The sequence below is a fragment of the Streptomyces sp. NPDC051561 genome (assembly GCF_044454195.1).
Lineage (GTDB): Bacteria > Actinomycetota > Actinomycetes > Streptomycetales > Streptomycetaceae > Streptomyces.
The window spans coordinates 341,820-396,275 of record NZ_JBITDM010000003.1; the positions used below are offsets into that span (position 1 = coordinate 341,820).

The 54,456-nt window shown below is 71.3% G+C and carries 57 protein-coding genes, 1 other RNA gene and 1 pseudogene (2 of these 59 running past the window's edge); 31 read left to right on the forward strand and 28 right to left on the reverse strand.

Annotated features, from left to right (window positions below; translation table 11 throughout):
* Positions 1–81, reverse strand: the 5' portion of a protein-coding gene (locus ACIA73_RS09625) for an AfsR/SARP family transcriptional regulator (RefSeq protein ID WP_399437788.1). The gene continues 3,417 nt to the left of window position 1, outside the view; the window shows 81 of its 3,498 coding nt (coding positions 1–81); its start codon is at positions 79–81; its stop codon lies beyond the left edge, outside the window.
* Between the two features lie 697 nt (positions 82–778).
* Between ACIA73_RS09625 and ACIA73_RS09630 the strand changes: the two genes are divergently transcribed.
* Positions 779–1,573, forward strand: a complete 795-nt coding sequence (locus tag ACIA73_RS09630) for a site-2 protease family protein (protein WP_399437789.1) — start codon at positions 779–781, stop codon at positions 1,571–1,573.
* 18 nt (positions 1,574–1,591) lie between these two features.
* Here ACIA73_RS09630 and ACIA73_RS09635 read toward each other — a convergent pair whose 3' ends face one another.
* Together ACIA73_RS09635 and npdG are read right to left on the reverse strand one after the other, a co-directional pair.
* A complete protein-coding gene (locus tag ACIA73_RS09635; protein ID WP_399437790.1) occupies positions 1,592–1,774 on the reverse strand; it encodes a hypothetical protein in 183 nt (60 codons plus the stop codon).
* A 190-nt stretch (positions 1,775–1,964) separates the two neighbouring features.
* Complete coding sequence (gene npdG, locus ACIA73_RS09640; protein ID WP_399437791.1) at positions 1,965–2,702, reverse strand: NADPH-dependent F420 reductase; 738 nt, start codon at positions 2,700–2,702, stop codon at positions 1,965–1,967.
* Positions 2,703–2,794: 92 nt separating this feature from the next.
* Here npdG and ACIA73_RS09645 point away from each other — a divergent pair, with 92 nt between their 5' ends.
* Positions 2,795–3,424: a hypothetical protein gene (locus ACIA73_RS09645; RefSeq protein WP_399437792.1), complete on the forward strand. Its 630-nt coding sequence runs from the start codon at positions 2,795–2,797 to the stop codon at positions 3,422–3,424.
* A gap of 151 nt (positions 3,425–3,575) precedes the next feature.
* Positions 3,576–4,898 carry an MFS transporter gene (locus ACIA73_RS09650; protein ID WP_399437793.1) on the forward strand — a complete coding sequence of 441 codons (1,323 nt, stop codon included), beginning with the start codon at positions 3,576–3,578 and terminating at the stop codon, positions 4,896–4,898.
* A 190-nt stretch (positions 4,899–5,088) separates the two neighbouring features.
* Here ACIA73_RS09650 and ACIA73_RS09655 read toward each other — a convergent pair whose 3' ends face one another.
* A complete protein-coding gene (locus ACIA73_RS09655) occupies positions 5,089–5,322 on the reverse strand; it encodes a hypothetical protein (RefSeq protein WP_399437794.1) in 234 nt (77 codons plus the stop codon).
* Positions 5,323–5,398: 76 nt separating this feature from the next.
* On the opposite strand from ACIA73_RS09655, the gene map reads away from it, so the two are divergent.
* The gene (gene map, locus ACIA73_RS09660) at positions 5,399–6,256 is read left to right on the forward strand and encodes a type I methionyl aminopeptidase (protein WP_399437795.1); all 858 of its coding nucleotides are present in this window, start codon (positions 5,399–5,401) and stop codon (positions 6,254–6,256) included.
* 200 nt (positions 6,257–6,456) lie between these two features.
* Positions 6,457–7,107: a heme oxygenase (biliverdin-producing) gene (locus tag ACIA73_RS09665; RefSeq protein ID WP_399437796.1), complete on the forward strand. Its 651-nt coding sequence runs from the start codon at positions 6,457–6,459 to the stop codon at positions 7,105–7,107.
* A gap of 198 nt (positions 7,108–7,305) precedes the next feature.
* Here the strand turns inward: ACIA73_RS09665 and ACIA73_RS09670 are convergent, their stop codons facing one another.
* Entirely contained in the window at positions 7,306–8,946 is a 1,641-nt protein-coding gene (locus ACIA73_RS09670) for an HtaA domain-containing protein (protein WP_399437797.1), read from the reverse strand.
* A gap of 131 nt (positions 8,947–9,077) precedes the next feature.
* Entirely contained in the window at positions 9,078–10,535 is a 1,458-nt protein-coding gene (locus ACIA73_RS09675) for an HtaA domain-containing protein (RefSeq protein ID WP_399437798.1), read from the reverse strand.
* Between the two features lie 243 nt (positions 10,536–10,778).
* On the opposite strand from ACIA73_RS09675, the gene ACIA73_RS09680 reads away from it, so the two are divergent.
* The 7 genes from ACIA73_RS09680 to ACIA73_RS09710 all read left to right on the forward strand — a co-directional run bounded on the left by ACIA73_RS09680 (position 10,779) and on the right by ACIA73_RS09710 (position 18,422).
* A complete protein-coding gene (locus ACIA73_RS09680; RefSeq protein WP_399438043.1) occupies positions 10,779–11,807 on the forward strand; it encodes a hemin ABC transporter substrate-binding protein in 1,029 nt (342 codons plus the stop codon).
* Between the two features lie 59 nt (positions 11,808–11,866).
* A complete protein-coding gene (locus tag ACIA73_RS09685; RefSeq protein WP_399438044.1) occupies positions 11,867–12,931 on the forward strand; it encodes a FecCD family ABC transporter permease in 1,065 nt (354 codons plus the stop codon).
* Entirely contained in the window at positions 12,928–13,782 is an 855-nt protein-coding gene (locus tag ACIA73_RS09690; protein ID WP_399437799.1) for a heme ABC transporter ATP-binding protein, read from the forward strand. Before ACIA73_RS09685 ends, ACIA73_RS09690 begins: the two co-directional genes overlap by 4 nt.
* Positions 13,783–13,979: 197 nt before the next feature.
* Complete coding sequence (efeO, locus tag ACIA73_RS09695) at positions 13,980–15,146, forward strand: iron uptake system protein EfeO (protein ID WP_399437800.1); 1,167 nt, start codon at positions 13,980–13,982, stop codon at positions 15,144–15,146.
* A 32-nt stretch (positions 15,147–15,178) separates the two neighbouring features.
* Positions 15,179–16,465, forward strand: coding sequence for an iron uptake transporter deferrochelatase/peroxidase subunit (efeB, locus tag ACIA73_RS09700; RefSeq protein ID WP_399437801.1), 1,287 nt, complete (start codon positions 15,179–15,181; stop codon positions 16,463–16,465).
* Positions 16,466–16,564: 99 nt separating this feature from the next.
* Positions 16,565–17,539, forward strand: a complete 975-nt coding sequence (gene efeU / locus ACIA73_RS09705) for an iron uptake transporter permease EfeU (RefSeq protein WP_399437802.1) — start codon at positions 16,565–16,567, stop codon at positions 17,537–17,539.
* Positions 17,496–18,422 carry a hypothetical protein gene (locus ACIA73_RS09710; protein ID WP_399438045.1) on the forward strand — a complete coding sequence of 309 codons (927 nt, stop codon included), beginning with the start codon at positions 17,496–17,498 and terminating at the stop codon, positions 18,420–18,422. Before efeU ends, ACIA73_RS09710 begins: the two co-directional genes overlap by 44 nt.
* Positions 18,423–18,468: 46 nt before the next feature.
* On the opposite strand, the gene ACIA73_RS09715 is transcribed toward ACIA73_RS09710, so the two are convergent.
* Entirely contained in the window at positions 18,469–19,239 is a 771-nt protein-coding gene (locus ACIA73_RS09715) for a bifunctional DNA primase/polymerase (protein WP_399437803.1), read from the reverse strand.
* Between the two features lie 130 nt (positions 19,240–19,369).
* The gene (locus ACIA73_RS09720; RefSeq protein WP_399437804.1) at positions 19,370–19,984 is read right to left on the reverse strand and encodes a TetR/AcrR family transcriptional regulator; all 615 of its coding nucleotides are present in this window, start codon (positions 19,982–19,984) and stop codon (positions 19,370–19,372) included.
* Positions 19,985–20,198: 214 nt separating this feature from the next.
* Here ACIA73_RS09720 and ddaH point away from each other — a divergent pair, with 214 nt between their 5' ends.
* Positions 20,199–21,023 carry a dimethylargininase gene (ddaH, locus tag ACIA73_RS09725; RefSeq protein WP_399437805.1) on the forward strand — a complete coding sequence of 275 codons (825 nt, stop codon included), beginning with the start codon at positions 20,199–20,201 and terminating at the stop codon, positions 21,021–21,023.
* On the opposite strand, the gene ACIA73_RS09730 is transcribed toward ddaH, so the two are convergent.
* Positions 21,020–22,066 (reverse strand): small ribosomal subunit Rsm22 family protein, encoded by a 1,047-nt coding sequence (locus ACIA73_RS09730; RefSeq protein ID WP_399437806.1) that lies wholly within the window; start codon positions 22,064–22,066, stop codon positions 21,020–21,022. The genes ddaH and ACIA73_RS09730 overlap by 4 nt on opposite strands.
* Before the next feature lie 114 nt (positions 22,067–22,180).
* Between ACIA73_RS09730 and ACIA73_RS09735 the strand changes: the two genes are divergently transcribed.
* Entirely contained in the window at positions 22,181–23,515 is a 1,335-nt protein-coding gene (locus ACIA73_RS09735; RefSeq protein ID WP_399437807.1) for a hypothetical protein, read from the forward strand.
* 88 nt (positions 23,516–23,603) lie between these two features.
* Positions 23,604–23,978: a hypothetical protein gene (locus tag ACIA73_RS09740; protein WP_399437808.1), complete on the forward strand. Its 375-nt coding sequence runs from the start codon at positions 23,604–23,606 to the stop codon at positions 23,976–23,978.
* Between the two features lie 110 nt (positions 23,979–24,088).
* Here ACIA73_RS09740 and ACIA73_RS09745 read toward each other — a convergent pair whose 3' ends face one another.
* Complete coding sequence (locus ACIA73_RS09745) at positions 24,089–25,486, reverse strand: Bcr/CflA family multidrug efflux MFS transporter (RefSeq protein ID WP_399437809.1); 1,398 nt, start codon at positions 25,484–25,486, stop codon at positions 24,089–24,091.
* Between the two features lie 104 nt (positions 25,487–25,590).
* Positions 25,591–27,243 (reverse strand): alkaline phosphatase D family protein, encoded by a 1,653-nt coding sequence (locus tag ACIA73_RS09750; RefSeq protein WP_399437810.1) that lies wholly within the window; start codon positions 27,241–27,243, stop codon positions 25,591–25,593.
* 106 nt (positions 27,244–27,349) lie between these two features.
* Here ACIA73_RS09750 and ACIA73_RS09755 point away from each other — a divergent pair, with 106 nt between their 5' ends.
* Entirely contained in the window at positions 27,350–28,111 is a 762-nt protein-coding gene (locus tag ACIA73_RS09755; protein ID WP_399437811.1) for an SDR family oxidoreductase, read from the forward strand.
* A gap of 101 nt (positions 28,112–28,212) precedes the next feature.
* On the forward strand, positions 28,213–29,091 hold the full coding sequence (locus tag ACIA73_RS09760) for a PhzF family phenazine biosynthesis protein (protein WP_399437812.1): 879 nt from the start codon (positions 28,213–28,215) through the stop codon (positions 29,089–29,091).
* 25 nt (positions 29,092–29,116) lie between these two features.
* Here the strand turns inward: ACIA73_RS09760 and ACIA73_RS09765 are convergent, their stop codons facing one another.
* The 3 genes from ACIA73_RS09765 to ACIA73_RS09775 all read right to left on the reverse strand — a co-directional run bounded on the left by ACIA73_RS09765 (position 29,117) and on the right by ACIA73_RS09775 (position 30,440).
* The gene (locus ACIA73_RS09765; protein ID WP_399437813.1) at positions 29,117–29,620 is read right to left on the reverse strand and encodes a hypothetical protein; all 504 of its coding nucleotides are present in this window, start codon (positions 29,618–29,620) and stop codon (positions 29,117–29,119) included.
* A gap of 361 nt (positions 29,621–29,981) precedes the next feature.
* Complete coding sequence (locus ACIA73_RS09770) at positions 29,982–30,173, reverse strand: hypothetical protein (RefSeq protein ID WP_399437814.1); 192 nt, start codon at positions 30,171–30,173, stop codon at positions 29,982–29,984.
* Between the two features lie 90 nt (positions 30,174–30,263).
* Entirely contained in the window at positions 30,264–30,440 is a 177-nt protein-coding gene (locus ACIA73_RS09775) for a hypothetical protein (RefSeq protein WP_399437815.1), read from the reverse strand.
* Positions 30,441–30,630: 190 nt separating this feature from the next.
* Between ACIA73_RS09775 and ACIA73_RS09780 the strand changes: the two genes are divergently transcribed.
* Positions 30,631–30,798: a hypothetical protein gene (locus ACIA73_RS09780; RefSeq protein WP_399437816.1), complete on the forward strand. Its 168-nt coding sequence runs from the start codon at positions 30,631–30,633 to the stop codon at positions 30,796–30,798.
* A gap of 61 nt (positions 30,799–30,859) precedes the next feature.
* Here ACIA73_RS09780 and ACIA73_RS09785 read toward each other — a convergent pair whose 3' ends face one another.
* From ACIA73_RS09785 to ACIA73_RS09800, 4 genes are read right to left on the reverse strand one after another with little or no spacing between them, the layout of a single operon-like run.
* Positions 30,860–31,033, reverse strand: coding sequence for a DUF397 domain-containing protein (locus tag ACIA73_RS09785; RefSeq protein ID WP_399437817.1), 174 nt, complete (start codon positions 31,031–31,033; stop codon positions 30,860–30,862).
* 13 nt (positions 31,034–31,046) lie between these two features.
* Entirely contained in the window at positions 31,047–31,901 is an 855-nt protein-coding gene (locus ACIA73_RS09790; RefSeq protein WP_399437818.1) for a helix-turn-helix domain-containing protein, read from the reverse strand.
* A 7-nt stretch (positions 31,902–31,908) separates the two neighbouring features.
* Positions 31,909–32,433, reverse strand: coding sequence for a DUF6879 family protein (locus ACIA73_RS09795; RefSeq protein ID WP_399437819.1), 525 nt, complete (start codon positions 32,431–32,433; stop codon positions 31,909–31,911).
* Positions 32,393–32,812 (reverse strand): hypothetical protein, encoded by a 420-nt coding sequence (locus ACIA73_RS09800; RefSeq protein WP_399437820.1) that lies wholly within the window; start codon positions 32,810–32,812, stop codon positions 32,393–32,395. The genes ACIA73_RS09795 and ACIA73_RS09800 overlap by 41 nt, the downstream gene beginning before the upstream one ends.
* Before the next feature lie 175 nt (positions 32,813–32,987).
* Between ACIA73_RS09800 and ACIA73_RS09805 the strand changes: the two genes are divergently transcribed.
* The 4 genes from ACIA73_RS09805 (at position 32,988) to ACIA73_RS09820 (ending at position 35,454) form a co-directional block, all read left to right on the forward strand.
* Positions 32,988–33,296 carry a hypothetical protein gene (locus ACIA73_RS09805; RefSeq protein ID WP_399437821.1) on the forward strand — a complete coding sequence of 103 codons (309 nt, stop codon included), beginning with the start codon at positions 32,988–32,990 and terminating at the stop codon, positions 33,294–33,296.
* Positions 33,297–33,722: 426 nt separating this feature from the next.
* The gene (locus tag ACIA73_RS09810) at positions 33,723–33,950 is read left to right on the forward strand and encodes a DUF397 domain-containing protein (RefSeq protein ID WP_399437822.1); all 228 of its coding nucleotides are present in this window, start codon (positions 33,723–33,725) and stop codon (positions 33,948–33,950) included.
* A gap of 165 nt (positions 33,951–34,115) precedes the next feature.
* Positions 34,116–34,535, forward strand: a complete 420-nt coding sequence (locus ACIA73_RS09815; protein WP_399437823.1) for a hypothetical protein — start codon at positions 34,116–34,118, stop codon at positions 34,533–34,535.
* Positions 34,536–34,545: 10 nt separating this feature from the next.
* Entirely contained in the window at positions 34,546–35,454 is a 909-nt protein-coding gene (locus ACIA73_RS09820; RefSeq protein WP_399437824.1) for a JmjC domain-containing protein, read from the forward strand.
* Positions 35,455–35,499: 45 nt separating this feature from the next.
* On the opposite strand, the gene ACIA73_RS09825 is transcribed toward ACIA73_RS09820, so the two are convergent.
* Both ACIA73_RS09825 and rnpB read right to left on the reverse strand, forming a co-directional pair.
* The gene (locus tag ACIA73_RS09825) at positions 35,500–35,814 is read right to left on the reverse strand and encodes an STAS domain-containing protein (protein WP_399437825.1); all 315 of its coding nucleotides are present in this window, start codon (positions 35,812–35,814) and stop codon (positions 35,500–35,502) included.
* Between the two features lie 780 nt (positions 35,815–36,594).
* Positions 36,595–37,000: RNase P RNA component class A (rnpB, locus tag ACIA73_RS09830), an RNA gene on the reverse strand.
* A gap of 77 nt (positions 37,001–37,077) precedes the next feature.
* Here rnpB and ACIA73_RS09835 point away from each other — a divergent pair.
* Together ACIA73_RS09835 and ACIA73_RS09840 are read left to right on the forward strand one after the other, a co-directional pair.
* Positions 37,078–37,854 (forward strand): MerR family transcriptional regulator, encoded by a 777-nt coding sequence (locus tag ACIA73_RS09835; RefSeq protein ID WP_399437826.1) that lies wholly within the window; start codon positions 37,078–37,080, stop codon positions 37,852–37,854.
* Positions 37,851–38,741 (forward strand): hypothetical protein, encoded by an 891-nt coding sequence (locus tag ACIA73_RS09840; RefSeq protein ID WP_399437827.1) that lies wholly within the window; start codon positions 37,851–37,853, stop codon positions 38,739–38,741. The genes ACIA73_RS09835 and ACIA73_RS09840 overlap by 4 nt, the downstream gene beginning before the upstream one ends.
* Here the strand turns inward: ACIA73_RS09840 and ACIA73_RS09845 are convergent.
* Positions 38,680–40,149: an RNB domain-containing ribonuclease gene (locus tag ACIA73_RS09845; protein ID WP_399437828.1), complete on the reverse strand. Its 1,470-nt coding sequence runs from the start codon at positions 40,147–40,149 to the stop codon at positions 38,680–38,682. The two genes, ACIA73_RS09840 and ACIA73_RS09845, sit on opposite strands and share 62 nt — an antisense overlap.
* A 117-nt stretch (positions 40,150–40,266) precedes the next feature.
* On the opposite strand from ACIA73_RS09845, the gene yaaA reads away from it, so the two are divergent.
* From yaaA to ACIA73_RS09860, 3 genes are all read left to right on the forward strand, one after another.
* Positions 40,267–41,067: a peroxide stress protein YaaA gene (yaaA, locus tag ACIA73_RS09850; protein ID WP_399437829.1), complete on the forward strand. Its 801-nt coding sequence runs from the start codon at positions 40,267–40,269 to the stop codon at positions 41,065–41,067.
* Positions 41,068–41,242: 175 nt separating this feature from the next.
* Complete coding sequence (locus ACIA73_RS09855) at positions 41,243–41,887, forward strand: GNAT family N-acetyltransferase (protein ID WP_399437830.1); 645 nt, start codon at positions 41,243–41,245, stop codon at positions 41,885–41,887.
* A 175-nt stretch (positions 41,888–42,062) separates the two neighbouring features.
* Entirely contained in the window at positions 42,063–42,680 is a 618-nt protein-coding gene (locus ACIA73_RS09860) for a bifunctional 4-hydroxy-2-oxoglutarate aldolase/2-dehydro-3-deoxy-phosphogluconate aldolase (protein WP_399437831.1), read from the forward strand.
* Between the two features lie 105 nt (positions 42,681–42,785).
* Here the strand turns inward: ACIA73_RS09860 and ACIA73_RS09865 are convergent, their stop codons facing one another.
* Genes ACIA73_RS09865 through ACIA73_RS09880 form a run of 4 tightly spaced genes read right to left on the reverse strand, consistent with a single transcriptional unit; the run spans position 42,786 to position 46,775 of the window.
* The gene (locus ACIA73_RS09865; protein ID WP_399437832.1) at positions 42,786–44,075 is read right to left on the reverse strand and encodes a bifunctional RNase H/acid phosphatase; all 1,290 of its coding nucleotides are present in this window, start codon (positions 44,073–44,075) and stop codon (positions 42,786–42,788) included.
* 6 nt (positions 44,076–44,081) lie between these two features.
* The gene (locus ACIA73_RS09870) at positions 44,082–44,825 is read right to left on the reverse strand and encodes a zinc ribbon domain-containing protein (RefSeq protein ID WP_399438046.1); all 744 of its coding nucleotides are present in this window, start codon (positions 44,823–44,825) and stop codon (positions 44,082–44,084) included.
* Positions 44,822–45,664, reverse strand: a complete 843-nt coding sequence (locus ACIA73_RS09875) for a Nif3-like dinuclear metal center hexameric protein (RefSeq protein WP_399437833.1) — start codon at positions 45,662–45,664, stop codon at positions 44,822–44,824. Before ACIA73_RS09875 ends, ACIA73_RS09870 begins: the two co-directional genes overlap by 4 nt.
* 55 nt (positions 45,665–45,719) lie before the next feature.
* Positions 45,720–46,775 (reverse strand): ABC transporter substrate-binding protein, encoded by a 1,056-nt coding sequence (locus ACIA73_RS09880; protein ID WP_399437834.1) that lies wholly within the window; start codon positions 46,773–46,775, stop codon positions 45,720–45,722.
* 241 nt (positions 46,776–47,016) lie between these two features.
* On the opposite strand from ACIA73_RS09880, the pseudogene ACIA73_RS09885 reads away from it, so the two are divergent.
* A pseudogene (locus tag ACIA73_RS09885) lies at positions 47,017–48,025 on the forward strand (hypothetical protein); the annotation flags it as partial.
* Positions 48,026–48,905: 880 nt separating this feature from the next.
* Here the strand turns inward: ACIA73_RS09885 and ACIA73_RS09890 are convergent.
* The 3 genes from ACIA73_RS09890 to ACIA73_RS09900 all read right to left on the reverse strand — a co-directional run bounded on the left by ACIA73_RS09890 (position 48,906) and on the right by ACIA73_RS09900 (position 51,993).
* On the reverse strand, positions 48,906–49,850 hold the full coding sequence (locus ACIA73_RS09890; protein WP_399437835.1) for a 3-oxoacyl-ACP reductase: 945 nt from the start codon (positions 49,848–49,850) through the stop codon (positions 48,906–48,908).
* 71 nt (positions 49,851–49,921) lie between these two features.
* Positions 49,922–50,998, reverse strand: a complete 1,077-nt coding sequence (locus ACIA73_RS09895; protein ID WP_399437836.1) for an alcohol dehydrogenase catalytic domain-containing protein — start codon at positions 50,996–50,998, stop codon at positions 49,922–49,924.
* Between the two features lie 137 nt (positions 50,999–51,135).
* Positions 51,136–51,993, reverse strand: coding sequence for a MaoC/PaaZ C-terminal domain-containing protein (locus ACIA73_RS09900; protein WP_399437837.1), 858 nt, complete (start codon positions 51,991–51,993; stop codon positions 51,136–51,138).
* Between the two features lie 313 nt (positions 51,994–52,306).
* Here ACIA73_RS09900 and ACIA73_RS09905 point away from each other — a divergent pair, with 313 nt between their 5' ends.
* From ACIA73_RS09905 to ACIA73_RS09915, 3 genes are all read left to right on the forward strand, one after another.
* A complete protein-coding gene (locus ACIA73_RS09905) occupies positions 52,307–53,293 on the forward strand; it encodes an ATP-binding cassette domain-containing protein (RefSeq protein WP_399437838.1) in 987 nt (328 codons plus the stop codon).
* The gene (locus tag ACIA73_RS09910) at positions 53,293–54,021 is read left to right on the forward strand and encodes an ABC transporter permease (protein ID WP_399437839.1); all 729 of its coding nucleotides are present in this window, start codon (positions 53,293–53,295) and stop codon (positions 54,019–54,021) included. The genes ACIA73_RS09905 and ACIA73_RS09910 overlap by 1 nt, the downstream gene beginning before the upstream one ends.
* 64 nt (positions 54,022–54,085) lie before the next feature.
* Positions 54,086–54,456 carry the start of a sensor histidine kinase gene (locus tag ACIA73_RS09915; RefSeq protein WP_399437840.1) on the forward strand. 853 nt of this gene lie beyond the right edge of the window, so the window shows 371 of its 1,224 coding nt (coding positions 1–371); the start codon lies at positions 54,086–54,088; the stop codon falls past the right edge of the window.

The following is a 54,456-nucleotide window of genomic DNA, read 5'->3' on the forward strand; positions in this document are numbered from 1 at the left end:
GGGGCCGCCGAGGGGGGCGGGGGTGCCGTCGGCGTGAAGGGCTCGGGCGGTGCCGAGGATCTGATAGCGCACGGGATCCATTGTCCCCGGCGGGACCGGGGGGCGGCGGGGGCATCCCCCACCGGGCCGGGCGGGACGTCGCCCGGGGGTGGCCGGTGGAGGAAACCGGCCCGGCGCGGCGTCGCCAGGGCCCGGCGGGAGAAAGCCGGGCCCACTAGGGAAAGCCCGGCCCGGCGGAGTGCCCCCCCCCCCCCCCGCGGGGGGGGGGGGGGGGGGGGGGGGGGGGGGGGGGGGGGGGGGGGGGGGGGGGCGGTGGAAACCGGCCCGGCGCGGGGTCGCCGGGGCCCGGCGGGTTCACCCCGGGCCCGCCCGCCCCCCCCCCCCCCCCCGCCCCCCCCCCCCCCCCCCCCCGGGCCGGCGGAGTGTCCCCCGGGCCCGGTAGGAGGAAGTCGGGCCCGTCGCCCGAGGGGCCGACGGCAAGTGAGGCCGACGGCAAGTGGGGGCGGAGGCAAGTGGGGGCGGAGGACGGGGGGACACGGGGCAACGCGGTGCCGACGGCTGCCGGGGGCGGTGGCGGTGGCGGTGGCGACGTAGAGATGGCGGAACCGTCCGGCCGGTGTGCGGCGTTGTCCAGTTGTCGCCGGTACGGTCGGGCGGCAGTCGGACACCCTCGCACAGCCCACCGGCCTCACCAGTCCTACCGCACAGCCCACCAGCCTCACCCAGTCCTACCCGCCCCACCCGCCCCACCCGCCCCACCACTCCAGGAGTTGCCCCCATGACCACCGCCATCAGCCGCAAGGACCGCCGCATCAGTCCGGTGTTCCTCGGCATCGTCGCCGTCATGGCGGTCACCGGCTGGGCCGTCTGGACGGATTTCGCGGCCTCGCCGGGGATCGCTGTGTTCCTCTTCGTGACCTCCGCGTGGGTCGTCTCGCTGTGTCTGCACGAGTACGCGCACGCCCGCACCGCCCTGCACGGCGGCGACATCACCATCGGCGCCAAGGGCTACCTGACGCTCAACCCGCTGAAGTACACGCACGCCCTGCTCAGCATCGTGCTGCCGGTGATCTTCGTGATCCTGGGCGGCATCGGCCTGCCCGGCGGCGCCGTCTTCATCGAACGCAACCGTATCCAGGGCCGCTGGAAGCACAGCCTGATCTCGGCGGCGGGACCGCTGACCAACGTCCTGTTCGCGATCGTCTGCACCGCCCCGTTCTGGCTGGACGCCCTCGACGGGGTCCCGGACGCCTTCCGGTACGCGCTCGGATTCCTGGCGCTGCTCCAGGTGTCGGCGGCGCTGCTGAACTTCCTGCCCGTCCCCGGCCTCGACGGCTACGGGGTGATCGAGCCCTGGCTCTCGTACAGGATCCGTCGGCAGGTCGAGCCGTACGCGGGCTTCGGCCTGCTCTTCGTGTTCGCGCTGCTGTGGGTGCCGAGCGTGAACCGGGTGTTCTTCGACGTGATCTACGCGATCACCGGCAGCCTCGGGGTGACCGACGTGGACAGCTTCTGCGGGCGCGACCTGTTCCAGTTCTGGCGGGAGACCAACGAGTACTGCGTGACCCGCTAGGGCGCGGGCCGTTGTCGCCTACTGGGCGGCAGCGGCCTTCTCGGCCTTCGCCCTGCGGAGGTAGAACCACGCCATGTTCGAGGAGACACCGGCCAGCAGGATCCACACGATCCCCAGCAGGTTGCCCGCGACGAAGGAGACCACTGCCGCGGCGACCGAAAGGGCACAGACGACCAGGGCGTAGAGAGCGAGGCGGGGCATGGGGGACGGCTCCTTCGTGAAAGCGTTGGGCCCGTCCAGTGTCCCCCATGCCCGGTCCGTCCCGTCTCCCGGTCCTGGAGGCCGGTCCCGTCTCCCGGTCCTGGAGGCCGGTCACCTCTCCCGGTCCTGGAGGCCGGTCACCTCTCCCGGTTTTCGGAGGCCGGTCACCTCTCCCGGTTTCAGAGGCCGCTCACGCGTCCCGCTCCTGGACGTCGGTCACGCGCAGACCCGCGTGCGCCTTGTAGCGGCGGTTGACCGAGATCAGGTTGGCGACCAGGGACTCCACCTGGTGGGCGTTGCGCAGCCGCCCGGCGAAGACACCGCGCATGCCGGGGATACGGGCCGCGAGCGCCTGGACCAGGTCGGTGTCCGCGCGGACCTCGCCGAGGACCATCACATCGGTGTCGATCTCCTCGACCGCCGGGTCCTGGAGCAGGACGGCGGAGAGGTGGTGGAAGGCCGCGGTGACGCGCGAGTCCGGGAGCAGGGCGGCGGCCTGCTCCGCCGCGCTGCCCTCCTCCGGCTTCAGGGCGTACGCACCCTTCTTGTCAAAGCCGAGCGGGTTCACGCAGTCGATGACGAGCTTGCCCGCGAGCTCCTCGCGCAGCGATTCGAGGGTCTTGGCGTGGCCGTCCCACGGCACCGCCACGATCACGATGTCGCTGCGCCGCGCGCACTCGGCGTTGTCGGCGCCCTCGACTCCGAGGCCCAGCTCGTCGGCGGCGGACCGGGCACGTTCGGCCGCCCGCGAGCCGATGATCACCTTCTGCCCGGCCCGCGCCAGCCGGTAGGCGAGGCCGCGGCCCTGGTCGCCCGTGCCGCCGAGGACGCCGACGACGAGGCCGGACACATCGGGCAGGTCCCAGGGGTTCTTGACCGGCTTGGGGGCGGGGGCAGCCGCTGTGTTGCTGTCTGTGGAGGAAGTCATGGGCCGACCCTACTTGCAGGTAGGGCGCTCGTCCGGGTGAGCCTCAACTGTCCGGCGTACACGGCCCTGCCGGGCCCGGCAGGCTCTCGCCCATGGATGCCGTGAGGGTCGCACTGCTGCGGGAAGTCCTGGCCGGTACCGAGTGGCTGGGCGCGACCCGCAGATTCGCCGGGGTGCTGCGGACGTCGGTGGTCCCGCACGGGAGCGGGCTGCTGCTGGTGGGCACCGAGCGGTACGAGCCGTGGCATCTGGCGGCGCATCTGACGGACGAGGCCGCCTGGTCGGGGCTGCCGGCGCTGGCGCCCACTCTGGTACGGCACGAGGTGCGGCCGCAGGATCCGGCGCATCTGGCGGTGGGCCTGGGGCGGCTGGCGGCGGCCGGGCGGGGCGAGACGTTGCTGGTGGTGGCGCCTGGGGAGGGCGATGCGGATGCGGGGCTGCTGGAGCGGGTGAGTGAGGTGCGGCGGGCCGGGGCGACGGTGCTGGCGCTGTCGGGGAGGGAGGGGGAGCTCGTAGGGCGGGAGGGGGAACTGGCCGGGCTGGCACATGAGTTGTTGGTGGTGCCGGGGAGTTCGGGGGTGGATCTGGATACGGTTCAGCATTTGGTGAGTGCGGCGGCCGGGGAGAACGGGGTGCCGGGGGCGCGGGGTGGGAAGCGGTTCCGGGACCGGTTGTCGCGGCTGGCGGATCGGTTGACGGCGCCGCCGCCGGAGCGGTGGTAGGGGCGGGGGTGTTGGGGGGTACGGGGCCGGGGCGGGCGGGGTGCGACTCCGTCGGGGGCCGCCCCCTTGCCCGCCCTTCCCCCGGGGGCCCCGCCGCCCGAGCGGGCTGGGGCAACGCGGGGAGGGGGCGGGAAATGAAGTTGCAGACGCCATGGAGTGGGTTGCAGCATGGGGTTTCGTGGCCTCGAAATTGTCTCTCTCCGGCGTCTTGCCGGATCTCTCGCCCTGGCGCTCGTCCGCTGACTTCCGGCTGCTCTGGGTTCAGGGGCTGGTCGCGTTCTTCGGCAGTTCCATGGCACTGGTCGCGCTGCCGTTGCAGATCGCCCAGCTCACCGACTCCCCGCTCGCCGTCGGCGCCATCGGGGCCGTCGAGCTGATCCCGCTGGTCGTCTTCGGGCTGTACGGCGGCGCGTTGGCCGACTCCACCGACCGCAAGCGGATCATCCTGCTCACCGAGGCGGGCCTCGGGGTCCTCGCCGTCGTACTCCTGGTGAACGCGCTGCTCCCCCGGCCGATGCTGTGGCCGCTGTACGTCGTCGCAGCCGGGGTCGCCGCACTCGCCGGACTCCAACGCCCGGCGCTCGACTCCCTGATGGCGCGGATCGTCCCGCACGAGCAGCTCACCGCGGCCGCCGCGCTCAACGCCCTGCGCTGGCAGGTCGGCGCGATCGCCGGGCCCTCGCTGGCCGGTGTGGTGGTCGCGACGGCCGGGGCACCGACCGCGTACACGGTCACCGTCGTCTGTTTCGCCGCCTCCGTGCTGATGTGCCTGCGGCTGTCCCCCGCCCCGCCCTCGAAGGACGCGGAGAAGCCGTCGCTGCGCGGCATCGCGGAGGGTGCGCGCTACGCGTGGAGCAAGCCGGTGCTGCTGGGGACGTACGCGATCGACCTGGCCGCGATGTTCTTCGCGTTCCCGAACGCGGTCTTCCCGTTCCTGGCGACCGGGCTCGACGCGCAGTGGGCGCTGGGGCTGATGTACGCGGCGATGCCGCTGGGGGCGTGTCTGGTCGGGCTGACCAGTGGCTGGGCGTCGAAGGTACGGCGGCACGGCCTGCTGGTGGTGTTCGGGGCGGCCTTCTGGGGGCTCTCCATGACGGCCGCCGGGCTGGTCGGCAACATCTGGCTGGTGCTGCTGTGCATCGCGCTGGCGGGTGGCGGCGACATGCTCAGCGGGCTGGGGCGCTCCACCATCTGGAACCAGACCATTCCCGAGGAGTTGCGTGGCCGGCTGGCCGGGATCGAGATCCTGTCCTACAGCTGCGGGCCCCAGCTGGGGCAGGTCCGCTCGGGGGCGGTCGCCGGGTGGACGGGGGCCCGGGGGGCGGTGTGGAGCGGCGGGGCGGCGTGTGTGCTGGCGGTGGGGGTGCTGGCGGCGGTGCTGCCGAAGTTGCTGTCGTACGACTCGGAGACGGATGAGGATGCGGTGAGGAGAAGGGGGCAGAGGGAGGCGGCGATGGGGGCGCCGGTGGCGTAGCCGGGGGGTGGGTGACCGGGGCCGGGGTGGACAGGGGTGGGGTGGGTGCGACTCCGTCGGGGGCCGCCCCCCTTGCCCGCCCGTTCCGCCCCCGGGGCGGCCCCGCCGCCCGAGCGGGCGGGGCACAGCGGGGAGCGGGTGGCCCCGCCGCCCGAGTGGGCCGGCGGGAGCGGGAGGGCGGGCGGGGGTTTCAGGCTCCCGTGCCGGCTCCTGGGCCGTTCTTCTCGTGCCACTTGGGGTCGTTCTCCCATTCGAGGTTGCGCTCGCGGGCGGTTTCCATGGCGTGGTTGGCCTCCTCGCGGGTGGCGTACGGTCCGAACCGGTCCTTGGAAGGACACTGCGGGCCCTCCTCCACGGTCTTGTGCTCCAGGCAGTAGAACCACTCGCCGGGCTTGCCGGCGGTACGTCGTTTGAACAGGGCCATCGCTGGCCTCCTTACCTCGTGACGGCACGCGTTATGCCGCCATAGTGCCCCCGCGACGCTGACTACACTCGTCGGCATGTCTGGCCAGTCGCTGCTCGTACCAGGGGAGCTCTCTCCCATCCGTTCCGTCCCCGGCAACATCCGGCGCCCCGAGTACGTCGGGAAACCCGCGCCGACGCCGTACACAGGACCCGAGGTCCAGGACTCCGACACCATCGAGCGGATGCGCGTCGCGGGCCGCATCGCCGCCCGTGCGATGGAGGAGGCCGCCAAGCACATCGCCCCCGGCGTGACCACCGACGAGCTCGACCGGGTCGCGCACGAGTACATGGTGGACCACGGGGCGTACCCCTCGACCCTCGGCTACCGGGGCTACCCCAAGTCGCTGTGCAGCTCGCTCAATGAGGTCATCTGTCACGGCATCCCCGACTCGACCGTCCTCAAGGACGGCGACATCGTGAACCTCGACGTGACCGCCTTCATCAACGGCGTGCACGGCGACAACAACGCCACCTACTTCTGCGGCGACGTCGACGAGGAGTCCAAACTCCTCGTCGAGCGGACCCGCGAGTCCCTCAACCGTGCGATCAAGGCGGTCAGGCCCGGCCGCCAGATCAACGTCATCGGCCGCGTCATCGAGTCGTACGCCAAGCGCTTCGGCTACGGCGTGGTCCGTGACTTCACCGGCCACGGCATCAACACGTCCTTCCACTCCGGGCTGATCGTCCCGCACTACGACAGCCCGCACGCGACGACCGTGATGCAGCCCGGCATGACCTTCACCATCGAGCCGATGCTGACGCTGGGCACCCACGAGTACGACATGTGGGAGGACGGCTGGACGGTCGTCACCAAGGACCGCAAGCGCACCGCCCAGTTCGAGCACACGCTGGTGGTGACGGAGACCGGGGCGGACATCCTCACGCTGCCCTAGCCGTGGGGGCCCTGCGGTGGCCGTCGGGAGCGCGAGGGGTTTCCGGGCGCGGGGGTTCTTGGGCGCGGGAGTTTTTACCGACAGAGCGTCGGGAACAGGTTGACTTAGGTAAGCCTAAGCAACGAAGATCGGTGGTGGCAGGTGTCAGCGCTGTCACCACCGCTCTCTTTCCCGGTCCCTTCTGTCCCCGGAGGTCCGTCTTGGACACCCTTTTCTCCACCCAGATCCGTGTGGCCTCGCACGAGCAGCACACGGAGGCGGAGACCTCGACGTTCATGAGCGACCTCCTGGGCGGCCGGCTCGGCGTGGACGCCTACACCCGCTACACCGAGCAGTTGTGGTTCGTCTACAAGGCCCTCGAAGAAGCCGCCGAGTCCCTGAAGGACGACCCGGTCGCGGGCCCCTTCATACAGCCGGAACTGATGCGCACCGACGAGCTGGAGCGCGACCTGGCCCATCTGCGCGGCGGGAACTGGCGCGAGGGCCTGGTTCCGCTCCCCGCCACCGCCGCCTACGCGGCCCGCGTCACCGAGTGCGCGGTGACCTGGCCCGGCGGCTACGTCGCCCACCACTACACCCGCTACCTCGGCGACCTCTCCGGCGGCCAGATCATCCGCGACAAGGCCGAGAAGACCTGGGGCTTCGACCGCAAGGGCGACGGCGTCCGCTTCTACGTCTTCGAGCAGGTCTCCAACCCGGCCGCCTTCAAGCGGGGTTACCGCGAGCTGCTGGACAACATCGCGGCGGACGAGCTGGAGCAGAAGCGCATCATCGAGGAGTGCAAGCGGGCATTCGACTTCAACGGGGCGGTGTTCCGGGAACTGGGCGGTGAATTCCCGCTCAGTGCGTAGTTTCTGACGGTACGCCGATGAAGGCTTCACCGGTACGCCGGTGAGTCGGTACGTCGGTGAAGGGGCCCACGCCGGGAGGTGTGGGCCCCTTACGCGTGCGCGGGGCTGGGGGCCGGGGTTGAGAGAAGGCCCGGGACGGAAAGGGGGCGGGGTGGGGATGGAGTCCCCGCCCCGCCCTCGCGCCCGTCGGGCTGGGTGTCAGCTGTGGTTGGCCGTGCGGCGGCGTGCCGCGAAGACGACTGCACCGCCTGCGAGGGCCAGTGCCCCGGCCGCGCCGAGCAGGACGCCGGACGGGGTCGACGAGCCGGTGGCGGCGAGGTTGCCGCCGACCGCGCCGCCGTCGAGGCCGCCGACGCTGCCGCCGACCGAACCGCCGCCGGTCGTGGAACCGGTACCGCCGGTCGTGGAACCGGTGGTGCCCGTGGTGTCAGCGCCGCCGGTCGTGGAGCCGGATCCGCCGGACGTACCGGAGCCCGTGGTGCTCCCCCCGGGCAGCTGTGCATCCTTCTCGACCGAGACCGCGACAGTCAGCGGGTCCATCGTCTGGCCCGCCTCGTACATCCCGCCGAACGCCTTCGAACCGCCGGCCGTCAGCTTCGCCGGGACCCCGGTGAGCTTCACGACGCCGTCCACGACGGACAGTTGGCCGGCCGGGGTCAGCGTCGCGATGTCGAGCGCCTTGTAGGTCTCGACCTGCTTGGTGGCGCGGTTCTTGGTGGCGACGTCGGCGACCAGGGTGCCCTTGCCGCCCTTCACCTGGACCTTGAGGGCGGAGAAGTTGAGGTCGAGGGTGTACGCCCCGTTCTCCTGGTGGCCGACGAAGCGGATCTTGCCGTCGAAGGCGGCGGACAGGTTCTGCTTCTCGGCGTCGAAGGAGCCCTTGGCCTTGGGGAAGCGGAAGCCGTCGCCCGACTTGACCGCACCGCCGGAGAGTTCGATCCTGCCGTGCGCGATGGGGCCGGTGACGTAGGAGCGGAAGCGGGCCAGCACACCCCAGTCGAGGTTGCCGTCGACCAGGGTGCCGTTGTCGACGCCGGTGGGCGGGGCGACGGGCTCGACCGGCGGCTTCACCGGCTTCACGGGCGGCTCGACGGGCTTGACGGGCGGCTCGACCGGCTTCACCGGCGGCTCGACCGGCTTCACGGGCGGCTCGACGGGCTTCACCGGCGGCTCGACCGGCTTCACCGGCGGCTCCACGGGCTTGACCGAGAGGCTGGCCGCGTCCAGCTTGTCGCCCTCCTTGTACTGGCCGTTGAAGGCCGCCGAACCCGCCTCGGTCAGCGTCGCCGGGATGTCCTTGAAGACCATTGCCCCGCCGGCGCCCTGGCCGGGCTTCACCGCGGACAGGTCGAGCGCGGCGAGCTGTACGTCGTCCTGGGTGACGAACTCCTTGGCTCCCTCCGGCTTCGACCTGATGTCGGCGGTGATGGCGCCGGTCTTGCCGGCCGTGGAGATCTTCAGGTCCGACATGGTGATGTCGAGGACGCCGCCGTGGGCGGTGAAGTGCACGCTGCCCTTGAACGCGGTCCGCGTGCCGTGCGTCTTCATGTCGTACGTGCCGACACCGTCGACGAAGGTGAACGCGCCGTTGCCCGCCGCCTGCTTGGCGCCGTCCGCGACGGTGATCTTCCCGCCCGAGAACGGCGAGCCGAGGTACTTGCGGAAGGACTCCTTGAAGCCCCAGTCCAGCGTGCCGTCCTTCAGGTCCATCGTCGGAGCGGCGGGGGCTGCCGGAGCGGCGGGGGCCGCGGCGGCGGGGAGGGCGAAGGCGGTGGCACCGACGGCGGCGACCGTAGCAACGGCGGCGGCGAGGGCTATCGGGCGGCGGGTGGCAGCCATTTTCGGGATCTCCTAATAAGGAAGGGTCGATGAGGACCCCTGCCGCGGGAGGGGAACAACGGGGGCCCGCGGCAGGGGAGTTGAAGGGTGGAGGTGGGGGTGGCGGGGCCGGGCGGGAGGCGGCGGCCGGGTCAGCTCGTGCTGTCGGCGCTCCCTGCGCCGTTCGCCCCGCGTCGGCGGACGAAGGAGAAGGCGGCCCCGGCGAGCACCAGGACACCGGCGCCCACACCGACGTACACCCCGGTGTTCGAGGACTCGGAGGCCGAGGCGGCGTTCTCCGTCTTCGGCGCGGCGGCCTTCTTCTCCGGCGCCGCGGGTGCCTTCGGTTCGCTGCCGAGGTCGGGGAGCGCGGGCAGCTTCGCCTTGGCGTCGACGGCGACGGCGAGCGACACCGGGTCCATCTCGGTACCCGCCTTGTACATCGAGCCGAACGCCTTGGCGCCCTGCTCGGTCAGCGTCGCCGGAGCCTCGCTCAGCCGGGCCAGACCGTCCTTGGCGGCAAGGGACTTGGCGTCGAAGGTGATCAGCGGCACGGCCGGGGACCTGACGGGCTTCCCTGTGGTGAGGTCCTGGCTCGCGACGTCGGCGACCAGGGTGCCCCTGCCGCCGTCGACCTTCACGGCGACCTTGGAGAGGGTCAGATCGAGGTGGGCGCCCGAGAAGCGGACACTGCCCGCGAAGGCCGCGTCCAGGTTCTGCTTCTTGCTGTCGTACGTGCCCTTGCCCTGCGGGAAGCGGAACAGTGCGCCGCCATCCTGCGCGCCCTGCGCCAGCTCCCACTTGCCCTTGGAGATGGGCCCGGTGACGTACTCCCGGAAGGTGCGCCGCACCCCCCAGTCGACGGCTCCGTCGGCGAAGGAACCGGAGGCGCCGGAGGCCTTCTCGCCGCCTCCCTTCGCCGCCTCCTTGGGCTCCTTCTTCTCCGGGGCTTCGGCGGACGGCTTGGCGTCGGGCGCCTTCGCGCCCGCCGCCACGTCCGCCGACAGGCTGACCGGGTCGAGCGCGGTGCCGGCCGTGTAGTACCCGGCGAAGGCGGTCGCGCCCTGCGAGGTGAGCGTCGCGGGGATGTTGTTGAGGGCGACGGGGGTGGAGCCGCCCTTCATGTTGATGCCGCCCACGGCGAGCGAGGCCAGCGCGATCTGGGTGGAGCTGGTGACCTTGCCGGTGCCCTTGTTCTTGCTGGTGACATCGGCGAAGAGGGTGCCGCTGCCGCCGGATATCCGGACGGTGGGACGGCTGATGGTGAGGTCGAGTTCGTTCGAGCCGTCCGGCTTGCGGTGGCCGGTGAAGCGGACCCCGCCCGAGAAGCCGGAGCGGAGTTCGCCGCTGTCCGGGTCGTAGGAACCGGTGGCCGAGTGGAAGCGGAACTGGCTGCCCCCGACGGTGGCGGCCCCGCCCCGGAGGGTGAAGTCCCCCTTGGCGATCGGCCCGGTGACGTAACTCTGGAAGGAGGATTTGATCCCCCAGTCGAGCCTGCCGCCCTGGACGGTGCGCGCGGCCGCGCTGGCTGCGGCGGCCGGGAGCAGGGCTCCCAGCACGGCCGCGATGAGTGCGACGGCGCATGCGCGGGCCGGTCTGGACGACAGCATCAGGGTCCCTCCGAGGTCTAGCGAGCGAGGTAAGGCTAACCTAAGCTATGCCCGACCTGGTCCGGAACCCTTCGGACCGCTTCGGGCCGCTCCACCACCCGACGGGACTCGGCGGGCCGGGGGAAACTCCCCCGCCCCACCGATCACTTCGGCCACCGGCACCACGCCCCGGCCGACCGCAGACGAACAGGACGGTGCACCTCCGTGCGAACGCCAGCCGCGCCCCCGCGCCCCTCCGGGACCGTGTCTCCCTCCCGGCCCGGCGCCCGCCGCACGGCAGGCGCACTGATATCCGTGCTCGCGCTGGCCGCCGTCGCCACGGGCTGCGGCAGCGGCGGTACGCAGACGGGTGGCGCACCCGCGGTGCAGCAGCCCAAGGCCGCCCCGGACCGGGTCGAGCCGCTGGCCGCCACCCCGAAACCGCAGCTTCCGGCGACCGTCCGCTCCGCCGACGGCCATGAGGTGAAGGTCACTTCGACCAGCCGGATCGTCCCGCTGACCGGCAGCCTGAACGAGATCGTCTTCACCCTGGGCCTCGGGAAGAACGTCGTCGCACGTGACATCACCGCCACGTTCGAGCAGGCCAAGTCCCTCCCTGTGGTGACACGTGCGCACGACGTCTCGGCGGAGAGCGTGCTCTCACTGAAGCCGACCGTGGTCCTCGCCGACACCACCACCGGGCCCACCGAGGCCGTCCAGCAGATCCGCGATGCGGGCATTCCACTGGTCGTGGTGAAGCCCGCCAAGGAGCTCGCGGACGTGGACAGGCGGATCGACGCGGTGGCCGACGCCCTCGGAGTGAAGGCCGCCGGGGCGGAGCTGAAGAAGCGCACCGGGGACCGGATCGCCGCCGTACAGCAGGACATTCCGCAGCCGAAGGACGGCAAGAAGCCGCGGGTGACCTTCCTGTATCTGCGGGGTTCGGCGTCGGTGTATCTGCTCGGCGGCCGGGATTCCGGGGCGAGTTCGCTGCTGGAGGCGGCCGGGGCAGTCGACGCGGGCAAGGACTCCGGGCTGGAGAAGGACTTCACCGCGATCACCAGCGAAGCCCTGGTGAAGGCGGCGCCGGACGCGATCCTGGTGATGAGCAAGGGGCTGACCTCGGTCAACGGGATCGACGGGCTGCTCAAGGTGCCCGGCGTCGCCGAGACCCCGGCCGGCCTGGACCGCCGGATCGTCTCCGTCGACGACGGCGTCCTGCTGAACTACGGGCCGCGCACCGACCAGGTCCTCAAGTCCCTGGTCGAGCAGTTGCACGGCAAGAAGAAGTGAGAGAAGAACCGGTGACCGCCACCACCCATGATGCTCAACTCACCGGCGACAGCGACCGGTTGACGCCAGAAGTCACACCTCCGCCGCCCGGGAGGCGCCGGGGGACCACCTTCACCCTGACCGTCGCTCTCTCCGTCGCCCTGCTCGTGCTGGCGCTGGTCTCGGCCGGTCTCGGGACGTACCACATCTCCCCCGGCGACGTGCTGGCCTCCGTGCAGCACCGGATCGGCCTCGGCGGCGCCCCCCTGGACCGCGTCGGCGAGAGCGTCCTGTGGAACATCCGCCTCCCCCGGGTCGTCCTCGCCCTCCTGGTCGGTGCCTCACTGGGCTGCGCGGGCGCCCTGATGCAGGGCGTGTTCGGCAACCCGCTGGCCGAGCCGGGCGTGATCGGCATCTCGGCCGGTGCGGCGGTCGGCGCGGTCGCCTCGATCGCACTCGGCCTGAGCTTCTTCGGCAACTGGACCATTACGTTCTGCGCCTTCGTCGCCGGCCTGATCACCGTCCTGCTGGTGTACGTGCTGTCGCGCTCCGGCGGCCGCACCGAGGTCGTCACGCTGATCCTCACCGGCATCGCGGTGAACGCCTTCGCGGGCGCGCTGATCGGCCTGTTCATCTTCTTCGCGGACAACGCGCAGATCACCCAGATCACCTTCTGGCAGCTCGGCTCGCTCGCCCAGGCCACCTGGCCGAAGGTGCTCGCCGTGCTGCCGTGCGCCCTGCTCGGCCTGCTGATCGCTCCGTTCCACGCCCGCAAGCTGGACCTCCTGGCCCTCGGCGAACGCCCTGCCCGCCACCTCGGCGTGGACGTCGAGAAGCTGCGGATGGTGCTGGTCCTGGTGGTCGCCCTGCTGACCGCGGCCGCCGTCGCCGTGGCCGGCATCATCACCTTCGTCGGCCTCCTCGTCCCGCACCTGCTGCGGATGGCCAACGGCCCCGGGCACCGCTTCCTGGTCCCCGGCAGCGCCCTGGGCGGCGCCCTCGTGCTGCTCGCCGGTGACCTCGCGGCCCGCACCGTCGCCAACCCCGCCGAACTCCCCCTGGGCGTCCTCACCGCCCTCTTCGGCTCCCCGTTCTTCTTCTGGCTTCTCCGCAGGACCCGTCGCAAGCAGGGTGGTTGGGCATGAGGTTCACGTCTCTCTTCTCGTCGGCGGCCCGCGGCCGCGACCTGCCCGCCCCGCTCGGCAAGGGCGCGGCGGCCGTCGAGGTGGCCGGTCTGCGGGTACGCCTGGGACAGCGCGACGTACTCGACGGCATCGACCTGACCGCCCGCGCCGGAGAGGTGCTGGCCCTGGTCGGCCCCAACGGGGCGGGCAAATCGACCCTGCTGGCCGCCATCGCCGCCGACCTTCCCGCTTCCGGCGGAACGGTACGGATCGGTGGCCGCCCGGTCGGCGACTGGAGCGCCCCCGAACTCGCCCTGCGCCGGTCCGTGCTGCCGCAGTCGGCGGCACTGTCCTTCCCGTTCCCGGTGGAGGACGTCGTACGGATGGGGCGCGCACCCTGGGCGGGCACCGTGCACGAGGACCTGGACGATGCGGCGGTCGCGGAGGCGATGGCGGCCACCGAGGTCACCGAGTTCGGGCCGCGGCCCTTCTCCGCGCTGTCCGGCGGCGAGCGGGCCCGGGTCGCGCTGGCCCGGGTACTCGCGCAGCGCGCCCCCGTACTGCTGCTCGACGAGCCGACCGCGGCGCTCGACCTGCGGCACCAGGAACTGGTGCTGCGGATCTGCCGGGAGCGGGCGGCGGCCGGGGACGCGGTCGTGGTCGTGCTGCACGACCTCGGGCTCGCGGCGGCGTACGCGGACCGGGCGGCCGTGCTGCACGAGGGGCGGATCGCGGTGTGCGGGGCGCCTGCCGAGGTGTTCGGCGAGGAGTTGCTGAGCCGGGTGTACCGGCAGCCGGTGGAAGTGCTTCCGCATCCGCGCACCGGTGACCCCCTGGTGATCCCCAGGAGGGCCGCACCCCAGGAGATTTGACCGCTGCTTGACCCTACGGAGGGGCAGCCGTGGGACTCCCGTGACCGCCCCGTACTCCTGGGGCCCAGGTGAGATCTGAATCACTGCACGGGCGGTTATGTCCGGGGTAAGGCGCGCTTAACTTAGGTAAGCCTCAGTAGGCCTGCCGGTGTTGCCGGCGGGCCCCGCAGACCTTTCACCCCGCGTGGAGTCCCCTTATGCGTCCCGTTCCTTCGGTTCGTCCCGCCCGTCTGTCCGCTCTCACCGCCGTCGCCGCCGTGGCCGCTCTCGCCGCCGTGACCGGCTGCGCCCAGAAGGGTGGCGGCAGCGACGCCAAGAGCGACGGGGCGATCAGGGTGGTGGCCAAGGACGACTCCTGCGAGGTGTCGAAGAAGCAGTTCCCGGCGGGCAAGGTCGAGCTGGCCGTGGAGAACAAGGGCACCAAGGTCACCGAGGTGTACGTGCTCTTCCCGGACGGCCGCATCCTCACCGAGCGCGAGAACATCGGCCCGGGTACCAAGGCCGACCTCACCGCCGAGATCAAGGCCGGGTCGTACGAGATCGCCTGCAAGCCCGGTATGAAGGGCGACGGCATCCGCCAGCAGGTCACCGCCTCCGGTGGCAAGGCCGCGCAGCGCAGCCCGGAGAAGGACGCGGCCGTCGCCGCGTACCGCACCTACGTCACCCAGCAGGCCGAGGAGACGCTGCCCAAGGCGCAGGTCTTCGCGGACGCCGTGAAGGCGGGCGACCTTCAGGCCGCGAAGAAGGCGTACGCGCCGTCGCGGATCGGCTGGGAGCGCACCGAGCCGGTCGCCGAGTCGTTCGGCGACATCGACCCGATGGTCGACCTGCGCGAGGACGGCGTGGAGGAGTCCGGCAAGCCGTGGACCGGCTGGCACCGCCTGGAGAAGGCGCTGTGGCAGGACAAGAAGATCGGGGACGCGGAGAAGAAGCTCGCGGACACCCTGATGAAGGACCTCAACACCTGGGTGAAGAAGGTCGGCACCGCCGAGATCACCCCCTCCTCGATGGCCAACGGCGCCAAGGAACTCCTGGACGAGGTCGCCACCGGCAAGGTCACCGGTGAGGAGGAGCGCTACAGCCACACCGACCTGGTCGACTTCAAGGCCAATGTCGAGGGTGCGGAGAAGGCGTACACCCTGCTCAAGCCGGTCGCCTCGAAGAACGACCCGAAGCTGGCGGCCGAGCTGGACAAGCAGTTCGCGGCGCTGGACAAGCTGCTCGACAAGCACCGCCCGAACACCACGTCCTACGACTTCGTGTCGTACGACAAGGTCGGAAAGGACGACCGCAAGGCGCTCTCCGACGGGGTGAACGCGCTCGCCGAGCCGCTGTCGAAGCTCGCCGCCGCGGTCACCAAGTAGGCGTGCGTCCTCACGTGGAAGGAGGCGGACCCATGTCGGCACCAGGCACTCCCCCGGTGGGACCCGAGTCCCCGGCGGACACCAACTCCGCTGCGCCGTCCCGGCGTTCGGTGATCGGCTGGGGTGGCGCCGGGCTCGCGCTCGGCGCCGCCGCGGCCGGCGGTGCGGCCCTCGCGCTGAACCGGGACGAGGAGCCGCCGTCGGCGCCCGCCGCGTCCGACGGGGCGGCCGTCCCCTTCCACGGTGCGCATCAGGCCGGGATCGCCACCGCGGTCCCGGACCGGCTGCACTTCGCCGCGTTCGACGTGACGACCAGGGACCGGGCGGAGCTCATCCAGTTGCTGAAGGACTGGACGGCGGCGGCGGCCAGGATGACGGCCGGGCACGCGGTGGGCGAGGGTGCGTACGGCGGGCTGCCCGAGGCGCCGCCGGACGACACCGGGGAGGCGCTCGGCCTCAAGCCGTCCCGGCTCACGCTGACGATCGGCTTCGGGCCCTCGCTCTTCGACGGACGGTTCGCGCTGAAGGACAGGCGTCCGGCGGCCCTGGTGGACCTGCCGAGGTTCCCCGGCGACAACCTCGACAGGGCGCGCAGCGGCGGCGATCTGTGCGTCCAGGCGTGCGCGGACGACCCGCAGGTGGCGGTGCACGCGATCCGCAACCTCGCCAGGGTCGGCTTCGGCAAGGTCGCGGTGCGCTGGTCGCAGCTGGGCTTCGGCAAGACGTCGTCGACGACGCCGGACGCGCAGACCCCCCGTAACCTCTTCGGCTTCAAGGACGGCACCCGCAATGTCGCGGGTACCGACGCGGCCACCCTCGACAAGCACGTCTGGGCGTCCGCGAAGGACGGCAGTGCGTGGATGGCGGGCGGCTCGTACCTGGTCGCCCGGCGGATCCGGATGAACATCGAGACCTGGGACCGCACTCCGCTCCAGGAGCAGGAGGACATCTTCGGCCGCGACAAGGGCGAGGGCGCCGCGGTGGGCCGGCCGAAGGAGCACGACGAGCCCCGCCTCAAGGCGATGATGCCCACTTCGCACGTCAGGCTCGCCCACCCGGACACCAACGCCGGGGCGCGGATGCTGCGTCGCGGCTACTCCTTCACCGACGGCACGGACGGTCTGGGGCGGCTGGACGCCGGACTGTTCTTCCTGGCGTACCAGCGGGACGCGCGGGACGCGTTCATCCCCGTACAGCGGAATCTCGCGCGGTCCGACGCGCTGAACGAATACATCCAGCACGTGGGTTCGGCGCACTTCGCCGTCCCGCCGGGCGTCCGGGACAAGGACGACTGGTGGGGGCGGGCGCTGTTCTCGTAACGCCCCGTATCTCCTGGCGCTCCCTTCTCACAGCGCTCCGTTCTCGTGACCCTCATACGCACCTGACCCTCATACGCACCTGAAAGGGCGGGGACCGACATGTTCGCCAACTATCTGACCGGCCTGCGCGAAGGCCTCGAAGCCAGCCTGGTCGTCTGCATCCTGATCGCCTATCTGGTGAAGACCGGGCGGCGGGACGCACTGGCGCCGGTGTGGATCGGCATCGGGGTCGCGGTGCTGATCGCGCTCGGTTTCGGCGCCGCACTGACCTTCGGGTCACAGGAGTTGACCTTCGAGGCGCAGGAGGCGTTGGGGGGTTCGCTGTCGATCCTGGCGGTGTGCCTGGTGACCTGGATGGTCTTCTGGATGCGGCGTACCGCCCGCCATCTCAAGGCGGAACTGCACGGCAAGCTGGACGCGGCGCTGCGGATGGGAACGGGCGCGCTGGTGGCGACCGCGTTCCTGGCGGTGGGCCGCGAGGGGCTGGAGACGGCGCTCTTCGTGTGGGCCTCGGTACGGGCCTCGGGCGACGGTACGCACGCCCCGCTGACCGGGGTGATCCTCGGGCTGGCCACGGCGGTCGTGCTGGGGTGGCTGTTCTACCGGGGTGCGGTGCGCATCAACCTGGCGAAGTTCTTCACCTGGACCGGCGGGATGCTGCTGGTGGTGGCGGCCGGTGTACTGGCGTACGGCGTCCATGACTTGCAGGAGGCGCGCTTCCTGGGCGGGCTGGCGGACAAGGCGTTCGACATCAGTGAGCAGATCCCCCCGGACAGCTGGTACGGCACCCTGCTCAAGGGGGTGTTCAACTTCCAGAGCGACCCGACCGTCCTCCAGGTCACGGTGTGGGCGCTGTATCTGGTCCCGATGCTGGTGCTGTTCTTCGCCCCGGTAGGGTTCCGGTCGTCGGCGACGGTGACACAGAAGGCGACCCATGGGCAGGCTGAGGCTGAGCACACTCCCCAGGCGGCGGACAGCGGCGCTGGCCACGGCGGCGATCCTCGCCCTGACGGCGAGCGGCTGCGTGACGGTGCACGGCGAGCTGGCGATCGTCCCGGCGGCGACGAAGGCTGAGGCCGCCCGGGCCCTGAAGGACTTCACCCTCGCCTACAACAAGGCCGACAAGGCGTACGACCCGGCGCTCGCCGCGGGCCGGGTCACCGGCGCCCTGGGCGCCATCAACCAGGCCGGTCTCAAGGCCCGCAGGGCACAGAACCCCGGCGGCAATCCGGGGCACCAGGAACTCGCGCTCACCGACGCGCACTTCCTGATACCGCAGCAGAAGGGCTGGCCGCGCTGGTTCGTCGCGGACACCGACAGCAACCGGGACACCGACGGCGGACGCGCCGACACCCGCTGGCTGGTGGTGTTCGTACGGGGCGGCGCCGACCAGCTCTGGCAGGCCTCGCACCTGCTGACCCTGACGCCCGGCGAGGTGCCCGAATTCGCGGCCGACGGCGAGGGCTTCGCGAAGCCGGCCCCCCTGGACGGCGCGGGCCTGGTGGCCCCGCCCAAGGAGCTGGGCGGCGCCTACACCTCGTACCTGGAGAACAAGGGCCGCTCCGAGCAGCAGGTGACCTTCGCGCCGGGCCGGGACACCACCCTCTGGCTGGCTTCGCGGGTGCGGGCCTCGCAGCGGATCGGGCGGTCCATGCAGTATCTCGACCAGCCGCTGAACACCGGCACCTTCGCGCCCGTCGGTCTGATGACCAAGGACGGCGGCGCGTTCGTCTTCTTCGCCTCCCGGCACTTCGAGAAGCAGACCGCGGCGCGCGGGGTCGCGCTGCTCGACATCAACCCGGACGTCACCGCCCTGCTGACCGGCACCCCGAAGTCGACGCTGACCAAGGAGCGGGTGTCGAGTCAGGTGGCGCTGGTGCCGAAGAAGGGTGCGGCGAAGAGCGCGGTGGAGCTGGAGTCCAGGGTGCAGGGGCTGGTGGCGGCGACCGGGGCGTAAGGGCCCTGTCCCTGGCGGGGACCGGTACTTGCAGGGGTGCCGGGGCCTACCGGCCGACCGGCCAGGCCACCGCGTGCGGGTCGCTGTCGGCGTCGGTGTCCTCGTCGGCGTAGCGGGCGCAGGCGTCGGTGAGGGTTTCCAGCAGGGTCAGCGGGTCGGGGAGCTGGTGCTCCAGGCCGCGCACCCAGTGCACGTCCAGGTCACCGGGGAGACGTGCCGGGGGTACGAGGACGTAGCTGCCCCGGCAGTGCCAGCGCAGCCCCGGGTGCTCGTCCATGGTCTCCGGATGGCAGTCCAGCTCGCACGGCCACCACTCGTCCTCGTCCTCGGGGGTGCCCCGGGTCGCGGTGAAGAACAGCATCCGGGCGTCCGCCCCGGCGGCCCCCTCGGCGAACAGCGCCACCGGGCCGACCTCGATCCCGGCAGCGAGCAGCCGCTCCAACGCGCTGCGACCGGCCTCCAACGGAACGTCCAGGACGTCGTGGACCATGCCGGTCGCGGTGATGAAGTTGGCCTGCGGCTGGGTGTTCGCCCAGCGCTCCAGCTGGGCGCGGTCGGTGGTCGACTGGGTCTGCCAGGCGAAGGACACCGGATGCCGGGCGGGCGTCGGACAGCCGACGCGGTCGCAGGAACATCGATAGCCGGAGGGATACGCGGCCGGGGCGAGCGGCAGTCCCGCGTCGGCGGCGGCGCGCAGCAGCGTCAGACGGCCGGCACCCTCGTCGGGCACGGGCCTGCCCCCTGCACGGCGGCGCAACCACTGTGCGATGCGGCCCTTGGCCTCGAACGATCCGGACGATTTGCTCCCCGCGCCCATCTGGCTCCTCACCCTCAACCTCGGTCCCTGCGGACTTCTCCATGCTCGCACCATCCTGCGCCCCGGGTGGCCGGTGTCCGTATCCGGGTTTGGTGAGATACCTCGCTCGCAAGGGACCGGGTTGCGGGAATCAGCGAGGGGTGAGGCCGCCCAGGACGTAGTCCACGAGGCGGTCGGCGTAGTCGTGGGTGAGGGGTCCGGTGCGCATCATCCAGCGGCCGGAGAGGGGTCCGGTGAGCAGCTCCACCGCGATGTCCAGGTCCAGGTCGGTGCGCAGGTCGCCGTGGGCGCGGGCGGCGGCGAGCCGGTCGACGTAGAGCTGGAGGGAGGGGCGCAGCAGTTTCTCCACGTAGCGGGCGCAGAGCTCGGCGTCGACGATGCCTTCGGCGGCGAGGGCGCGGGTGGGGAGGTCGTACTTGGGATCGACGAGTTCGTCGACGGTCGCGCGCAGGACGAGGCGGAGGTCGGCGGCGAGGTCGCCGGTGTCGGGGATGGCGGCGCCGACCTCTCCGACGGCTTCGGCGGCCTGGTCGCCGAGGTCGACGAAGGCTTCCAGGAGGACGGCGGCCTTGGAGGGCCACCAGCGGTAGATGGTCTGTTTGCCGACGCCGGCGCGGGCGGCGATTCCCTCGATGGTGGTCCTGGGGTAGCCGAGTTCCGCGACGAGGGCGAGGGCGGCGTCGTAGATCGCACGGCGGGAGCGGTCGCTGCGGCGGGAGGAGTCGGGGGGCTTGGTCTCTGGCATGGGGGCAATCTAGCAGGGGCGAGACGGGGCGTCTCGCGGGGTGGCTGTTGGCCGTTGGCATTCCGCCGTCGCGCGGCCGGGAGGGGGGTTGCCCCGGTTCGGGGGTGGGGAACCACCCTTTCGGTGCACAGCGGAAGGGGGGTGCAGGTCGGACCATGGGCAGTGGCAGGCCGATGTACCCGGAGTCCTGCCGCTCTCTTCGAAGGAGCCCTCATTGAACCGACCCCTTCGTGACACGGCGCCCCGTCGCTACCTGATGTGCCCCCCGGAGCACTTCAGGGTCACGTACTCCATCAACCCCTGGATGGACCCCGCCAAGCCGGTCGAGCTGCCGCTGGCACTCGCGCAGTGGGAAGACCTGCGTGACCGGTACCTCTCCCTCGGCCACACCGTCGAACTCCTCGACCCCCGCCCCGGCCTCCCCGACATGGTCTTCGCCGCGAACGGCGCCACCGTCGTCGACGGCCGGGTCCTGGGCGCCCGGTTCGCCTACGCCGAGCGCACCCCGGAGGCCGAGGCGCACCGCGAGTGGTTCGCCGCCCACGGTTTCACCGACATCCGCGAGCCGGAACACATCAACGAGGGCGAGGGCGACTTCGCGGTCACCGCCTCGTGGGTGCTGGCCGGGCGCGGCTTCCGCTCGACGTCCGCCGCGCACGACGAGGCGCAGGAGTTCTTCGGGCGTCCGGTGATCGGCCTGGATCTGGTCGACCCCCGCTACTACCACCTGGACACCGCGCTCGCCGTCCTCGACGACCGCACGGACGAGGTCATGTACTACCCGGGCGCCTTCTCCCCCGGCAGCCGCGCGGTCCTCGCCCGTCTCTTCCCCGACGCGTTGATCGCCGGGGAGGAGGACGCCGCGGCCCTCGGTCTCAACGCGGTGAGCGACGGCCGGCACGTCCTGCTGCCCCACGCGGCGGTCGGTCTCTACGACCCGCTGCGCGCCCGGGGGTTCGAGCCGATCGGCATGGATCTGGGTGAACTGCTGAAGGGCGGCGGCAGCGTGAAGTGCTGCACCCAGGAGCTCCGCCCCTAGTCGGCCGAGTCCTCTGACGGGGGCGGCCACTCGTCGCCCCAGTCGGTGTCCCTGGCCGACCGGTACAGGTCACCGTGCCGCTTCTTCGACACGTTCTCCCCGGCCTGCTCACCGTCCGCCCGGCACAGCTCCAGCATCACCAGTCCCTTGCGGATCTGCGGCTTGCGTACGACGCGGGCCGCGACGGGAGCCGCGCCCACGCCCGGCTCCCGCACCGCCACCACATACGCGAACTTCTCGTCCTCGTACGGCAGCGAACCGCCCTTCACCTTCCGGTGCAGGGAGGAGCGGCTGACCCGGGCCGAGAAGTGGCACCAGTCCGTCCCGGCGGGGTCCAGCGGGCAGGCGGCGCTGTGCGGGCAGGGCGCGGCGATCGCGAACCCGGCGTCGATCAGCTTGGTCCGGGCGGCGAGGACGCGGCGGTAGCCGTCCGGGGTGCCGGGCTCGACGATCACGACGGCGCCGGTGGCGGCACGGGCGGCCGCCTCGACCAGGGTGTCCCGGTCGGCCTCGGTCAGCTCTTTCAGGACGTACGAGACGGTGACCAGATCGGTGCTCGGGAGGGTGAGCGCCGCTCCGATACGGGCGCGCTGCCACACCACGTCCCGCAGCGCCGGCACCCCCGACGCCTCCGCGAGTTCCCGCCCCAGCTCCAGCGCGGGCTCCGCCCAGTCCAGGACGGTGGTCCGCTGCGTCCCCCACGCCTCGCAGACCGCCCAGCTCGCGGCGCCGGTGCCGCCCCCGATGTCGGTGTGCGTCCCGGGCGCCCAGTGCGGTGCCGCCTCCCGCAGTGCCCCGAGCGCGGACCTTACGGCCTCGAAGGTCGCGGGCATCCGGTACGCCGCGTAGGCGGCCACGTCGGAGCGGTCGCGCAGCACCGGGGCGTCGGTCGGGGTGGTCCCCCGGTAATTGGCGATCAGCCGGTCGACGGCCTGCGTCGCCTGCTTGGGCGGCAGCCCGGCGAGCAGCCCGGCGAGGGCGCCGCGCAGCACGTCCGAGCCGGCGGCGGAGGCCGCCGCTGAGGTGGGGAGGGTGGGGTTCACCGAAAAAGTGTATGGGGCAAAAAGGTGCGTCCGTGAACTGCTGCGCATCAAGAGGCAGTTGCATACGCTGACAGAGGTTGACCGTTTCTGGGGGCTGTACGTCGGGGGTAGATCGTGGGACAGCGGGTCATGCGCATGGCGCTGGTGGCAGGGGTGGCCGTACTGGCTCTGCTCCTCCTCCTCGCCACCTGCGGCGGGGGCAAGGACGACGAGCCGGACGCGGGCAAGGACGGGAAGGACGCCAAGAAGCCGACGAAGGCCGGCAGCCCGGCGCCGTCCGCGGTGCCCCGGCTGCCCGCCCCGGCCGCGTACGACACGGCCAGGGGCTGGCGGATCGTCGGCGGCTCCACCGAGTACGCACTGTCGCAGGAGCCCGCGCTGGTCGGGCATGTGGAACGCGGCACCACCGGTTCCTTCGTGCTGCGCACCTATGACGTGAAGACCGGGAAGCGGGCCTGGTCGGGCACCCCATGGCGGTCGCTGTCGGACCCGGCGTACTTCCCCGGACTGCTCTCCCTCACCAAGGGCGACCGCCACTACTTCGTCACCTGGTCGTACGGCAAGGTCGGCGGCGCGGACTCGCTGTCGACCGGCGATTCGGTGCTCGCCCTGGACGTGTACGACGCCAGGGACGGCAACCAGAAGCACTACGAGCTGCCCTGGCAGGGCGTTCCGGTGGTCTCCACCACCGGACCCGCGATCCTGGTCACCAATGGCGCGGCGACGGCCGCCGTGGTGGACCCGGAGACCGGGCGCGTCACCCCGTACGCCGCGAACCCGAAGTCCCTGGGGATGCCCAAGGGCTGCAAGAACTGCGGGGCCCGTACCGAGGTGCGGGCTCTGACCGCCAAGGGGCTGCTGGTGAGCGGGCGCAGCGAGTTCTGGGTGAAGGGCGGCTGGTACAGCAGGGCGGTCGCGCCCAAGGGCTTGGACCCGGCGTCCGGGGTGCCCACCTCGGTGACCTCGGCCGGGCAGATCCTCGCCAAGTGGCAGAAGAAGAAGCCGGACAACTGGGAGCGCTGGGCGGTGCACGACGCGAACACCGGCAAGGTGCTCGCCTCGGTCGACTGCCCCAGGCCGGCCATAGAGCCCGGCGAGTACCCGCAGGCGGTGACCGCCCCGGGCGGCCACTACCTGGTCGCCGGGAATCTCGCCTTCGACCTGCGCTCCCCCGCCCCCAAGGGCGCCAAGACCGGCCACTGCCTCCAGGGCAGGGGCGGCGCCAAGCCGGTCACCCTCACCTCGGTCACCGACGACGGCATCGCCTACGGCACCACCAGCACCACGTCGGCGGGCGGCACCCCGGTCGAGGTCCCGCTCTCCACGGTCGTGCCTGCCGCGCTGACCGACGGTGCGGTGGTGCCGGAGCGGGAGCTGGCGGGCACCGGACTGTTCCGCTGGACGGACCGCAGGGACCGGTCGCAGCTGATCGGCTATCCGCGCAGGTGAGTCGGGGCGGGGCGGGCCGGGCGGCCGCTTCGGGGACGTATCTGCCGGATCTCTGGCGCCGGGACGTGAACTCGGCCAGTCTGAGCGGATGTTGCTGCCGAGTGCACACGCGCAGACCGAGCTGATCGAGGTCGTCCGGATCACCCCGGACGTGAACGACCCGCTGCCGAAAACCATGACGGGCGAAGAGCTGGCGATCTGGGACGCCGAGGAGGCCCGGGAGGCGTTGGCCCTGGTCAAGGAGTTGCCGGGCAGCCAGCCCGGGCCGACGTTCGTGCCGGGCTGGGGGCTGCGGGTGCACGGCGCGCGGGGCGTGCTCTTCGAGATCGCCTTCAGTTACGACTGCCACGCGGCCCGCGTCTGGGGTCCCGGGATGCCGCACAAGCAGGAGGGCATCTACAGCTTCGACCCGGACAGTGCTCCGGCCGTCGAACTGCTGCGCCGGTTCCGGGAGAGTGCGTAGCCAGGCAGGAGAGCGCGCCGGCAGCCGACGGCTTCGGGGCGATGACGTCGGTGGGGCCCGTCCGCGACCGTGCGGACGGGCCCCCACCGACGTCACTCCTCGCCGTGCTCCTACGCGTCCGAAGTCCGCTGCCACGGCCTGCACAGCGCCACGAAGCAGACGATTGCCAGCACCGAGCAGACCAGCTGCACCACGGCCATCGGGACCGCCGTGGCCTCGCCCGCGATGCCGACCAGCGGGGAGGCGACCGCGCCGACCAGGAACGAGGACGTGCCGAGCAGCGCGGAGGCGGAACCGGCCGCGTGCGGGGTGCGCATCAGGGCCTGGGTGTTGGTGCTCGGCATGATCAGGCCCATCGCCGACATCAGCACGAAGAGTCCGGCCGCGACCGGCCACAGCCCCACCTTGCCGAAGACCCCGCCGGTCATCAGCAGCAGCGCGGTGGCGGCCAGCGTGATGACGGCCAGGCCGAAGGCGAGCACCTTGTCGAGGCGGACCCGGCCGACCAGGACCTTGCCGTTGATCTGACCGACGGCGATCAGTCCGATCGAGTTCACGCCGAAGAGCAGGCTGAAGGTCTGCGGGGAGGCGCCGTAGATCTCCTGGACGACGAAGGGGGAGGCGGAGATGTAGGCGAAGAGCACGGCGAAGGCGAGGCCGCCGGTGAGCATGTACCCGGTGAAGACGCGGTCGGCGAGCAGGCCCCTCATGGTGCGCAGGGCCTGGCCCACGCCGCCGGTGTGGCGGCGGCTCTCGGGCAGCGTCTCGTGCAGCCACTTGAAGACCACCAGGGTCAGGATCACGCCGATGACGGTCAGCACGTAGAAGACGCCGCGCCAGTCGGTGACGCGCAGCACCTGGCCGCCGATGACGGGAGCGATGACCGGGGCCACCCCGGAGATCAGCATCAGGGTGGCGAAGAACCTCGCCATTTCCACGCCGTCGTACAGGTCGCGTACCACCGCCCGCGCGATGACGATGCCGGCCGCGCCCGCCAGGCCCTGGAGCAGGCGGAAGGCGATGAGGAGTTCGGCGTTCGGGGCCAGCGCACAGATGGCCGTGGCCAGCACGTAGATGACCATGCCGACGAGCAGCGGGCGGCGGCGCCCCATCTTGTCGCTGAGCGGTCCGACCACCAGCTGGCCGAGCGCCATGCCGGCCAGGCAGGCGGTCAGGGTGAGCTGGACGGTCGCGGCCGGGGAGTTCAGCGCCTCGGTGACCTCCGGGAGGGCCGGGAGGTACATGTCCATGGAGAGCGGCGGGAGGGCGGTCAGGCCACCGAGGACCAGGGTGACCAGGAGGCCGGTGCGGCGGGCGGCGGCCTTGCCGGCCGTCACGGGCCCGGCTTCCGGAGAGAGGGCCTGGGCGGGTACGGCGGACACGGTTCCGGCCGTGGCGGCGGTCGCGGACTCCGCCGCCGCCATGGCCTCCGCGCCCGCCGCGGGTATGTGGTCCTGCCCTGTGGACCCTGCTGACTTCTGGCCGCTCTCCGGCATCATCGCTCCCATTTCGTTGAATACCGACCTATGTTCTCAGCTCTTCCGGCGCGATCGGACCGATCGGACCGATCGCGCGGACGGGCTCGGAAACGGGCGGGAGCGGTAAGTGTGCCTTACACCGGCTTCAGTCCGGGGTTTCCGGCCTCGGTGACGAACGAGGCGACCGTGGCCACCGGCGCCCCCGGTGTGCTGACGGCCGCCACCGCCCGGAAGTCCGCCCGCGCCTGTTCGGCGGTGAGGGTGACCCGGGTGTAGCCGCGCCGCCCGTGGTAGTGCTTCAGGTGCGGGTTGGCACCGGTGAGGGCGGCCCAGTTGGCGGGCTTGTCCGCGCCGTCCTTGCCGCTGGACACGGAGGTGGTGACGATCTCGGTGCCGACGGTCCGCGAGGTGGGGTCGCGGAAGTCCTTCTTGATGTCGAGCCCGTAGGAGACGTGCACGTCCCCGGTCAGCACCAGCAGGTTCTGCACGCCCGCCGACTCGGCGCCGGCCAGGATCCGGGCCCGGGAGGCCGGGTAGCCGTCCCAGGAGTCCATGCTGAGCTTGAAGTCGGGGGTGGCCCTGTCGCGCCGCTCGGCGAAGGTGACCTGCTGCGGGAGCACGTTCCACACGGGCCGCGCCCCACGCCGCCAGCCGTCGATGAGCCACCGCTCCTGGGTGGCCCCGGTCATGGTCCGCGCCGGGTCCTCGGACTCCGGTCCCGGCACCTGCCAGCCGTCCCCGTACGCCTGGTCGGACCGGTACTGCCGGGTGTCCAGGATGTCGAACTGGGCGAGCCGGCCGAACCGCAGCCGCCGGTAGAGCCGCATGTCGGGTCCGTCGGGCCGCTGCGGGGCGCGCAGCGGCTGGTTCTCCCAGTACGCCCGGTAGGCGGCGGCCCGGCGCAGCAGGAACTCCTCCGGCGGTACGTCGTTCTCCGGCGTCCCGCCCGCGTAGTTGTTCTCGGTCTCGTGGTCGTCCCAGGTGACGACGAAGGGGTGGGCGGCGTGGGCGGCACGCAGGTCGGGGTCGGACTTGTAGAGGGCGTAGCGCAGCCGGTAGTCCTCCAGGGTCACGGTCTCCCGGTTGAAGTGCGCGGGAAGGCGGCGGTCGGTGTACTTGCGCTCGCCGCCGGTGGCGTTGACCGCGTACTCGTAGAGGTAGTCGCCGAGGTGCAGGACGGCGTCGAGGTCCTCGCCCGCCAGGTGCTGGTACGCGGTGAAGTAGCCGTCGTGGTACGCCTGGCAGGACACCACGCCGAGCCGCAGTTCGGCGGTGCGCGCACCGGGTGCGGGGGCGGTCCGGGTCCGCCCGGTGGGGCTGATCCAGCTCCCGGCCCGGAAGCGGTAGTGGAGGACCCGGTCGCTTCCCAGCCCGTCCACCTCCACATGGACGCTGTGGTGGAACTCCGGGTGCGCGGTGACGCTCCCGCGCCGCACCACCCGGCGGAAGCGCTCGTCGTGCGCGATCTCCCACTCCACCCGGATGCGGCTCTTGGGCAGTCCGCTGTCCGCTTCGTACGGTCTGGGGGCCAGCCGGGTCCAGAGCAGCACGGAACTCGGGGCGGGGTCTCCGGAGGCCACCCCGAGCGTGAAGGGGTTCTCCTTGATGCGTCGGGCGTCGAAGTCGCCGGCGGCCGGTGCCGCGTGGGCCTGCCCGGGAAGGTTGGTGGCGAAGGCGAGGGCAGCGGCGGCGCCGGTGACGGTCAGGAAGCGGCGGCGGTTGTGCGTGAAGTGCCGTGCGGCTGCGCGGAGTTCGGGGGCGTGCTGGGGTGCTCGGGTGGCTGTCATGCGCGCAGTCCAGCGGGCGGGAACATCACCCCGTTGTCGCGTACACGTCCACCACATGACGGACAGGTGATCTCCTGCCCGGTTTCCCTGACTACCCTCCCCCTCCATGGACACTCAAGCGCAGATCGCGGTGGTGACGGGAGCGGGCTCCGGTATCGGCCGGGCGGTGGCGGTGGAACTCGCCGCCGCCGGCTGGACGGTCGCCCTGGCGGGCCGCCGTGCGGAGCCCCTGGAGGAGACGGCGAAGCTGGCGGAGGCGGCGGGCGGGGCGGCTCTCGCGGTCGTGACCGACGTGTCCTCACCCACCGAGGTGGACGCCCTCTTCGCCACGGTCCGTGACACCTACGGCCGTCTCGATTTGCTCTTCAACAACGCGGGCACCTTCGGCCCCGGCGGCGTCCCCACCGATGAACTCGGTTACGCCGACTGGCAGTCGGTGGTCCAGGTCAACGTCACCGGCGCGTTCCTCTGCGCCCAGGGCGCCTACCGTCTGATGAAGTCACAGTCCCCCCGGGGCGGCCGCATCATCAACAACGGCTCGATCTCCGCCCACGCCCCCCGCCCGCACTCCGTCGCCTACACCACCACCAAGCACGCCATGACCGGCCTCACCAAGTCCCTCTCGCTGGACGGCCGCCCGTACGGCATCGCCGTCGGCCAGATCGACATCGGCAACGCGGCCACCGACATGACCCACCGCATGCAGACCGGCATCCTCCAGGCCAACGGTGAACTCGCGGTGGAACCGGTGATGGACGTGACGGAAGTCGCCCGCACGGTCCACCACATGGCCGCCCTGCCCCTGGCAGCCAACATCCCGTTCGCCACGGTGATGGCCACGACCATGCCCTATCTCGGCCGGGGCTGACGGGCACCGGGGGCGGCGGCTGTCACCCTGCTTCCCGGAGCGGTGACGCCGCCGTCCCACCACCGGGGAATGCCTGACCGGTCCGGTCGGTTGAGCGCAGCATGACTGCCGATGACGCCCGCCCCACGCTGCCCCAGCAAGTGCTTCACTACACCGCCTTCTCGGCCGAGCCCTCCGGCGGCAACCCCGCCGGGGTGGTGCTGGACGCGTCCGCACTCGGCGATGAGGAGATGCTCGCCATCGCCGCCCGGCTCGGCTACAGCGAGACCGCGTTCCTCACCGCCGGTGCCACGCCCTCCACCTACCGCGTCCGCTACTTCAGCCCGCAGGCCGAAGTCTCCTTCTGCGGTCATGCCACCGTCGCGACGGCCGTCGCTCTGGGCGAGCGCCTCGGCCCGGTCGACCTGACCCTCGAAACGAACGCCGGTCCGGTGCCCATCACCGTCGCCCCCTCCCCCGACGGCACCCTCCTCGCCACCCTCACCAGCGTCGAACCGCACACCGAGGACGCCGACCCCAAGGACGTCACGGAGGCCCTCGCCGCTCTCGGCTGGGCGGCCACCGACCTCGACCCGGCCATCCCGCCGCGTATCGGCTACGCCGGGGCCCGCCACCTCGTCCTCGCGGCGGCCACCCGTCCCCGCCTCGCGGACCTCGACTACGACTTCGTACGGCTGCGCACCCTGATGGAGCGCCTGGACCTGACCACCGTGCAGCTCGTCCACCGGGTCTCGGACACCGTCTTCGACGTCCGCGACCCCTTCCCGGTCGGCGGCGTGGTGGAGGACCCGGCCACCGGCGCCGCTGCCGCCGCCTTCGGCGCGTACGCCCGCGAACTCGGCCTCGTCCCCGCGGAGTCGGTCCTCACCCTCCACCAGGGTCAGGACATGGGCCGCCCCGGCACCCTCACGGTGACCCTCCACGAGGGCGACCCGAGGATCCGCGTCTCGGGCACGGCGGTACGCATCCCCACCGCCTGACCGCGCCGCCCGGCGGCCGCCGCCCCTACCTCCCCGCGTCCGGGGACACGTGCGCGAACCACCCCTGCGACTCCTCCCTCCCCAGCACCCGCTCCAGCACCAGGTCACCGGACATGCCGGGGAAGTACCGGCCCGCGGGCCAGCTGCGGGTGTACGGCTCGGGATCGAGGGCCAGGACGCGGGTGCCGCGCACCGGGGGGATGTCGGCGGGGTCGCCCTCGTTCCAGATCCAGGCGCCGTCGGCGCCGAGAAGGTTGAACGAGCCCTGGGTGAGGACCTGGCCCTCGGCGTCCCGGCAGACGGCCACCGCGTCGGGGGACGGGGGCCGGCCCGGGAGGTGGCCGCCGCCGACGAGCGCGTCGGCGAGGAGGGTGTGGAGCTGGAAGTTGTCGCCGATGCCGCCGATGCGGACCAGGAAGCCCGCCCCGGTCTCCCGGTGGAGGACCACCAGGGGTTCCGCGTCGAGCACCCGCAGGGCGTGGCGCAGGCCCTTGAGCGACGGTCCCCCGTTTTCTCCTCGCAGGCCCACTCGACGCGGGCCAGCAGGGCGAGCAACTCCCGCCGGTAGGTGAGCTGTTGGCGACCTGATTCCTCGTTGAGGAGGGCGAAGGCAGCCATCTGCCACTGCGGGAGCGTCCACCAGGCGAGGGCGGGTACGAATCCGGTGCGCTCCACCACGTCGTCGCCGGGGCCCTGCCCGTGCCGCTCCGGGTCCGGGAACGCGCCGCCACCGCTCTCCTCCCACCGCGCGCAGAACTCGGCGAGGTCCTCGAAGGTGTCCCGCAGCGCCGCCGACACCCCGGGCGCGCACAGCCCCGGGTCCGCCCCGCGCTCCACGCACGCGCCGACGATCACCGCGATCACCGCGCGGATGCCGTCGGGCACGGAGGTCAGCAGCGCGGCCGGACGAGGACCGCACTCCCGCACCTCCTCGGTCCCCCCGCCCCGAAGCCCTGCCGTATCGCGTCGAAGGCGCCCCCGGTCCGCTCCGCGTCGCGCGCGGCCACCGCCGCCTCGAACTCCGCTACCGCACGGGCCAGTTCCCCGCCCGAACCACCCGAACCACTTGATCCAAAAGTCATCCGCGCACCCTATCGGCGGGGCGGCAGCCCTCGGAGAGCGGGCAGGGAGGAGGGGGAGGGCGGAGGCGGGAGGGGGCGGGCTCGCCACCACTACGCGGCGGTGGGCTCCCCATCTTCGAACACCTCGTCCGGGATCTCAACCTTGTCCGTCTCCTCGAAGAACACGGCTTGGAGTGCCTTCCGGTCACGGGACGCCGCCCCCTTCACCTGATGGCGGTAGACATCGCGAAGTTCGTCCGGCGAGGCGTGTCCCGTGTAGAGCTGCACCGTCGACTCTGCAACACCTTGATCGAGGGCGTGTGAGGCGAACGAGTGGCGCAAGTTCGAACGCCGGGAGGGCGGCGAGGTCCTCTCCCGCCCGCACAACGCTGCGGAGAACGAGCGGGCAGACGCAGAAGCGAACCGTACCGTCCTGGTAACGCAGCTTCTTGCCGCCTCGATCAGCGGCAGCTCCTCCATGGAGGACAACGACGCCTTCCTCGCACTGGCTGCTAACTCGGAGCCTGAAGTGCTGTCACAGGTGCTGGCGTTGACGCGTCAGAGCACACACCAGCAGCGCGAGATCGCCACCCTTGCGCGCCTGGTGCTCGGGCGCCTGGAGTCCACGGGTAGCGCGATCTTCTAGTGGAAGTGTGGCCTCCACGCACAAGAAACCCCCGGCCAAACGCCGGGGGTTTCTTCTCGTTTCACTTCACCGAAGCTATGAAGGCACTCCACGCTTCAGTGGTGGACGTGACCACGGGAAGCTGCCTGTCCTTCGTGTCGCGGATCAGGACGAGGTTGGGGATATTGTCCGCGACCTCGACGCAGTTGTCAGTCTTCGTGTAGGTGCTTGTGTGCCAGTTCAAGGGTTCGCTCATGGTGTCTCCCTGGTCAGTGGCGGTCATATTGGTCGTAGTGCCGGAGAGCACCACGGATCAGCTCCTTGGCGCTGTCGCCGTAGACGGCCGATCGCTTTAGGGTCTCGAACACCTTCACGTACGCCTCTATCTCCGAGGGCTTCGAGACGGAGAGCTCTGCCGAGAAGGTCTCCACAAGGACGAGCCTGTCGTCGAACATGCTGAACGAGTTGCCGGGCCAGATCCACATGGGGGCTGAACGGGGAATGAACCCGACGCTCAGCCTCGGGAGTCGCATGATGTGCAGGAGCCATTCAAGCTGCTCCAGCATCACCTGTCGGCCACCGAAGTTCGTATACAGGGCTTGTTCTCCCAAGATCACGTGGAAGGCCCTGTTGCCCTTGTACAGGTATTGCTGTCGCTCCAGCCGCTTGGCTGTGGCCGCCTCAACATCGTCCGGGATCTCGTAGAAGTCGACCACCTGCCTGAAGGTAGCCTCGGCGTACCCCTCGTTCTGGAGGGCTCCCCACACCACGGTTGGGTGCCAGATCCGAAAGAGTTTGGTTCGCTCGTAGACCGGCAGAGCCTTCTGCTGTCTCGCCGTGGCGCCCTCGCCCAGGTGCCTCCTCCACTCCATCCAAAGCTCGTCGATGTGGCGGAGTGCGCCGATCAGGTCTTCAAATTGATCGGCCTGCCCCGTTGTCTCGCACCAGACACGAAGGTCATCGTCGCTGGGCTTCTGCCTTCCGTGCTCTATCCGGCTGACCTTGGATTCGTGCCAGCCCGTCACGGCCGCGAAAGCGCGACCGCTGCTGAATCCCGCGTCCTTCCGGAATCCACGCAGCCGCGCTCCCAGCGCCTCTCTCTGGCCTTGTGCCTCTGTGCTCACGAGTCGGTCAGGGCTTGTACTCAGCGTGCGGTGTAGCGAGCCCCCACAGGAGGCCCCTGATCCGCACGCACTCGGCTACGACCTTCGGATCCTCGATCAACTCCGACCCGAGCACACGGCCGTCATTGTCGAAGTGGCCAACTGCCACAAGTCGAGAGTCGATCAGCCACCAGTCGTTCCCGCCCGCCGGGAAGGAGATCTCCTCGGGGAGCTTGTGGCGCGGCAGCCAGCGGATGGATTCGCCTGCCTCCAGATTCACCGGTGTCGTCTCGTACTCCCAACGCACGTAGTCCGAGTGCGGTTCGGTCACGACCCTCACCCTGCGCCAGGCCCCTCCCGATGCGGTGGTCCGCCGTACGAGGTTCACCCAGTAGTCCATGAACGACGGGTCATTGGGCTCGCCCCGCAACCAACTCTGGAACGGTCCATCCTCCTCGGGCACGGAGTAGTCGTCCCTGAGCTCCAGATGGAAGGCTTCCTGCTCGAAGCTCTCAAAGAGCTGGTTGCGCTCGGCGCTTGAGATCAACTCCACGCGGATCCTCCAGAAGTGCAGTGATGGCGGTCTTGGGGACCTCGACCACAGTTTCGTAGTCAGGGACATCCATCGTCGAAAGGGCCTCGGGGTCGGTGACCTCCAGGCCCTGGACGACGAACGTCCCTCCGGGCGTGAGGACCATGATCGGGTCCTCGATGCGCCGGATGTCCCCGGAAGGGAGTCCGTCCTTGGTCAGGTGGTCGAACAGTTCGGTCGGGACCTCTACGGCCGTCTGTCCCTCGCTGAGGTCGAGCTGCATCAGCAGGTCGTTCGCGAAGATCTTCCAGCCCTGGACCAAGTAGGTGTCCCGGTCCGTGGAGTAGAGGGTCGGGCATTCCCCGACGTTGGAGTTCTTACCAAGGAACCGTAGCTTCATGGTCGTTCCCCTGTCCTCGTCCTTGCGCAAGTTTGCGCGTTGAACCGATGGTCGGCTGAGCATTCGAGCCCGTCAAACGGATCGCTGCAAACTGCTGCAAGTTTCTTGGGAGTTGAGAGCTTCCAGTCCTACGTTCGTTGCGACAGCGCGAGCGACGAGGGAACGAGGCGAAGCCATGGCTGACTCCGAAGCGATACCTGCACAGAGGCTCGGCGCGAAGCCGATGCAGTCGGCTCGCGTCATCGCCGAGAACGCTGTCCCTGAGATCAACGAAGCGTTCCGACTGATGGGTATTCCGGCCGCCTGCTACGCGGCCGGCATGGCCTTCCCGGAAGACGAGCCGGCCGTCCAGCGCATCGAGGGGCTTGTCCACATCGCGATGCACTCCTCCGAGGCGTACGAACTTGCCCGCTGGGTTCGCTCCCACGCCACCCATGAGGAGGCCACGGCTCTCCTCGCCACCCAGGAGAAGGAGCAGGCATGAGGCCGTTAGGCACGACCGAAGAGTTCCTTCCCCCTGCACAGGTGCGCGTTGGGGACCTGTTCGAGTTCTCCGGGGTCTACTACCCCGTGGCGGACATGCGGGCCGTACACGGTGGGCGTGCGCTCCACTTCGAGGACAGGCCCCCGTACACCATGACTCAGCCGGAGATCCTCTTCCGGCCGATGCCCCGCTCCCAGGCTCACGCTGAGCCCATCCGGCGATGAAGTTCCTGATCCGGCTTGGCCGCCTGATCGGTCGTGCCGCCGGGCCGCTGCTGGCATTCACCATCATCGGTTCCTGCGTGGCCGTCGTCTGGGCCGTGTCGAGTCTGGCCTAAAGGCTCCCCACCCCGAGTCGAGTTCGGGGTGGGGATGAAAACGGCCCGAGGACCGCTTCCTCGAAGACAGTACGTCCACTGGAGTGATCATGGGCAACCTGTACGAACAGCCCCTCGATGGGGCCAAGTTCACCACCTGCGGGGGCAACCTCGGCGGCGAGCACGAGACCTGTGCCGCGCTGGCCAAGATCCCTGGCACCACTGGGTTCGTCATCCAGGACACGAAGACCGAGGGCAAGGGGCGCGAGCTGCGTTTCACCCAGAGCGAGATGGACGCGCTCGTGTCGTCCTACGAGGCCGTAAAGGCTGAGGTCTAGCCGCTAGGCACCTCCCAACCAGCACTGCGAGCCGTCCCGCCTTCGAGCGGGACGGCTTGTCCCTGACCCCGAAAAGGCATCATGACCTGGCAAGGCCACTGGCACGGATTCGGCCCTTGGGTTGGCGCTCCCGCTGAGTACGCGAAGGAGGGTAGCCGTCGACCTGTGCACGAGGTCCCTCCCCCGATCCCCGAAGAGGGAGACAAGAAGGGGCGGCAGGTTTTTGATCGCTGGCACGAGGTGAAGCGGGAGTTCCCCACCACCGACCTGCCACCGATCCAAACGGGCCACTGGCTGATCCGTAGGAATAGGGCATCCCCGGAACGGACCTGGGTCGTCGTCGAGGGTGCCGTGGCATGGCTAACCGAGGCGTACAAGGCAACGCCTCCGTTCTCCCGCACGGACGGCAAGCAGGCGTACGTGTCCCTGGAGGAGCACCAGGCACAAGCGCTGGAACGACTCCCCCTCGGCACAGACGTGCTCTGGGTTCACTACACCCAGGCGAAACACCTGTTCTCGGCGGCTGTCGTCTGCTGCCCGAATCACTTCTTCCCCGAGATCCCCTGCCCCCTCCCACCATCGTGAGGAGTCACCCATGTCTCTGAGCCTCCTTCTCCCCGAGAAGGCCGTATCTGCCTTACTCGAAGGCCCTTGGCCCGAGGCGCCCAGCGTGCACGAACGTGGCAGCGCGGGCCTTGACCGCATCTGCACGCCGGAGTTCTTCGACGACTGGGTATTCACCGGTTGCGTGCCGGCGGATGAGATCGCAGTCGTGAAGGCTCCCAGCCCCTCCCTGAACCCTGCCGCGATCAAGACCAACGGTCGAACCGACGGCGCGAAGCTCAGGCGTCTCTACGAGCAGGGATTCACGGTCCGCCTGGGGAACTTGCAGCGCGTTGTCCCGGAGCTGCACGCCATCTCTCGGGAGATCCAGGTCGAGACGGGCTACTCGAACTACGTGCACGCGTTCCTGACCCCGGCAAGCAGCCAGGGACTGCGGCACCACTGGGACCAACAGGTAGCGATCATCGCGCAGATGTCAGGGGTAAAGCGCTGGCAGTTGTGGAAGCCGGTCGTTGAGGCTCCTATGCGGCATTTCAACGAGTCGACGCGCGTATGGGACGAAGGTTGGCGCGAGCGCTGGGTCGAATTGGGCCCGGACCTGGAAGTCGAACTGCTGCCAGGGCAGTCCCTCATCGTGCCTCGCGGCTGGGTCCACAACCCCCTCACGCCGGACGCCACGGAAGGAAGCTGTCACCTGACCTTCGCGCTTCGCGAGCGAACTCCGTACTGGCTGGCTGAGAGGCTGCTCGAAGAGCTCCTGGGACGTCCCGAGTTCCGTAGGGTCCTCCTCCCGGAATCCGTGATCGGCGGAGGGCTGGCCGGGAGTCTGCATGAGGTCAGGCGGATGCTTGCAGACGCGTTCAGCGAGAAGGCAGACGTCGAGGGCATTGCGAACAAGATCAGGGACGCTGCACGGAGCGAGCTGGAGTACACGACCTGACCGCGGCGGCCTCTGGAGTCTGGGCTCCTGGGGGAACCCGCCCGGTCAGAGTTGCGGGGGTGCTTCCCGCCCTGCCCAGGCGTCGTCGGCGCTGGCGTAGCGCGGAAAGTCCTTCGCCGCACCGAGAAGAGCCAGGAGTCGCCCGATGAAGGGCTGGTCGTAGACCAGGCGCAGGCCGTGGCCGGCCTGTTCGCAGTGTTCCTGGGCGGTGCTCAGTTCGTGCAGGACGGCGGAGTCCATGAAGGTGACCGGCCGCAGGTCGACGATGAGCCAGGTGTCCCGGGTCTGCTCGGTGGTTCCGCGCAGCAGTACGGTGAGTTCGTTGAGGTGGGCGATGTCGAGCTCTCCGCTCAGCTGCACGATGCGGCAGGCGGTCCTGGGAACGGGCCATGAGTGATCGTCGATGAGTTGCCTCTCCTTCGCGTGGCACCAGGCACGCGCCACGCGAAGAAGGCAAGAAACCGCACGTCGGGTGCCATGGCGGAGGCCGCCGCATTCGAGGCGGCGGCCTCGTGCCCTGTGCGGCGCGGTCCCCCCTGGGGCGCCGCGGAGCACTCCCTCCAAGCCGCCGGGGGCATGGGATAGTCCGGCGAATCTGCTCCGAGGGACGGTCCGGGCCTGCACAGCACCCGCGGGAGTGGATGCGGGGCCCGGCGCTCGTGCTCCACAGGCTCACTCTGCTGCGGAGAAGGACCTCTGTATGTCAGCACCTGACTGGTGCGGAGAAGCCGTCTGTACATCTGAACATAGGGCAATAATCGGAAGATCGGGCGTAACTTGACAAAATCGGTACGAAGGGAATTGTTCGAGCGTTCCCGTCTCTAGTGCAAGCGCGTCACTGCCGAAGCAATCGCGACGGGGCGGCGCCTACTCAGCGACATCAAAGCGCATCGCCCACAGGCGTCGGCACAGCCAGGCACCCCTTGCCGTGGTGCCGTACCTGTCTGAACGGTCCGCGATCGAGGACCCCGCCTGTCGCCACCGGATCGCCACAGGACACCTAGAAACAGGCAGAAAAAGGGGGGACGGGACGACAACGGCGATCGTCTGGACCCGAAAAAGGAAGGCCCTCCTGACCTGCAAAACAGCAGGTCAGGAGGGCTTCTACAGCCCCCCGCCCCCTTGCGGGGGCGGAGGCTAGAGACGAGCCGACCTGTACGCCGGGTTCTGTCGCTCGGAGACCTCGCGGTCGCCGAGGAGACGGTCATCCATCTAGGACCGGCGTTGCCACCGGCCTCGTGCGGTCTACCCGCGAACTCGGGCGAGCAGCCCTCGAACGTCCGCGCAGAACCGTCCTTCGACGGCCCCTCTTGACCTTGCTCCGGGTGGGGTTTACCTAGCCGCCTGAGTCACCTCAGGCGCTGGTGGTCTCTTACACCACCGTTTCACCCTTACCGGGGGCCTTGCGGCCCCAGGCGGTCTGTTTTCTGTGGCACTGTCCCGCGGGTCACCCCGGGTGGCTGTTGGCCACCACCCTGCTCTGTGGAGCCCGGACGTTCCTCGGGGAGCTCCCGGAGGAGTTCCACGCGACCGTCCGGTCGCCTCATCTGCTGCACCGCCCATCGTACCCGGACGGGCCATCACGCTTGACCTTGCCGCAGCGTCAACGTTTCCAATAGGGGCATGCGGATCGGAGAGATCGCCGCACTCGTCGGGATCACCACGCGTGCGGTGCGGCACTACCACCAGGTCGGGCTGCTGCCCGAGCCCGAGCGACGGCCCAACGGCTACCGCGAGTACACCCTGCGCGACGCCGTGGTGCTCGCCCGGATCAGGCGGCTGACCGAGCTGGGCCTGGGGCTGGACGAGGTGCGGGACGTGGTGCGGGACGACGCGGGGCGTGAACTCGCGGTCGTGCTGGAGGAGCTGGACGCGGACCTGGCCCGGCAGGAGGAGGCGATCCGGGGGCGCAGGGAGCGGATCGGGGTGCTGCTCGCCCAGGCCAGGGAAGGGGAGCTGTCGGCACAGGAGCCGCTCTCGCCCGCGCTCGGCGAGCTGCTGCGCGGGCTGCCCGCGCGCGGGGCGATGGCGGCGAAGGACCGGGAGATGCTGGCGCTGCTGGAGACCACCGCCCCCGAGGTCGCGCGGGGGCCGATGGTGGACGCGCTCCGCGAGGCGGCAGCCCTGCCCGGAGCCCCGGAACGGGCCCAGCACGCGTACGACCTGCTGGACGCGCTGGCGGACGCCGGGGCCGACGATCCGCGGGTGGCGGTGGCGGCCGAGGTGCTGGCCGCGTGCATTCCGGACGGGATGTGGCAGGGCGAGGTCGCGATGGACGAGGACGACGCGTTCCTCCGGGCCTTCTTCGCGGACTTCGCACCGGCCCAGGCGGAAGCCGTGCGGCAGTCCATTCGCAGGGTCACGGAGCGGGGACGGGGAGAGGCGGGATCGGGATCGTGAAGAAGGTACTCAGAGGGGTCGCCTACGCGGTACTCCCGGGTGAACTGGCGCTGGTGATATGCCTGTTGGCCGGTGTGCGGGTACCGGCGGCGGTGCTGTCGGCCGCCGAGCTGCTGGTGCTGGCCGTCGTGGCGGCCGAGGTGTTCGCCTTCGTACGACTGCGCAGGCGGGGGCTGAGCGCCCGGGAGGCGCTGGCCGAGCTGGTGCCGGAGCCGGTGCTGCGGCTGCTGGGGCACGAGCTGCGGCTGATGGCCTCGCTCGGGCGGTGGGTGGCGCGGCGCAGGCACGGGGTCGGGGCGGGTGACCTCGCGTTCGGGCACGCGAAGGCGCAGTCGGCGATGCTGTGGGGCTTCGCGTTCGTGTGCGTCGTGGAGACCGTGGGGCTGCATGTGCTGCTGGCCGGGGTGCCCGTGGTGCAGGCGGTGTTCCTGGTGCTCGATGTGTACACCGTGGTGCTGATCGTGGGGCTGCACGCCGCCGCGGTCACCCGGCCCCATGTCGTCGGGGCGGACGGCTCGCTCCGGGTGCGCTCGGGAGCGCACGTGGATCTGCGGCTGCCGGCCGAGCGGATCGTCTCCGTACGGTACGAGCTGTGTCCGGACCCCGGGAAGGAGCCGCGGGACGGGCTCCTGGAGCTGGCGGTGGCCTCGCAGACCAATGTGACGGTGGAGCTGTCCGAGCCGGTGGAGGCGGTGTCGCTGCTGGGCAGGCACCGGCCGGTGACGACGGTGCGCTTCCACGCGGACGGGGCACGGGACCTGGTGACGGCCGCGACGTCACGGCGCTCGTCGCACGCCCCTTCCCCGGACGCGGGCCCACAGGCCCTCAAGCCGGGGCGAACAGCACCTTCGCCGCTCCTGGGTCGGCCTGGGTCAGCCGCACCCTGATCCGCTCGCCGAGCGGGAGTTCGCCGCCGCCCTCGACACGGGCGATGACGGCCAGATCACCGTCCAGCTGGACGGTGCCGACGGTCGGTTCGCGGTCCTTGACGTCGACGACGTGGGCGTCGAAGAGTTCGCCGATGCGGTCCTGGAGGAGGGCCGCCTCGACGATGTCGACGGATTCGCGCTCGACGGTGTTCTGGCGGCGGGTGCCCTCGGCCATCTCCCCGGGGAGGTCGGGGAGGGCGGCGAGGACCCACTCGGGCGGTGCCTGACCCGCGACCGCCGCCAGGCACAGCTCGCCCGCGTACCGGTCGACGAGGCGGCGCAGCGGGGCCGTGCAGTGGGTGTAGGGGGCGGCGACCGCGGCGTGGATCGCCGGGTCGGGGACCTTGCCGTCGGTGAAGACGGTGTAGCCGGCACCGCGCAGCAGGGTGGTGCACTCCTGGAGGAAGGCGGCGTGCGCCGGATCCGAGGGGGTGAGCCCCCGGACGATCTCGGCGTACGAGGTGTGGTGCGGCCAGTCGACGCCGAGGGCCCGCGCGCTGCGGCGCAGCCGGGCGACCGCGCCGTCGGGGGCGGCGGGCAGGGTGCGCAGGATGCCGGTGCCGTACGCCGTCATGAGGTCGGCGGCGGCCATTCCGGTGAGCAGGGAGATCTGGGCGTTCCAGCCGTCGGCGGGCAGCGGGGTGCGGTAGCTGAGGTGGTAGGAGTCGCCGACGAGTTCGATCTCCTGCTCGGGGACATTGAGGGAGATGCCACCGCGGGCGCGTTCCTGCTCCTCGCGCAGCAGGCCGATGTCGCGCAGGAGGGCGAGGGGTTCCTCGGCCGTTCCGGCGTCGATCTGCTGCTGTACGCCCGCGTAGTCGAGCTTGGCGCGGCTGCGGACCATGGCGCGGCGTACGTCCGTGGCGACGGCCGTCCCGTCCGCGTCGAGGTCGATCCGCCAGAGCAGGGCCGGGCAGGTCTGGTCGGGGAGGAGGCTGGCGGCGCCCTCGGAGAGCAGCTGCGGGTGCAGCGGAACCTTCTCGTCCGGGAAGTAGAGGGTGGTGACGCGGCGGTGCGCCTCGGTGTCGAGGGCGCCGCCGGGGGTGACGAAGGCGGCGACGTCCGCGATCGCGTAGTGGACCCGGAATCCGCCGCCCTCGCGGCGCGACAGATGCATCGCCTGGTCGAGGTCGGTGGAGGTGGGCGGGTCGATGGTGAAAAGGGGGAGGCCGGTGGCGTCGTAGGGGTCGGCGGGGAGGCGCGGGTGGGCCGCCGCCTGCTGGGCCTCGGCCAGCACCTCGGGCGGGAAGGCATCGGGTCCCGCCGGGTCGGCGGGCACGTCGAGCGTCGTCCGCAGCTCGCGCAGGGCCGCCCGCAGGGGGGCGGCCTCGGCGGCGCCGGTCACACGGATATGGCGGCGGGGCATGGGTCGAGCGTAGGGCGGCAGGGGGGAAGTGGCACGGCGGAAGGGGGTGGTCCGGTCTGCGGTCGTGGCGGATTACGGTTGCCTGGTTCATCGACGTACGTACGAAGGAGTCACCCGGTGCTCGTCCTCCTGCCACCGTCCGAAGGAAAGGCCGCTTCGGGGCGCGGCGCCCCGCTGAAGCCGGAGACCCTGTCGCTGCCGGGGCTCGCGACGGCGCGGGCCGCGGTGCTGGCCGAACTGGTGGAGCTGTGCCGGGGCGACGAGGAGAAGGCGCGCGAGGTGCTCGGGCTGAGCGAGGGACTGCGGGGCGAGGTGGCGAAGAACGCGGAGCTGCCGAGCGCCGGGACGCGTCCGGCCGGGGAGATCTACACGGGAGTGCTGTACGACGCCCTGGACCTGGCCACGCTGGACGCGGCGGCCCGCAAGCGTGCGCGGCAGTGGCTGCTGGTGTTCTCGGGGTTGTGGGGGGCGGTGGGGGTCGGTGACCGGATTCCGTCGTACCGCTGCTCGATGGGGGTGAAGCTGCCGGGGCTCGGGGCGCTGGGGGCGTACTGGCGGCCGGCGATGGCGGAGGTCATGCCCGAGGCCGCGGGGGACGGGCTGGTGCTCGACCTGCGGTCGGCCGCGTACGCGGCGGCGTGGAAGCCGAAGGGGGAGATCGCGGGGCGTACGGCGACGGTGCGGGTGCTGCACGCGCAGACGGTGAACGGCGTCGAGAAGCGTTCCGTGGTCAGCCACTTCAACAAGGCGACCAAGGGGCGGATCGTCCGGGACCTGCTGGTCGCCGGGGCCGCACCGGCCGGCCCGGCCCAGCTGGTGGTGGCGCTGCGCGACCTCGGGCATGTGGTGGAGGCGAAGGAGCCGGCCGGGGCGGGGAAGCCGTGGGCGCTGGATGTGGTGGTGCGGCAGATCCACTGAGGGGAGGGGCGGTGGTGCGATCGGCCCACTGCGCCTCGGCGGGGGTCGGCGGGCGGTGGGGCGCACGGGTTTATGCGCGTAGAGTGGAAAGGTTGTTTTTCCGGCTCGGTCCGGCTGTCCGGCCCCGGACGGCCTCGGCCCCGGCCGGTCTTCGCTCATCTTCCAGAGGAACCACGTGCCCAGCTCTTTGTGCGACATATTGACCTCGGTGGCGCAGGGCCAGTACCCGCCGCCGGACGGTCGCACGCTCGTGCTGCCGCAGCCGAGCCCGCGTGACGCCGGTGTGGTCGCGTTCACCGCGCACTCGGTGATCTTCTCGGACGAGGACCCCGACTGGATCCGTACGCAGCTGGAGGCGGCCTGCCCGGACCCCTTCTCCGCCTCCCTCCACCCGGTCTTCCTGGCCGCGCTGATGGCGCGCACCGGGCGCCGGATGGACACCGTCGGCTCCCTCACCCTGGCCCCGGCCCTGGACGGCCCGCCGCCGCTGGAGCTGACCGAGATCCAGGACCCCGGCCACCCCCGGGTGGCGCGGGCCCGCAAGTACCGCGACGAGGTGCGGGTCTGGTCGTCCGAGGGCGGTGGAATCCTGGTCATCGGGCGGGGCCTCGCCGGGCGCTGGGAGACGGCGATCGAGGTGGACGAGGAGTCCCGGCACCGGGGCCTGGGGCGCGCGCTCGCGGAGTCGGCGCGGCACCTGATTCCGGCGGGCGAGGTGATCTGGTCGCAGCAGGCACCGGGGAACGCGCGGAGCGTACGGGCCTTCCAGGCGGCGGGGTACCGGCCGGTGGGCGCTGAGGCGCTGCTCATCGCGGCATAGGGAGTCGCGGCGCAGGGGGTCGCGGCGCAGGGAGTCGCGGCGCAGGGAGTCGCGGCGCAGGCGCTGCTCATCGCGGCGCAGGGAGTCGCGGCGGCGCCCCATCCCTCACCCCACTCATGTTGCACCCTCCGCAACACTCGTTGTGCATACTGCACCCACCCGGCAGGATGGCCTCATGCCTTCCTCCCTCCTCTCCCTCGCTCCCGTGATCCCCGTAGTCGTCATCAAGGACGTCACGCACGCGGTCCCGCTGGCCCGTGCCCTGGTGGCCGGCGGGCTGCCCGCCATCGAGGTGACTCTGCGGACCCCCGCCGCGCTGGACGCGATCCGCGCGATCGCCGCCGAGGTGCCGGAGGCGGTCGTGGGTGCCGGGACCGTGATATCCCCCGCCGGGGTGGCCGATTCCGTGGCGGCCGGGGCGCGGTTCCTGGTGAGCCCGGGGTGGACGGACACCCTGCTGGCGGCGATGCGGGAGTCCGGCGTGCCGTTCCTGCCCGGAGTGTCGACCACCTCCGAGGTCGTCGCCCTCCTCGAACGCGGCGTCACCGAGATGAAGTTCTTCCCCGCCGAGGCCGCCGGCGGCACCGCCTACCTCAAGTCGCTGTCCGGGCCGCTCCCCCAGGCCCGTTTCTGCCCGACCGGCGGCATCTCCCTCGCCTCCGCCCCCTCCTACCTCTCGCTCCCCAACGTCGGCTGCGTGGGCGGCACATGGATGCTCCCGGCGGACGCCCTGGCCACGCAGGACTGGGCCCGGGTGGAGACGCTGGCCCGCGAGGCGGCGGGGCTGCGCTGAGCCCGCGCAAGCTCAGGAACGCCGACCCCCCGTACGCCCGGAAACGAGAGGAAGCCCCGGTCCGCGAAGGACCGGGGCTTCCTCGTGCGCGCGGAACGAACCCGCTCAAGCCAGATGCGAGGTGTCGTTCAGCAACCGCACCGAAGCGTTGCCGTCCGCGTAGTAGGCGACGGCCGACAGCGACGCCGCCGACAACTCCATCCGGAACAGCGACGCGGGCGGCGCACCCAGCGCGAGGCGCACCAGCGTCTTCACCGGAGTGACGTGCGTGACGACCAGCACCGTTCGGCCCGCGTACTTCTCGGTCAGCCGGTCCCGCGCCGCGGCCACCCGCTCGGCCACCACCGCGAAGCTCTCGCCGCCCCCGGTCGGGGACGCGTCCGGCGAGTCCAGCCAGGCGTCGAGGTCCTCGGCGTAACGCTCCTTGACCTCACCGAACGTCAGCCCCTCCCAGGCGCCGAAGTCCGTCTCGCGCAGGTCCTCCTCGACCTGCACGGGCAGCCCGAGCCGCTGCGCGACCGCGTCCGCCGTCTCGCGGCAGCGCAGCAGGGGCGAGGAGACGATGGCCTGGACGGTGCCGCGTGCGGCGAGCGAGGCGGCGACCGCCTGCGCCTGCTTGTGGCCGACCGCCGAGAGCATCGGGTCCGATCCGCCGCTGCCGGAGAAGCGCTTCTCCGGGGTCAGCAGGGTCTCGCCGTGCCGGAGCAGTACCAGGGTGGCGGCCTCGCCGAGATCGGCGGCGACTCCCCAGCCGACAGTGGGAGTTGACGGAGCCTCAGCGGCGGGGGCGAGGTCCTCGTCGAGCGGGAACAGACCGTCGTCGACGGCCGTCGAGGAGCGTGCCCCCGCCAGCGCCGCCCGGGCCCGGGCCGCACCCGCGGTGGCGTCCCCGACCACCCGGGGCTGCTCCGGAACGGCGGCGACTGGCCCGGAACGTACGGCGGTCGAGCCCGAGGGCTCCCACTGCTTGCCCTTCTTGCCCGCGTCCATCGCCTCGTTCGCGAGCCGGTCCGCGTGCTTGTTCTTCTCGCGCGGGATCCACTCGTAGCGGACCTGGGCGCGCGGCAGGATCGTCGCGGCCTCGGCGGCGAGCGGCTTCATGTCGGGGTGCTTGATCTTCCAGCGGCCCGACATCTGCTCGACGACCAGCTTGGAGTCCATCCGGACGTGCACCCGGGCATCCGGGAAGAGGTCCCTGGCGGCCTTCAGCCCGGCGATCAGGCCCTTGTACTCGGCGACGTTGTTCGTGGCGACGCCGATGTACTCGGCGGCCTCCGCGAGGGTCTCGCCGGTCTGCGGGTCGAGGACGACCGCGCCGTAGCCGGCGGGCCCCGGGTTGCCCCGGGAGCCGCCGTCGGCCTCCACGACCAGACTGCGAACGGTGCCGGTTGTCATCGCTGTCTACAGCCCCGAGTCGGACGTACGGACCAGGATGCGGCGGCAGTTCTCGCAGCGCAGCACCGTGTCCGGCGCGGCGGCGCGGACCTCCATCACCTCGGTGATGTTGAGCTCCAGCTGGCAGCCCTCGCAGCGGCGCTGGTACAGGCGGGCGGCGCCGACACCACCGGACTGGGTGCGCAGCTTCTCGTACAGCTTGACCAGGTCGGCGGGGACCGAGGCGACCACCAGTGCGCGGTCCTTGGAGACCTTGTCGATCTCCGCGTCCAGCTCGGCGGTGGCGGCGTCCCGGCGGGCGGTCGCGTCGTCGGTCCTGGCCTGGACGGAGTCGACCCGGCCCTTGAGTTCGCCCGCGCGCTCCTGGGCGGACTCGCGGCGCTCCATGACCTCCAGGACGACGTCCTCCAGGTCACCCTGGCGCTTGGCCAGCGAGACGATCTCCTTCTGGAGGTTCTCCAGGTCCTTCGGGGAGGTGATCGCCCCGGAGTCCAGCCGCTGCTGGTTGCGGGCGGCGCGCTGGCGGACCTGGTCGACGTCGCTCTCGGCCTTGGTCTGCTCGCGGGCGGTGTCGGACTCCTCCGTGGTCGCGGCGACGAGCAGGTCGCGCAGCTGGGTGAGGTCCTTGGTGAGCGACTCGATCTCGGCGTGCTCGGGCAGCGAGCTGCGCTTGTGGTCGAGCTGGGACAGCCGTACGTCGAGGGCCTGGACGTCGAGAAGTCGGATCTGGTCGGCGGGCGCGGCGTTCAGTTGGGGGCTCCAGGAGAAGAGAAGTGGGATGTCCAGGGGTCGGTGACCGTCCGCGAGACATGGACGCGGAGGTTCCACCCCTCGCGGTCGGAGATCGTTTCGAGTTGCGCCGCCGCCTGCTCGCACCAGGGCCACTCGGTGGCCCAGTGAGCGGCGTCGATCAGCGCGGGGGCCGGGGCGGTCTCACGGGCCTCGGAGACCGGGTGGTGGCGCAGGTCGGCGGTCAGGAACGCGTCCACGCCCGCCGCCCGGACCTGCGCAAAGAGGCTGTCACCGGATCCGCCGCTGACGGCGACGGTACGTACGGTGGCGTCGGGGTCGCCCGCGAAGCGGATGCCCTGCGCGGTGGCGGGCAGCCGTGCGGCGGCGCGCGCGGCGAACTCGCGCACGGTCTGCGGGTGGTCGAGCTCACAGATCCGGCCGAGCCCGCGCCGCCCGTGCGGATCGCTCGCATCCGGTACCAGCGGGCGTACGACGCGGAGGTCCAGCGCGGCCGCGAGGGCGTCCGAGACGCCGGGGTCGGCGGTGTCGGCGTTGGTGTGCGCGACGTGCAGCGCGACGTCGTTCCTGATCAGGGTGTGGATCACGCGGCCCTTGAAGTGGGTGGCCGCGACCGTCGTCGTACCGCGCAGGTACAGCGGGTGGTGGGTGACGATCAGGCCGGCGCCCAGCTTCAGCGCCTCGTCCGCGATCTCCTGGACCGGGTCGACCGCGAACAGGACCCGGTTCACCTCGGTGTCCGGATCGCCACAGACCGTACCCACGGCGTCCCAGCTCTCGGCCCGCTCGGGGGGCCAGAGGGCGTCGAGTGCGGCGATGACTTCAGACAGACGGGGCACGGAGGCAAGGCTACCTGCCGTCCGTGCCCCTCCGGCCTGGCCGGGGACTCCCGGACTACTTCACCAGGAAGCCGCGGAGGTCGGCGAGGACCTCGTCCGCGGCGGCGGTGCCCAGACCGAGGTACCAGGTCTCGTCCGGGACGTCCTTGGCCCGGCCCTCGCGCACCGCGTCCAGCTTGTTCCAGAGCGGGTTGGCCTCGGCCTTGTCGCGCTTGGTGGCCTTGGCGTCGCCGTACACCCCGGTGAAGATCCAGTCGGCCGCCGCCTCGTCGATCTTCTCCGGGCTGACCTCCGCCGCGAGGTCGTTGACCTGCTGGTTCTTGGGGCGGGGCAGGCCGGCGTCGTCGAGGATGGTGCCGATGAAGGAGGCCCTGGCGTAGAGCCGGGTCTTCTCCGGCATGTAGCGCAGCATGGTGATCACCGGCTTCTTGCCGCCGTGCGCCGCGGCGACATCGGTGCCGAGCTGCTTGGCCTTCTTCTCGTACGCGGCGAGCTGGGCGTCGGCCTCCGCGCTCTTGTCGAGGGCGGCCGCGTTCAGCCTGAGGTTCTCCTGCCAGGTGAAGCCGGGCCGGATGGAGAAGACCGTCGGGGCGATCTCGGAGAGCAGCTTGTACTGCTTCTCGGCGCGCAGCTTGCTGCCCAGGATGAGGTCGGGCTTGAGGGCGAGGATCGCCTCCATGTTGAGGCTGTTGACGGTGCCGACGCTCTTCGGCGCCCCGGCGCCCTTCTTCCTCAGGTACTCGGGCAGCGCCTGCGAGCCCTCGGAGGGCGCCCAGCCGACGGGCTTCATGCCCAGCGACACGACGTTGTCCAGCTCGCCCACATCGAGCACCACGACCCGCTTGGGCGCGGCCTTCAGCTCGGTGCTCCCCATGGCGTGCTTGACGGTCCTCGGGAACTGCCCCGGCTTGGCGTCGGTGCCCAGCCGCGCGGTCTTCTCCGCGGCGCTGCCGAAGTCCTTGCCGCCCTGGGCGACCGACTTGCCGCCGTCGGACTTCTTCTCACCCTCGTTCGCTCCGTCCCCGCCCCCGCAGGCGGACAGGACGAGCGCGGCGGCGACCGCGAGGGTGACGGCGGCAGTGCCGCGACGGCGTATGAGGGACGACGACATGGGAGGACTCGCTTCCGGCACAGCGCTCAGGGCAACCAGCGCTTATCAAATACTTAGGCGAACCTAACCTTAAGGGCAGCCGCAGCCGCCCCTGATCCGCACCCCCGGTCCCCCCCTGAGCACACCCACCCCTCCCCTTTCGCTGGAATGACCGGACGCTCACCCTTATGTGTGAAGTGGCCTGACTCTGTTGTCGTACGCGAAAAGTGAAAACTAGCGTCGCGGGCGGAGGTGACGGTTCATGACTGCCTGTGCCATCGAGACCGCCCCGGAGGGCGGTGCGGTGCGGCGCCCCGTATTCACGATCGCCGCGGACGGTTCGTACGCCGCTCGGCTGGCCGGCAGCGGGGAGGCGTGGTTCCCGGAGCGCTGGACGCTGGACGGCCCCGAGCCGTACGCGGTGCCGCTCCCCGCGGACCAGCCCGAGGAGCCCGGCACCGAGGTGCTGCCGCTGACCGACGGGCGGGTGCTGATCCACCGCGAGACGTCTGGCCGGCACCTCTTCTCCCTGCTGTACCCGACGGGCCCCGCGACGGGGGAACTCCCGCTGGGAGCAGTCGAGTTCACCCAAGGGCCGCTGACCCTGCTGCCCCCCGCCCCGGACGGCACGTCCGCGTACGCGCTCGCCGTCGGTCCGCACTCGACCGCGCTGTGGCTGGTCGCCGGGGGCGCCTTCGGGCCCGAGCACGTGGCGGAGGTACGGGGCCGCTGCACCGGGGGCGTCTGGCTGGACGGCGCCGGGCGGATGCTGGCGCTGGACCGGGAGTCGGAGGGCGGCGTGGTCAAGTCCGTCGCCGTGGACCTGGAGCGCGGCGGTGAGGTGACCCCGCTCCTCCAGATCGCCGAGTCCAGCAACGACCGGCTGCTGCTCGCCGACGCGGACAGCGGACTGATCGTGATCCGCTCGGACGCGCCGGGCGAGGACCGGCTGGGGTGGGGCGTGCTCGGCTCCACCCGCCCGGTCCGCTTCCCGGATTCCCTGCGGGTCGGGGACTGCGCGCTCACCCCCTTCGCGTCCCAGCCGGGGCAGGTGCTGACGCCGGAGTCCTGCGCGGTGGCGGTACGGATCGACCGGCCGGCCGGGTCCGGGGCCCCCTCCGCGAGCTGGGTCGGCACCTGGCGCCCCACCGACGGCAGGCTGCACCAACTGGCCGCCCCCAACGGGTGGTTGACGGGCTCGGGGCTCTGGACGCGGGACGGCGTGCTGCGGCTGCCGTTCGTGACGGCCGAGGTGCCGTGCGGGGTGGCTCAGGCGTGTGTGCCGTCGACGGAGGAGGAAGAGGCTTCTTCCCCCGCGCACGGGGCTTCTTCTGCCGCGCACGGGGCTTCTTCTGCGATGGACGGGGCCTTTTCCGCCGTGCGGGAGGAGGTGCCGGCGCCACCTGACGGGCGCACCGGGGACACCGCGGCCGGCTGGAGGCCCGTACCTCTTCAACAGGCCACGTTGACCGGCCGGTTGCACCGCATCGGCAGCCGTCCGGCACCGGCCTGGGCCCCTGCTCCGGAGGCGCCGGACGTGCCGGACGTGCCGGACCTGCCGGACGTGCCGCAGGACACCGTGCCGGCCCCCACACCGCTCACCCAGGTGACCCGAATCACGCCCCCCACTCCCGCTCCAAAGCCGCCCGCCTTCACCTCCTTCCCCACCAGCACCCCTCTCCCCTCCGCGCACGCCGCCGCCCCGGAAATGGTGCGGATGACCGTCGCGATACGGGTCCCGGTGCCCGTCCCCACCCTTCTCGGGGGCGCGACAAACCCGCTGAACCACATCCGTCCCGGCGGTTAGACTCGCGGGCCCGGGGGCAGGCGGACCTGGGCGTACGTATGTAAGCGATTTGTTGACGGGGTGACTTCCCACATGTCCGAGACCCTCACCGAGCAGGCTCCGACCCAGGCCCGACCGCAGACCACGGTCCCGGCTCAGGGCGGACCCGTCGGCCCCGGAAAGCATCGGGGTCACGCGGCCCCGGCGGAGGAGCCGACCGCTCCGGCACACGGGCGCCACCGGCGGGACGCGTAACCGGCGCCGCACCACGAGCGACGGCGAGGCCGGGTCCGCGAAGGGAGACACCCCCTCCGCGGACCCGGCCTCGTCGTATGTGCGACCCCGCCGCGCTCCTGGTGCGAGGGCTATCCGTGCTTCAGCCCCAGCACCTCACCCGCGCCGAAGGTCTCCCCTTCCGGCCGCCCCGCGAAGAACCCGCCCAGTGCCTCGTCCAGTTCCTCGTACGAGAAGACGTCCTTGGCCGTGTCGAACTTGGCGGCGACCTTGGGGCGTTCCATGACGGCCACCATTCCCCCGTGCACGACCAGGAGTTGACCGTTGGCCCGGGCGGCGGCCGGTGAGGCCAGATAGCCGACCAGCGGGGCCACGTGCTCGGGCGAGAGCGGGTCGAGCTGGTCGGGGGCGCTCGGCTCCTGGTAGCCCGCGAAGACGTCCTCCGTCATACGGGTGCGGGCGCGCGGGCAGATCGCGTTGGCCGTGACGCCGTACTTGCCGAGGGCCATGGCGGTGGAGGTGGTGAGGCCGACGATGCCGCCCTTGGCGGCCGCGTAGTTGGGCTGGCCCGCCGATCCGGCCAGGTACGCCTCCGAGGAGGTGTTGATCACCCGCCCGTAGACGGGGCCGCCCGCCGCCTTGGAGCGTGCGCGCCAGTGGACGGAGGCGAAGTGGGTGGTGTTGAAGTGGCCCTTGAGGTGGACCCGGATGACCGTGTCCCACTCCTGCTCGCTCATCGAGAAGATCATCCGGTCACGCAGGATGCCCGCGTTGTTGACCAGGATGTCGAGCTTGCCGAACTCGCTGATGGCGAGTTCGACCAGCTCACGGGCCTGCTCGAAGTCGGCGACGTCGCCCTGGTGGGCGACCGCCCCGCCGCCCGCCGCCCGGATCTCCTGCGCAACCGACTCGGCGGGGGTGGCGGAGGCGTCGCCGGAACCGTCGCGTCCCGGCTGCCCGAAGTCGTTGACGACGACGCACGCGCCGAGCCTGGCGAGTTCCAGGGCTTCGGCGCGGCCCAGGCCACGGCCCGCGCCGGTGACGATCGCGGACAGTCCTTCGAGCGGCAGGGACATCACACAGCTCCTTCAAGGTCAGAGGAGAGGAGGGAAGAGGGGGGCGGGGCCGGCGGGAGTGGGAGGTGGGATCAGAGGGCGATGGAGGTACGCAGGGCCACGCCCGTGCGCATCTGCTCCAACGCCTCGTTGATCTCGGCCAGTTGGACCCGGTGGGTGATCATCGATTCGAGGTCGATGCGGCCCGCCCGCCAGAGCGCGACGGCCCGCTCGTACGCACGCAGGACGTCCCCGCCGCCGTACATCGAGGGCAGGATCCGCTTCTCGTCGAAGAACAGCTCGAACATGTTGACCTGGAAGTGGTCGTCCATCGCGCCCGCGCCGACGACGCAGAGGGTGCCGCCGCGCCGGGTGGTCTCGTAGGCGATGCGGGCGGTGGCGGACTTGCCGACGACCTCGAAGACGTAGTCGAAGCCCTCACCGGCGGTGATCCGCTGTTTGGCGTCGGCGAGCCCGTCCGGCGAGACGGCCTCGGTGGCGCCGAAGCGCAGGGCCGCCTCGCGGCGGGAGGCGACCGGGTCGACGGCGACGACCTGGGCCGCGCCCTGCACCCGGGCGCCCTGGATCGCGGAGATGCCGACGCCCCCGCAGCCGATGACGACGACCGAGGAACCGGCCTCCACCTGGGCGGTGTTGATGGCGGCGCCGAGCCCGGTGGTGACCCCGCAGCCGATCAGCGCGGCGATCTCGAAGGGGACGTCGTCGGGGATCGGCACCGCGCAGCCGGCGTCGACCACGACCTCCTCGGTGAAGGTGCCGGTGCCGGCGAAGCCGAAGACATCGCCGCCCGGGCGCTTGAAGTTGGGGGTGCCGGCGTTCATGAACCCGGCGAGACACAGGTGGGTCTGGCCGCGCTTGCAGGCGGCGCAGCTGCCGCAGGCGGGCAGCCAGCACACCAGCACCCGGTCCCCCGCCGAGAGGCCGGTGACGCCGTCGCCGACGTCCATGATCTCGCCCGCGCCCTCGTGGCCCGGGATGAAGGGAGCGGGCTGCGGGAGTACGCCGCTCATCGCCGAGACGTCGGAGTGGCACAGGCCCGTCGCCCGTACCCGGATCCTGACCTTTCCGGGGCCGAAGCCCACCGCTTCGACGTCGTCGTGGACTTCGAGCTTGTCCTGGCCTATCTCGTGCAGTACGGCTGCGCGCATGGCATGACTCCCCTCACGGGTTCACGAGGTGCGGACTGTGCTTCTGTACGGGTGCTCGGGATGCGGGGCGCTCGGGATGCGGGGCGCTCGGCTTGCGGGCGCTCGGACTACGGGAGCCTGGGCCGGGCGTGTCCGGCCTACGCCCGGTGCTCGACCACGGTGTCCGCGAGGACCGGCGCGTCCTCGCGCTCGACGGCCGTCACCACCACCTGGATTCGCCCCTGCTGGGTCCACATCCGGATGCGGAGGGTCTCCCCGGGGAAGACGATCCCGGCGAAGCGGGTGCGGTACGAGGTCACCCGGCCCACCTCCCCGCCGAGCACCGTGTCGACGACCGCCTTGAGCGTCATGCCGTACGAGCACAGCCCGTGCAGGATCGGCTTGTCGAAGCCCGCCAGCTTCGCGAACTCGGGGTCGGCGTGCAGGGGGTTGAAGTCGCCGGAGAGCCGGTAGAGCAGCGCCTGCTCCTCGCGGATGGGCCGCTCGACGGTGAACGCCGGTTCTCGGGACGGCACTTCGAGACGTTCGGAGGGCCCTCGTTCACCGCCGAAGCCGCCCTCTCCCCGGACGAAGATGGAGGAGTCGCTGGTCCACAGCGGGCCGTCGGCGTCCGAGGTCTCGGAGCGCAGCACGATCACGGCCGCCTTGCCCTTGTCGTACACGGCGCTGACGGTGGAGGTCTGGGTGGCCTCGCCGGTGACCGGGATCGGGCGGTGGACCCGCACACTCTGCCCGCCGTGGAGGACGGCGGCGAGGTCGATCTCGATGCCGGGTGCGGCGAGGCCGCCCATCGCGGCCATGCCCGCGCCCGCGACGGTGGCGAAGCTGGGCAGTACGTGCAGCCGGGATTCGAGGGTGTAGCGCAGTTCGCCGGGGTCGGTGGCGGGGATGCCCGCGCCGAGGCCCAGGTGGTAGAGCTGGACGTCCTTGTGGCCCCAGGAAATGGGGGAGGTCCGGGGGTCGGCAGCGAGTGCCTTCGCGACATCAATGGGCATGGGCGCAAAGCTCCTTGAACGTCCCTGGGTGGGCTGGCGACGGGAGACCCCGGCGCGGCCGTCCGCACCGTCGGCCACGCCGGGGTCGTACGGGACCGGCCCGTCGCACGCCCCACTTCTAGAACGCGTTCTAGGCCGATGGCCCCATGTATAACGCACCCCGCCCGGGTTGGGAAGACGATGCGTGACGATCCGTCAGGTAAACCGCCGGGCGCCCGTCGTCCCGCGCGGCCACCACCCGTGACATTTGTACTGGTGCACCCAGTACATGCCGCGCTACCGGCCAACTCCCCAGCTCCGTAGCGTTTTCAGCATGAGCCACACACCCGAGGACCACACCCAGGACGAACCGCCGGCAGTCCGTTTCACCGCCGCCACCAAGGCCTACGGCCAGGTGCGCGCCGTGGACGGCATCGACCTCGTCCTGCGCCCCGGCGAGAGGGTCGCCCTGCTCGGCCGCAACGGCGCGGGCAAGTCCACCGCTCTGGGCCTGCTGCTCGGCCTGGACGACCCCGACACCGGCAGCGTCCACCTCTTCGGCGGCGCCCCCGCGACGGCCGTACAGGCGGGCCGGGTCGGCGCGATGCTCCAGGACGGGCGGCCGATCCCCCGGGTGACGGTCCGCGAGCTGGTCACCTTCGTCTCGAAGACGTACCCCTCGCCGATGCCCGTCGACGAGGCGCTGGACCTGGCGGGGATACGGGAGTTCGGGCCGCGTCGCGCCGACAGGCTCTCCGGCGGGCAGATCCAGCGGGTCCGGTTCGCCATCGCGCTGGTCGGCAACCCGGAGCTGATCGTGCTGGACGAGCCCACCGCCGCCCTGGACGTGGAGGCGCGCCGCGCCCTGTGGGAGTCGACGCGGCGGTACGCGGCCCGGGGCAACACCGTGCTGTTCTCCACCCACTACCTCACCGAGGCGGACGAGAACGCGGACCGCATCGTCGTCATCGACCGGGGCCGGATCGTCGCCGACGGCAGCAGCGAGCGGCTCAAGCGCCGCGCGGGCGGCAATCTGGTCTCCTTCGACCTGGCGGGCCGCCCGACCGAGGGCCTGGGCCAACTGCCCGGTGTCAGCGAGGCCGAGGTCCGGGGCGACCGGGCCCGGCTCCGTACCGACGACTCGGACGCCACCGTGATCGCCCTCGCGGAACTGGGCGCGATACGCGGCCTGGAAGTCACCCGGGCCACCCTGGAGGACGCCTTCCTCCAGCTCACCGACCCGAACGGCGCCGACTCGCGGGACACCGGCCCGGACGCCGCCACCATCGACGCCACCGCCCTCGTGAAGGAGAACGTGTGATGGCCCTCGTCTGGGACTACGTCGCCCTGGAGACCCGGCGCACCCTGCGCGACACCGGATTCGTGATCTTCGGCATCGGGATGCCGGTGCTGATGTACCTGCTGTTCACCAACATCGGCGACGGCGCCGACGCCCGGTGGAAGACCGCCTCCATGGTCGGCATGGCCGCCTACGGCGCGATGGGTGCGGCGATGTCCGCGGGCACCGGGGTCGCCGAGGACAAGGCGCTCGGCTGGCTGCGTCAGCTGAGGATCACCCCGATGACCCCGGCACAGGTGGTGGTGGGCCGGGCGCTGACCGCGTCCGTGGTCGTGCTCCCCGCGATTCTGGCGGTGCTCGCGGTGGGCGGGCTGCTGGGCGGGATCCGGCTGGCCGCCTGGCAGTGGGGGCTGCTGGCCGCGCTGCTCTGGCTGGGCTCGCTGCCCTTCACCCTGCTGGGCCTCGGCAACGGCTACCGGCTGTCCGCGCAGAGCACGGGCGTGGTGAACGTGGGCTGCAACCTGGGGCTGTCGATCCTGGGCGGGCTGTGGTTCCCGACCCAGTTCTTCCCCGGCTGGCTCCAGGGCATCGCGACGTACACCCCGACCAAGGCGATCTCCGAGCTGGGCACCTCGACCGGGCTGGGCGGCGCGCCCGGTCTGCTGTCCCTGACGGTTCTCACCGGCTGGCTGCTGGCCTTCGGCTCGTACGCTGTGCTGTCGTACCGCAAGGCCGCGCGGACGGCCTGAGGGCCTGCGCCCGATCAGGATCCGGACATCGGTGAACAGCGGACCGCAACCCAGAGGTGGCACGGTGAAGAACAACGCTCTGACACGGGCCTGGCGCACCCGGCGGCAGCCCGGTGACGGTGCCCCGGACACCCACCGGTCCGAACGCATGGGCCCGCCCAACGGCTTCGCCCTGCTGCCCTGGCTGCTGATGGGCATGGGCGCCTTCTCCCACCTCTTCCAGGGCAAGACCGACAACCCCTGGATCGGCGCGGTCTTCCTCCTCGCCTTCAACTCCCTCTACATCTACGTGGTGTTCCGCGCCTTCCACCCACGTTCCCGGGAGGCCCGCAGCACCAGGCTCGCGCTCGTCGGCCTCGGCCTGATGACCGGTTTCGTGTCCGGCTGGTACGGCGGCCCCTGGCTGCTGTTCTGGCCGCTGCTCGCTCTGGCCAC

Coding starts and splice junctions, on each gene's coding strand:
- ACIA73_RS09760 (WP_399437812.1), top strand. CDS start 28,213: ATGACTGCCGATGACGCCCGCCCCACGCTGCCCCAGCAAGTGCTTCAC.
- ACIA73_RS09750 (WP_399437810.1), bottom strand. CDS start 27,243: ATGACAGCCACCCGAGCACCCCAGCACGCCCCCGAACTCCGCGCAGCC.
- ACIA73_RS09740 (WP_399437808.1), top strand. CDS start 23,604: ATGTTGCTGCCGAGTGCACACGCGCAGACCGAGCTGATCGAGGTCGTC.
- ACIA73_RS09905 (WP_399437838.1), top strand. CDS start 52,307: ATGAGCCACACACCCGAGGACCACACCCAGGACGAACCGCCGGCAGTC.
- ACIA73_RS09785 (WP_399437817.1), bottom strand. CDS start 31,033: ATGAGCGAACCCTTGAACTGGCACACAAGCACCTACACGAAGACTGAC.
- ACIA73_RS09860 (WP_399437831.1), top strand. CDS start 42,063: ATGCCTTCCTCCCTCCTCTCCCTCGCTCCCGTGATCCCCGTAGTCGTC.
- ACIA73_RS09655 (WP_399437794.1), bottom strand. CDS start 5,322: ATGGCCCTGTTCAAACGACGTACCGCCGGCAAGCCCGGCGAGTGGTTC.
- ACIA73_RS09770 (WP_399437814.1), bottom strand. CDS start 30,173: ATGACTTTTGGATCAAGTGGTTCGGGTGGTTCGGGCGGGGAACTGGCC.
- ACIA73_RS09720 (WP_399437804.1), bottom strand. CDS start 19,984: ATGCCAGAGACCAAGCCCCCCGACTCCTCCCGCCGCAGCGACCGCTCC.
- ACIA73_RS09650 (WP_399437793.1), top strand. CDS start 3,576: ATGGAGTGGGTTGCAGCATGGGGTTTCGTGGCCTCGAAATTGTCTCTC.
- ACIA73_RS09630 (WP_399437789.1), top strand. CDS start 779: ATGACCACCGCCATCAGCCGCAAGGACCGCCGCATCAGTCCGGTGTTC.
- ACIA73_RS09690 (WP_399437799.1), top strand. CDS start 12,928: ATGAGGTTCACGTCTCTCTTCTCGTCGGCGGCCCGCGGCCGCGACCTG.
- ACIA73_RS09810 (WP_399437822.1), top strand. CDS start 33,723: ATGGGCAACCTGTACGAACAGCCCCTCGATGGGGCCAAGTTCACCACC.
- ACIA73_RS09835 (WP_399437826.1), top strand. CDS start 37,078: ATGCGGATCGGAGAGATCGCCGCACTCGTCGGGATCACCACGCGTGCG.
- ACIA73_RS09635 (WP_399437790.1), bottom strand. CDS start 1,774: ATGCCCCGCCTCGCTCTCTACGCCCTGGTCGTCTGTGCCCTTTCGGTC.
- npdG (WP_399437791.1), bottom strand. CDS start 2,702: ATGACTTCCTCCACAGACAGCAACACAGCGGCTGCCCCCGCCCCCAAG.
- map (WP_399437795.1), top strand. CDS start 5,399: ATGTCTGGCCAGTCGCTGCTCGTACCAGGGGAGCTCTCTCCCATCCGT.
- ACIA73_RS09890 (WP_399437835.1), bottom strand. CDS start 49,850: ATGTCCCTGCCGCTCGAAGGACTGTCCGCGATCGTCACCGGCGCGGGC.
- ACIA73_RS09715 (WP_399437803.1), bottom strand. CDS start 19,239: ATGGGCGCGGGGAGCAAATCGTCCGGATCGTTCGAGGCCAAGGGCCGC.
- ACIA73_RS09800 (WP_399437820.1), bottom strand. CDS start 32,812: ATGAAGCTACGGTTCCTTGGTAAGAACTCCAACGTCGGGGAATGCCCG.
- ACIA73_RS09745 (WP_399437809.1), bottom strand. CDS start 25,486: ATGGGAGCGATGATGCCGGAGAGCGGCCAGAAGTCAGCAGGGTCCACA.
- ACIA73_RS09865 (WP_399437832.1), bottom strand. CDS start 44,075: ATGACAACCGGCACCGTTCGCAGTCTGGTCGTGGAGGCCGACGGCGGC.
- ACIA73_RS09845 (WP_399437828.1), bottom strand. CDS start 40,149: ATGCCCCGCCGCCATATCCGTGTGACCGGCGCCGCCGAGGCCGCCCCC.
- efeB (WP_399437801.1), top strand. CDS start 15,179: ATGTCGGCACCAGGCACTCCCCCGGTGGGACCCGAGTCCCCGGCGGAC.
- ACIA73_RS09910 (WP_399437839.1), top strand. CDS start 53,293: ATGGCCCTCGTCTGGGACTACGTCGCCCTGGAGACCCGGCGCACCCTG.
- ACIA73_RS09820 (WP_399437824.1), top strand. CDS start 34,546: ATGTCTCTGAGCCTCCTTCTCCCCGAGAAGGCCGTATCTGCCTTACTC.
- efeO (WP_399437800.1), top strand. CDS start 13,980: ATGCGTCCCGTTCCTTCGGTTCGTCCCGCCCGTCTGTCCGCTCTCACC.
- ACIA73_RS09780 (WP_399437816.1), top strand. CDS start 30,631: ATGGAGGACAACGACGCCTTCCTCGCACTGGCTGCTAACTCGGAGCCT.
- ACIA73_RS09900 (WP_399437837.1), bottom strand. CDS start 51,993: ATGCCCATTGATGTCGCGAAGGCACTCGCTGCCGACCCCCGGACCTCC.
- ACIA73_RS09645 (WP_399437792.1), top strand. CDS start 2,795: ATGGATGCCGTGAGGGTCGCACTGCTGCGGGAAGTCCTGGCCGGTACC.
- efeU (WP_399437802.1), top strand. CDS start 16,565: ATGTTCGCCAACTATCTGACCGGCCTGCGCGAAGGCCTCGAAGCCAGC.
- ACIA73_RS09675 (WP_399437798.1), bottom strand. CDS start 10,535: ATGCTGTCGTCCAGACCGGCCCGCGCATGCGCCGTCGCACTCATCGCG.
- ACIA73_RS09805 (WP_399437821.1), top strand. CDS start 32,988: ATGGCTGACTCCGAAGCGATACCTGCACAGAGGCTCGGCGCGAAGCCG.
- ACIA73_RS09895 (WP_399437836.1), bottom strand. CDS start 50,998: ATGCGCGCAGCCGTACTGCACGAGATAGGCCAGGACAAGCTCGAAGTC.
- ACIA73_RS09880 (WP_399437834.1), bottom strand. CDS start 46,775: ATGTCGTCGTCCCTCATACGCCGTCGCGGCACTGCCGCCGTCACCCTC.
- ACIA73_RS09755 (WP_399437811.1), top strand. CDS start 27,350: ATGGACACTCAAGCGCAGATCGCGGTGGTGACGGGAGCGGGCTCCGGT.
- ACIA73_RS09670 (WP_399437797.1), bottom strand. CDS start 8,946: ATGGCTGCCACCCGCCGCCCGATAGCCCTCGCCGCCGCCGTTGCTACG.